General features: G+C 70.3%; 49 protein-coding genes (1 of these 49 only partly in view). 18 read left to right on the top strand and 31 right to left on the bottom strand.

Features of this window, described 5'->3' with window-relative positions:
• The 4 genes from rpe to MKL20_RS20890 form a co-directional block, all read right to left on the bottom strand.
• A protein-coding gene (gene rpe, locus MKL20_RS20875) for a ribulose-phosphate 3-epimerase (RefSeq protein WP_244038277.1) crosses the window boundary here: on the bottom strand, window positions 1-367 show its 5' portion. It extends 320 nt beyond the left edge of the window; only the first 367 of its 687 coding nucleotides appear in the window; it begins with the start codon at window positions 365-367; the stop codon falls past the left edge of the window.
• Window positions 368-450: 83 nt separating this feature from the next.
• On the bottom strand, window positions 451-864 hold the full coding sequence (locus MKL20_RS20880) for an NUDIX domain-containing protein (protein ID WP_244038278.1): 414 nt from the start codon (window positions 862-864) through the stop codon (window positions 451-453).
• Window positions 865-1,194: 330 nt separating this feature from the next.
• Window positions 1,195-2,055: a phosphoribulokinase gene (locus MKL20_RS20885; RefSeq protein ID WP_244038279.1), complete on the bottom strand. Its 861-nt coding sequence runs from the start codon at window positions 2,053-2,055 to the stop codon at window positions 1,195-1,197.
• 21 nt (window positions 2,056-2,076) lie between these two features.
• Window positions 2,077-3,132, bottom strand: coding sequence for a class 1 fructose-bisphosphatase (locus tag MKL20_RS20890; protein WP_244038280.1), 1,056 nt, complete (start codon window positions 3,130-3,132; stop codon window positions 2,077-2,079).
• Between the two features lie 182 nt (window positions 3,133-3,314).
• On the opposite strand from MKL20_RS20890, the gene MKL20_RS20895 reads away from it, so the two are divergent.
• On the top strand, window positions 3,315-4,256 hold the full coding sequence (locus MKL20_RS20895) for a LysR family transcriptional regulator (protein WP_244038281.1): 942 nt from the start codon (window positions 3,315-3,317) through the stop codon (window positions 4,254-4,256).
• A complete protein-coding gene (locus tag MKL20_RS20900) occupies window positions 4,253-5,494 on the top strand; it encodes an NAD(P)/FAD-dependent oxidoreductase (RefSeq protein ID WP_244038282.1) in 1,242 nt (413 codons plus the stop codon). Before MKL20_RS20895 ends, MKL20_RS20900 begins: the two co-directional genes overlap by 4 nt.
• A gap of 15 nt (window positions 5,495-5,509) precedes the next feature.
• Here MKL20_RS20900 and MKL20_RS20905 read toward each other — a convergent pair whose 3' ends face one another.
• The 3 genes from MKL20_RS20905 to MKL20_RS20915 form a co-directional block, all read right to left on the bottom strand.
• Window positions 5,510-6,751 carry an MFS transporter gene (locus MKL20_RS20905; RefSeq protein ID WP_244038283.1) on the bottom strand — a complete coding sequence of 414 codons (1,242 nt, stop codon included), beginning with the start codon at window positions 6,749-6,751 and terminating at the stop codon, window positions 5,510-5,512.
• 78 nt (window positions 6,752-6,829) lie between these two features.
• Window positions 6,830-7,741, bottom strand: coding sequence for an amino acid ABC transporter substrate-binding protein (locus MKL20_RS20910; protein ID WP_244038284.1), 912 nt, complete (start codon window positions 7,739-7,741; stop codon window positions 6,830-6,832).
• A 162-nt stretch (window positions 7,742-7,903) separates the two neighbouring features.
• Window positions 7,904-8,803, bottom strand: coding sequence for a LysR substrate-binding domain-containing protein (locus MKL20_RS20915; protein WP_244038285.1), 900 nt, complete (start codon window positions 8,801-8,803; stop codon window positions 7,904-7,906).
• A 98-nt stretch (window positions 8,804-8,901) separates the two neighbouring features.
• Here MKL20_RS20915 and MKL20_RS20920 point away from each other — a divergent pair, with 98 nt between their 5' ends.
• Together MKL20_RS20920 and MKL20_RS20925 are read left to right on the top strand one after the other, a co-directional pair.
• Window positions 8,902-9,528 carry a glutathione S-transferase family protein gene (locus MKL20_RS20920; protein WP_244038286.1) on the top strand — a complete coding sequence of 209 codons (627 nt, stop codon included), beginning with the start codon at window positions 8,902-8,904 and terminating at the stop codon, window positions 9,526-9,528.
• 8 nt (window positions 9,529-9,536) lie between these two features.
• Window positions 9,537-10,454, top strand: a complete 918-nt coding sequence (locus MKL20_RS20925) for a pyridoxamine 5'-phosphate oxidase family protein (RefSeq protein WP_244038287.1) — start codon at window positions 9,537-9,539, stop codon at window positions 10,452-10,454.
• Window positions 10,455-10,461: 7 nt separating this feature from the next.
• Here the strand turns inward: MKL20_RS20925 and MKL20_RS20930 are convergent, their stop codons facing one another.
• Window positions 10,462-11,112: a glutathione S-transferase family protein gene (locus MKL20_RS20930; protein WP_244038288.1), complete on the bottom strand. Its 651-nt coding sequence runs from the start codon at window positions 11,110-11,112 to the stop codon at window positions 10,462-10,464.
• A gap of 239 nt (window positions 11,113-11,351) precedes the next feature.
• Here MKL20_RS20930 and MKL20_RS20935 point away from each other — a divergent pair, with 239 nt between their 5' ends.
• The 6 genes from MKL20_RS20935 (at window position 11,352) to MKL20_RS20960 (ending at window position 16,650) form a co-directional block, all read left to right on the top strand.
• On the top strand, window positions 11,352-11,732 hold the full coding sequence (locus MKL20_RS20935; protein WP_007565721.1) for a response regulator: 381 nt from the start codon (window positions 11,352-11,354) through the stop codon (window positions 11,730-11,732).
• A gap of 86 nt (window positions 11,733-11,818) precedes the next feature.
• Complete coding sequence (locus MKL20_RS20940; RefSeq protein WP_244038289.1) at window positions 11,819-13,795, top strand: AI-2E family transporter; 1,977 nt, start codon at window positions 11,819-11,821, stop codon at window positions 13,793-13,795.
• Window positions 13,796-13,938: 143 nt separating this feature from the next.
• On the top strand, window positions 13,939-15,555 hold the full coding sequence (locus MKL20_RS20945) for a hybrid sensor histidine kinase/response regulator (protein WP_244038290.1): 1,617 nt from the start codon (window positions 13,939-13,941) through the stop codon (window positions 15,553-15,555).
• A gap of 17 nt (window positions 15,556-15,572) precedes the next feature.
• Window positions 15,573-15,887, top strand: a complete 315-nt coding sequence (locus MKL20_RS20950; RefSeq protein ID WP_244038291.1) for a plasmid stabilization protein — start codon at window positions 15,573-15,575, stop codon at window positions 15,885-15,887.
• Window positions 15,888-16,009: 122 nt separating this feature from the next.
• Complete coding sequence (locus tag MKL20_RS20955; protein WP_244038292.1) at window positions 16,010-16,354, top strand: type II toxin-antitoxin system RelE/ParE family toxin; 345 nt, start codon at window positions 16,010-16,012, stop codon at window positions 16,352-16,354.
• A 2-nt stretch (window positions 16,355-16,356) separates the two neighbouring features.
• Window positions 16,357-16,650: a helix-turn-helix domain-containing protein gene (locus MKL20_RS20960; protein ID WP_243963447.1), complete on the top strand. Its 294-nt coding sequence runs from the start codon at window positions 16,357-16,359 to the stop codon at window positions 16,648-16,650.
• Window positions 16,651-16,707: 57 nt separating this feature from the next.
• Here MKL20_RS20960 and MKL20_RS20965 read toward each other — a convergent pair whose 3' ends face one another.
• Window positions 16,708-17,604, bottom strand: a complete 897-nt coding sequence (locus tag MKL20_RS20965; protein ID WP_244038293.1) for a ketopantoate reductase family protein — start codon at window positions 17,602-17,604, stop codon at window positions 16,708-16,710.
• Window positions 17,601-20,687, bottom strand: a complete 3,087-nt coding sequence (locus MKL20_RS20970; RefSeq protein ID WP_244038294.1) for an FAD-binding and (Fe-S)-binding domain-containing protein — start codon at window positions 20,685-20,687, stop codon at window positions 17,601-17,603. Before MKL20_RS20970 ends, MKL20_RS20965 begins: the two co-directional genes overlap by 4 nt.
• 115 nt (window positions 20,688-20,802) lie before the next feature.
• Here MKL20_RS20970 and MKL20_RS20975 point away from each other — a divergent pair, with 115 nt between their 5' ends.
• The 7 genes from MKL20_RS20975 (at window position 20,803) to MKL20_RS33050 (ending at window position 26,610) form a co-directional block, all read left to right on the top strand.
• Complete coding sequence (locus tag MKL20_RS20975; RefSeq protein ID WP_244038295.1) at window positions 20,803-21,141, top strand: hypothetical protein; 339 nt, start codon at window positions 20,803-20,805, stop codon at window positions 21,139-21,141.
• Window positions 21,142-21,279: 138 nt separating this feature from the next.
• Window positions 21,280-23,601: a ribonuclease R gene (gene rnr, locus MKL20_RS20980; protein WP_244038296.1), complete on the top strand. Its 2,322-nt coding sequence runs from the start codon at window positions 21,280-21,282 to the stop codon at window positions 23,599-23,601.
• Window positions 23,602-23,624: 23 nt separating this feature from the next.
• A complete protein-coding gene (locus tag MKL20_RS20985) occupies window positions 23,625-24,095 on the top strand; it encodes a DUF983 domain-containing protein (protein ID WP_243963455.1) in 471 nt (156 codons plus the stop codon).
• Window positions 24,046-24,795 carry an NUDIX hydrolase gene (locus MKL20_RS20990; RefSeq protein WP_244038297.1) on the top strand — a complete coding sequence of 250 codons (750 nt, stop codon included), beginning with the start codon at window positions 24,046-24,048 and terminating at the stop codon, window positions 24,793-24,795. Before MKL20_RS20985 ends, MKL20_RS20990 begins: the two co-directional genes overlap by 50 nt.
• Entirely contained in the window at window positions 24,792-25,982 is a 1,191-nt protein-coding gene (locus tag MKL20_RS20995; protein ID WP_244038298.1) for an MFS transporter, read from the top strand. Before MKL20_RS20990 ends, MKL20_RS20995 begins: the two co-directional genes overlap by 4 nt.
• Window positions 25,983-26,088: 106 nt before the next feature.
• A complete protein-coding gene (gene rpmG / locus MKL20_RS21000) occupies window positions 26,089-26,256 on the top strand; it encodes a 50S ribosomal protein L33 (RefSeq protein WP_007565747.1) in 168 nt (55 codons plus the stop codon).
• 225 nt (window positions 26,257-26,481) lie between these two features.
• On the top strand, window positions 26,482-26,610 hold the full coding sequence (locus MKL20_RS33050; RefSeq protein WP_279594898.1) for a hypothetical protein: 129 nt from the start codon (window positions 26,482-26,484) through the stop codon (window positions 26,608-26,610).
• Between the two features lie 7 nt (window positions 26,611-26,617).
• Here the strand turns inward: MKL20_RS33050 and MKL20_RS21005 are convergent, their stop codons facing one another.
• The 21 genes from MKL20_RS21005 to MKL20_RS21105 form a co-directional block, all read right to left on the bottom strand.
• On the bottom strand, window positions 26,618-27,541 hold the full coding sequence (locus MKL20_RS21005) for a LysR family transcriptional regulator (RefSeq protein ID WP_244038299.1): 924 nt from the start codon (window positions 27,539-27,541) through the stop codon (window positions 26,618-26,620).
• A gap of 83 nt (window positions 27,542-27,624) precedes the next feature.
• A complete protein-coding gene (locus MKL20_RS21010) occupies window positions 27,625-29,286 on the bottom strand; it encodes an OFA family MFS transporter (RefSeq protein ID WP_244038300.1) in 1,662 nt (553 codons plus the stop codon).
• A 135-nt stretch (window positions 29,287-29,421) separates the two neighbouring features.
• Window positions 29,422-29,715 carry a formate dehydrogenase subunit delta gene (locus tag MKL20_RS21015; RefSeq protein ID WP_244038301.1) on the bottom strand — a complete coding sequence of 98 codons (294 nt, stop codon included), beginning with the start codon at window positions 29,713-29,715 and terminating at the stop codon, window positions 29,422-29,424.
• 4 nt (window positions 29,716-29,719) lie between these two features.
• Complete coding sequence (gene fdhF / locus MKL20_RS21020; RefSeq protein WP_244038302.1) at window positions 29,720-32,581, bottom strand: formate dehydrogenase subunit alpha; 2,862 nt, start codon at window positions 32,579-32,581, stop codon at window positions 29,720-29,722.
• 10 nt (window positions 32,582-32,591) lie between these two features.
• The gene (locus MKL20_RS21025) at window positions 32,592-34,151 is read right to left on the bottom strand and encodes a formate dehydrogenase beta subunit (RefSeq protein ID WP_244038303.1); all 1,560 of its coding nucleotides are present in this window, start codon (window positions 34,149-34,151) and stop codon (window positions 32,592-32,594) included.
• Window positions 34,148-34,633: a formate dehydrogenase subunit gamma gene (locus MKL20_RS21030; RefSeq protein WP_244038304.1), complete on the bottom strand. Its 486-nt coding sequence runs from the start codon at window positions 34,631-34,633 to the stop codon at window positions 34,148-34,150. Before MKL20_RS21030 ends, MKL20_RS21025 begins: the two co-directional genes overlap by 4 nt.
• 256 nt (window positions 34,634-34,889) lie before the next feature.
• Complete coding sequence (locus MKL20_RS21035; RefSeq protein WP_244038319.1) at window positions 34,890-35,546, bottom strand: glutathione S-transferase family protein; 657 nt, start codon at window positions 35,544-35,546, stop codon at window positions 34,890-34,892.
• A 96-nt stretch (window positions 35,547-35,642) separates the two neighbouring features.
• Complete coding sequence (locus MKL20_RS21040; protein WP_279594910.1) at window positions 35,643-36,140, bottom strand: cytochrome c-type biogenesis protein; 498 nt, start codon at window positions 36,138-36,140, stop codon at window positions 35,643-35,645.
• 170 nt (window positions 36,141-36,310) lie between these two features.
• Window positions 36,311-38,317: a heme lyase CcmF/NrfE family subunit gene (locus MKL20_RS21045; protein ID WP_244038306.1), complete on the bottom strand. Its 2,007-nt coding sequence runs from the start codon at window positions 38,315-38,317 to the stop codon at window positions 36,311-36,313.
• Between the two features lie 9 nt (window positions 38,318-38,326).
• Window positions 38,327-38,836: a cytochrome c maturation protein CcmE gene (gene ccmE / locus MKL20_RS21050; protein ID WP_243963467.1), complete on the bottom strand. Its 510-nt coding sequence runs from the start codon at window positions 38,834-38,836 to the stop codon at window positions 38,327-38,329.
• A gap of 137 nt (window positions 38,837-38,973) precedes the next feature.
• On the bottom strand, window positions 38,974-40,461 hold the full coding sequence (gene ccmI / locus MKL20_RS21055) for a c-type cytochrome biogenesis protein CcmI (protein ID WP_244038307.1): 1,488 nt from the start codon (window positions 40,459-40,461) through the stop codon (window positions 38,974-38,976).
• A gap of 190 nt (window positions 40,462-40,651) precedes the next feature.
• Window positions 40,652-40,825: a hypothetical protein gene (locus tag MKL20_RS21060; RefSeq protein WP_244038308.1), complete on the bottom strand. Its 174-nt coding sequence runs from the start codon at window positions 40,823-40,825 to the stop codon at window positions 40,652-40,654.
• 38 nt (window positions 40,826-40,863) lie between these two features.
• Complete coding sequence (locus MKL20_RS21065) at window positions 40,864-41,382, bottom strand: hypothetical protein (RefSeq protein WP_244038309.1); 519 nt, start codon at window positions 41,380-41,382, stop codon at window positions 40,864-40,866.
• Window positions 41,383-41,487: 105 nt separating this feature from the next.
• Window positions 41,488-42,906, bottom strand: coding sequence for a sensor histidine kinase (locus MKL20_RS21070; RefSeq protein ID WP_243963472.1), 1,419 nt, complete (start codon window positions 42,904-42,906; stop codon window positions 41,488-41,490).
• A gap of 14 nt (window positions 42,907-42,920) precedes the next feature.
• Window positions 42,921-44,075 carry a PrpF domain-containing protein gene (locus tag MKL20_RS21075; RefSeq protein WP_279594899.1) on the bottom strand — a complete coding sequence of 385 codons (1,155 nt, stop codon included), beginning with the start codon at window positions 44,073-44,075 and terminating at the stop codon, window positions 42,921-42,923.
• Window positions 44,076-44,080: 5 nt separating this feature from the next.
• Entirely contained in the window at window positions 44,081-44,758 is a 678-nt protein-coding gene (locus tag MKL20_RS21080) for a response regulator transcription factor (protein ID WP_007565778.1), read from the bottom strand.
• 35 nt (window positions 44,759-44,793) lie between these two features.
• On the bottom strand, window positions 44,794-45,165 hold the full coding sequence (locus tag MKL20_RS21085; RefSeq protein ID WP_243963475.1) for a PepSY domain-containing protein: 372 nt from the start codon (window positions 45,163-45,165) through the stop codon (window positions 44,794-44,796).
• 208 nt (window positions 45,166-45,373) lie between these two features.
• Entirely contained in the window at window positions 45,374-45,574 is a 201-nt protein-coding gene (locus MKL20_RS21090) for a hypothetical protein (protein WP_244038311.1), read from the bottom strand.
• A complete protein-coding gene (locus MKL20_RS21095) occupies window positions 45,571-45,891 on the bottom strand; it encodes a hypothetical protein (RefSeq protein ID WP_244038312.1) in 321 nt (106 codons plus the stop codon). Before MKL20_RS21095 ends, MKL20_RS21090 begins: the two co-directional genes overlap by 4 nt.
• Window positions 45,892-46,223: 332 nt before the next feature.
• Window positions 46,224-46,751, bottom strand: coding sequence for a hypothetical protein (locus MKL20_RS21100; protein WP_244038313.1), 528 nt, complete (start codon window positions 46,749-46,751; stop codon window positions 46,224-46,226).
• Window positions 46,748-47,293 carry a phage tail tip lysozyme gene (locus MKL20_RS21105; protein ID WP_244038314.1) on the bottom strand — a complete coding sequence of 182 codons (546 nt, stop codon included), beginning with the start codon at window positions 47,291-47,293 and terminating at the stop codon, window positions 46,748-46,750. The genes MKL20_RS21100 and MKL20_RS21105 overlap by 4 nt, the downstream gene beginning before the upstream one ends.
• Before the next feature lie 44 nt (window positions 47,294-47,337).
• Between MKL20_RS21105 and MKL20_RS21110 the strand changes: the two genes are divergently transcribed.
• Window positions 47,338-47,910, top strand: a complete 573-nt coding sequence (locus MKL20_RS21110; RefSeq protein WP_244038315.1) for a GDSL-type esterase/lipase family protein — start codon at window positions 47,338-47,340, stop codon at window positions 47,908-47,910.
• Window positions 47,911-48,245: the final 335 nt, after the last annotated feature.

Consider the following 48,245-nt stretch of genomic DNA (forward strand, 5'->3'; position numbering starts at 1 on the left):
CAGCGGGGGTGCCGGGATTGATCGCCACGCCAGCGCGCTTGCCGAGGTCGCGGATGGTCTGGAGCGAGCGGTGGATATGCGGCCCGGCCTCGGCATGGACCGTGATCCCGTCGGCCCCGGCCTCCGCGAAGGCCGCGAGATACGGGTCGGCCGGCGCGATCATCAGGTGCACGTCGAAGAATTTATCGGTGTGCGGGCGCAGCGCCTTCACCACCGGGGGGCCGAAGGTGATGTTGGGCACGAAATGCCCATCCATCACGTCGAGATGGATCCAGTCGGCGCCGGCCTCGGCGACCGCGCGGGTCTCCTCCGCGAGGCGCGCGAAATCGGCCGAGAGGATCGACGGGGCGATGACGGAAGGCAGCATGCGAAATCCGGGATCGGGCGGGCCGGGGCGAGCGCTCAAGGCCGATGAGGTGCGATCCATTTACGTCGCCTCGCCGGCGGTTCCTACCCCTGTGGGTCGGCCTGTCGGATGAGCGCGATGGCGGTCTTCGCCGCGAGCGTCAGGGGCTGCGGCGGCGCCTCCAGGTCGAACCAGTCCAGGCCGTCGTGCTTGTCGGGCTCGACGAGCCGCGGCGCCCCGGAATAGGAATCCACCCGGTAGACCGGCGCGACCCAGTGGATGCCCGCATTCCGATCGATGTGATCCACGACGCAGAGCAGCGTGACCGGCTCGATCCCGATACCGAGCTCCTCGGCGACCTCGCGCTTCACCGCATCGGCCACGGGCTCGAACAGGTCGACCTTACCCCCCGCCAGCCCCCAATGCCCGGCCTCCGGCTCGGTCCTCCGGCGCAACAGCAGGATGCGCCCGTCGACGACGATGGCGGCCCCGCACCCGACCCGTGGCTCCACCTGCACGATCCGACATCCCTTTTTTTGGGATTTTGCTGGTGCCACGCGGAGGACCGAGTCGCCAGTGCCGGCAGCCCGGATCGTCATTGCGAGCGCAGCGAAGCAACCCAGTGATCCGCCACGCTTTGGGAGCGCACGCTGCCCTGGGTTGCTTCGCTGCGCTCGCAATGACGGCGGGGGATGATCGGCGGAGCGATCAGCGCAGAACCGGCGGCGGGATGAACCACGCCGTCATTCCGGGCTCCGCTTCGCGGCCCCGGAATGACGGGGCGGATGCTTAGGCGTCCATGCACCCCAAGCCCTTCGCGCGAGCGGGAGAAACCAATCCCCCAAAAATCACGCCAACCGGCGGCGGCGTTCCACGAGCTGCATGATCATCGGCGTCAGGATCAGTTGCATGGCGAGGTCGAGCTTGCCGCCCGGGATCACGATGGAATTGGCCCGGCTCATGAAGCTGTCGTGGATCATCGACACGAGATAGGAGAAATCGATCCCCTTCGGATCCTTGAAGCGGATCACCACCATCGACTCGTCAGCGGTGGGGATCCAGCGGGCGATGAACGGGTTCGAGGTGTCGACGGTCGGCACCCGCTGGAAGTTGATGTCCGTGAACGAGAATTGCGGGCAGATGGTCTGCACATAATCGGGCATCCGGCGCAGGATCACGTCGGTGACGGCATCCGTGGAATAGCCGCGGAACGAGCGGTCCCGGTGCAGCTTCTGGATCCATTCGAGGTTGATCACCGGCACGACGCCGATCTTCAGGTCGGCGTAGCGGGCGATGTCGACATCCGGGTCGGCCACGCAGCCGTGCAGGCCCTCGTAGAACAGCAGGTCGGAATCCGGCGGGAACGCCTCCCACTCGGAGAAGCTGCCCTCCGGGATGCCGTAGGCCCGGGCGTCGTGCTGGTCGTGGGCGTAGTGGCGGGTCCGGCCGGTGCCGTTCTCGGCGTAGCTGCGGAACACCGCCTCCAATTCCGGCAGCAGGTTCGCCCGGGGCGCGAAATGCGACAGGGTCGGCTCGCGCGCCATCATGGCCCGCATCGTGTCCCGGTCGAAGGCGTGAAAGCCGTCGCCCTCGATGAACACCGCGCGCACGTCCTCCCGGCGAAAGATCTGCTCGAAGGTGTTGCGCACCGAGGTTGTGCCGGCCCCGGAGGAGCCGGTCACCGAGATGATGGGGTGCCGCGCCGACATTTTTTCTTCTTGGCGTCCTGCCTATGAGCGCATCAGGCCGCGCTGACCGAACAGCGGCGAGCGGCCGGCATCGGGCTTGCCGCCGGCATAATAGGCGGCCACGCAATCGACCTCCTCGGTGGAGCCGCAGACCAGCGGCGCGCGCTCGTGAATCCCGGTCGCCACCAGGTCGAGGATGCGGGTCTGGCCGTCGGTCGCGGCGCCGCCGGCCTGCTCGATCAGCATCGCCACCGGGGCGACCTCGTAGAGCAGCCGCAGGCGGCCGCGGGCGTAGTTCTTGCGGGCATCGCCCGGATACAGGAACACGCCGCCCCGGGTCAGCACGCGCTGGATGTCGGCCACCAGGGAGGCGAGCCAGCGCATGTTATAGTCCTTGTCTCGCGGCCCCTCGGTGCCGCGCTGGCAATCCTCGATATAGGCCTTCACCGGGGCGTCCCAGTGCCGGGCGTTGGAGGCGTTGATCGCGAATTCCTTGGCCGAGGCCGGGACCGACATGGCTGGGCTGGTCAGGCGGAACACGCCGTCGGCGCGGTCGAGCACGTAGGATTGGGTGCCGTCGCCGAGCGTCAGGATCAGGGCCGTGGCCGGGCCGTAAGTCACGAAGCCGGCGGCGATCTGGGCGGTGCCGGGGGTCGTGAACGAGGCCAGCGGGTTGGCCGGATCCTTGATCGACGGGCGGATGCCGAAGATCATCCCCACCGCCATGTTGACGCCGATGTTGGACGAGCCGTCGAGCGGGTCGATGGCGACCGCCAGCGGCGCGTCCGGGTTCAGCCGCATCACGTCCTCGGCCTCCTCGGAGGCGACCTCGGCGACGGGAGCGCCCTGCAGGGCGGCGGTGACGCTTTCGTGCGCGATCACGTCGAGCGCCTTCTGCACGTCGCCGTCGCTGTTGTTCTCGCCCGCCGCCGCGAGGTCGCCGCCGAGCGCGCCACGCCCGATCAGCGCGCTGATCTCCACCGCCGAGCCCGCGATCGCACGGATCACCGCGGCGGTATCCTTCAAGGCCGGGTTGGCCGCGACCGCCTGCGCCAGGCAGGTCTCGAGAGGCGTCCCGATCGCTGCTGAAATTGCCATCGGCCTATCTCTCCTGCTGAAATCCCGCCTGCCGGGATCGCGCGTTTCGCGTCGGGTCTGTAGCGACCCCTCTATCACCATGATAGCGGGCGGCGCGCCCCGATCGACAACAACCGGAGACGCCACGCTCAAGATTTCTGGGGGATCTTGTGTCATAGGACAAAAAAAACGAGACCTCCGCCATGCGCAACCTCTCCCTCAAGCAGCTCCAGGCGGTGGCGGCGGTGGCCCGCCTGGGTACCATGACCCGGGCGGCCCAGGAGCTGAACGTCACCTCGGCCGCGCTCTACGCGCGCATCCGCCAGCTGGAGGAGGAGGCCGGCCTGCTGCTGTTCGACCGGACGCCGGGCGGCCTCAAGCCCACCGATGCCGGCCGCGAGATGCTCTGGGCGATCGACAGCATCAACACCGTCCTCGAGACCTGCACCGACCGCCTGCGGACCCTGCGCGGCGCCGAGGGCGGGCGCGTCGCGCTGGGCATCGTCTCGACGGCCAAGTATTTCGCCCCCCAGGTGATCGCCGGCTTCATCAAGATGCATCCCGGCGTCGAGATCAGCCTCTCGGTGCGCAACCGCGGCCAGACCGTCGAGGCCCTGCGCGGCTACGAGATCGACTTCGCCGTGATGGGCCGCCCGCCCCGGGATTTCCCGATCGAGGCCGCAACCTTCGGTCCGCACCCGCTGGTGCTGATCGCGCCCCCGAGCCACCCGCTCGCCGGCCGGACCGGGCTTTTGCGCGAAGACCTGGCCGACCAGCCGTTCTTCTTCCGCGAAGAGGGCTCCGGCACGCGCACGGTCTTCGAAGAGTTCATGAGCGGCATCCTGGTCAAGCGGGCGCTGCTCGACATCGACACCGGCTCCAACGAGACCATCAAGCAGGCGGTGATGGCCGGGCTCGGCATCGCCCTGCTGTCGGTCCATTCCGTCGCGGCCGAGGTCGAGAGCGGTCGCCTCGCCCTCCTCGACGTCAAGGGCCTGCCGATCCGGCGCGACTGGTACGCGGTGCGCCGGGCCGACAAGGTTCTGGGGCCGGCCGCCTCCGCGGTCTGGTCCTACCTGATGAGCGACGGCGCCCGCATGCTGCCCGGCGTCACGCTGCCCGAGGTCGTTGGGGCCAAGGCGTGAGCGCGGCCGGCATCGTCGTCGCCGGCGCCGGCCAGGCGGGCTTCCAGCTGGCCGCCTCCCTGCGCGAGGGCGGCTTCCGGGACCCGATCACCCTGGTGGGCGATGAGACCGCCCTGCCCTATCAGCGGCCGCCCCTGTCGAAAGCCTATCTCGCCGGCAAGACCGATGCCGAGGGGCTGTACCTGCGCCAGCCGGGCTTCTTCGCCGAGCATGCCATCGCCCACCGGCCGGGGATCCGCGCCGTCGCGATCGACCGGGCCGGGCAGCGCCTTCAGCTCTCGGACGGCCAACACCTCGCCTACGACCACCTCGTGCTGGCCACCGGCGCGCGCAACCGGCCGCTGCCGGTGCCGGGGGCGGATTTCCCGAACGTGCAGCAGCTGCGGGGCCTCGCCGATGCCGACGCGCTTCGGGCGGCGCTCGGCGAGGCCAAGGCGATCGTCGTGGTCGGCGCCGGCTTCATCGGCCTGGAATTCGCCGCCGTGGCCGCCGCCCGGGGCCTGTCGGTGACCGTTGTGGAGGCGGCCGACCGGCCGATGGCCCGGGCGGTCTCGCCGGAGATCGGGCAGTTCTTCCGCGACGCCCACGAGGCGATGGGCGTGCGCTTCGCCTTCGGGGCCGGCGTGACCGCGATCGCCGGGCGGGAGGGCCGCGCCACCGGCATCGTCCTGTCCGACGGGCGGGAGCTCGTGGCCGACTTCATCCTGATCGGCATCGGCGTGCTGCCGAACCGGGAGCTGGCCGCGGAGGCCGGTCTCCCGGCCGAGGACGGGGTGCGGGTCGACGCCTTCCTGGCGACGCCCGATCCCGCGATCTCGGCGATCGGCGATTGCGTCCGCTTCCCGAGCCCGTTCGCCCACGGGCTCACCTCGGACGGCACCGTGCGGATCGAGTCGGTGCAGAACGCCATCGACCAGGGCCGCTGCCTCGCCGCGCGGCTCAACGGCAAGCCGGCGGCCTACGGGGCGCTGCCGTGGTTCTGGAGCGACCAGGGTCCCCACAAGCTGCAGATCGCCGGCCTGTCCGGGCCCGGCGATGCCAGCGTGGTCCGGGGCTCCGGCGTGGCGTTCTCGGTGTTCCGCTTCCGGGACGGCGCCTTGAGGGCCGTGGAGTCGGTCGACCGGGCGGGCGACCACATGATCGCCCGGCGCCTGCTGGCGGCGGGGACGCCGCTCACCCCGGAGCAGGCGGCCGATCCGGGCTTCGATCTCAAGGCCCTGGCGATGGCACGGCCCTGACCGGCGCAGCGCAGATCAGTTCGAGAAGGTGATCTTCGGCCCCGGCCGCTGGAGAGCCACCGCCGTGGCGATCCCAAGGCCCAAAATCGTGACCGCGCAGGCCGCCAGCGCCCCGAACTGCCCGAGCTGCTGCAGGGCCTGCCCCAGCACCGCGACCCCGAGGGCCTGGCCGCAGAAGAACGAGAAGGCGTGCAGGGCCACCGCGGAGGCGCGGGCCGTCGGGGCGACCTCCGTCACCTGCGTCTGGAAGGTGTTGTGCAGCATGTAGAAGCCGAGCCCCATAGCGGTGAGCGCCGCGCAATCGACCTGCCAGCTTCCGGCCAGCCCGACCACGGTGAGCGAGGCGCCGCAGATCAGGCCGCCGCCGATCAGCATCCGGGGCATGCCGAGGAAACGGACCAGCAGCCCGACCAGGGCCGAGTAGAGCAGGCCGCCGATGGCGAAACCGGCGAGCACCAGGCCGGCCTCCCGCGGGCCACCCTCGCCGCGAGCCTCGATCAGCGGGGCGAGATGCGGGAACACGCCGAAGATCGCGATCGCCTCGACGAACACCGCGGAGAACAGGATCCGGGCGCGCGGATTGGCGAGGATCGTCCGGTAGCGCCCCACGGCCTGCCCGAAGGCCGGCCGCCGGGCCGGAAGGCGACCGGTGCGGTCGAAGCCGAACACCGTCGCGGCGCAGGCGATCGCCGCGACCAGCGCCGTGACCGCGAACACACCGCGCCAGCCGATCGCGGACTCGATCAGACCCGCGAAGGTCGAGCCGGTGAGCTGCCCGAGGATCACCGCCACCAGGAAGCGCCCGATCGCCACCTGGCGCCGGTCCATCGGCACCCGGTCGCCGAGCAGCGCGAGCGACAGCGGGATGCAGCCGCCCGCCGCCGCCCCCGCCAGCATCCGCAGGCCGAACAGGCTGCCGATATCGGGGGCGAAGCTGCACAGGACCAGGGCGCCGGCGAGCACCGCCAGGCAGACGCTCATCACCCGCTCCTTGCCGAGCGCGTCGCCCACCGGGCCGAGCACCGGCTGGATGAACGCGTAGGGCAGCGCAAAGGCGGTGGAGAGCAGCGCCACCGTGTGGGCGTCGCTACTGAGGTCCCGGGCGAGCACGCCGACCAGGGGCTCGACCGAGCGCAGTGCGAAGGTGCTGCCGAACCCCGCGCAGGCCAGGACCACGATCAGCCGTGGGATCGAGGCGGCCGACGCCTGTGCGAGAGGCGCGGGCGGCGTGAGCGCCGGCTCTTGTCTGTCGAGCATGGAGGGGATTCGCGCGGCGGGCGGGACTTAAGGCCCCGCGGCATCGCATCTCCGCGGCCGGAGCGAAACCCACTCGGATCAGTGCGCGTAGAAGGCCGGATCCGAATTGTCGCTCGGATGCTCGAACGCCCAGCGGAGCGCGGAGGAGAGCGGGATGTTGTAGGTCAGCCCGCGCGGCGGCACCGGCTTGAGGAACCAGGTCTCGTAGATCTTCATGATCTCGGGGCTGTGGTAGAGATCCGCGGTGGCCCGATCGACCACTGCCTTGAAGGCCAAGTCCTCCCGGCGCAGCATGATCCCGTAGGGTTCCGGGTTGGACAGGGTTTCCTCGCTGATCACGTAGGCGGACGGGTCCTTCGACTGGGCGGCCACGACGCTCAGCTGCACGTCATCCATGACGAAGGCCGCCGCCCGGCCGGTCTCGACCAGCAGAAAGCCCTCCGGCACGTCCTTGGCGGCGATCACGTTGATGCCGAGCTTGCGCTCGTTGTTGGCCTTGATCAGCATCAGGATGTTGGTCGAGCCGGCCACCGACGAGACCGACTTGCCGCGCAGGTCATCCAGTTTGCCGATTGTCTGGTCCTTCCGCGAGATGAACCGGGTCGCGGTGAGGAAGTGGGTGTTGGCGAAATCGACCTGCTTCTTCCGCTCCGTATTGTTGGTGGTGGTGCCGCATTCGAGATCGGTGGTGCCGTTGGTCATCAGCGGGATGCGGGACGAGGAATTCACGAACTCCATCGCGACCTCGAGCCCCGGCATCTTCAGCTCGCGCTTCACGGCGTCGGCGATCTTCAGGCAGATATCGACCGCGAAGCCGACCACCTTCTGGTTCTGGTCGAGGTAGCTGAACGGCGGCGCAGTATCGCGCACCCCGAGCACGATCCGGTTGTTGTCCTGGATCTTCTTGAGGGTGCCGGTGAGGGCATCGGCCTGGGCCGCCGGGGGAAGCACCGCAAGCAAGACGGCGAGGATCGGGGTGAGCAGGCGCATGGGCTGGCGGGCTCCGGGGTCGTGCATCGAGGCGCCGACCGAGAGGGGCGGCGGGGAGCCGGATCGGGCTTCCGACCATCGCTCAGCAAGAGTCCGGCCGCGATGATGCCGAACGGCGCGATGAAGACCGGTTCCCGAGCGAATTGAACGCCGGGATAGTGATCATCCCTCCGATTGCGCGGCGTGCAGGACCGGCAAGGCGCGCAACGCATCGGTGGCGTAATCGAGGAACGCGTTCACCCGGGCCGGCCGGAGCCCCTGGCTCGGGGTGACGAGCTGGACCGGCACCGGCGGCGGCTCGTGCGACGCCAGCAGGCGCACGAGGCGGCCCGCCGCGATGTCCTCGGCGGTCTGGTAGGACAGCACCCGCGCGATGCCGCGCCCGGCCCGGGCCGCGATCAGCGCCGCCTCGACCTCATTGACGATCAGGCGCGGTGCGAGGCGGACGCGGTTGGCACCGAAGCGCCATTCGCGGACATTCGAGCGGACCATGCCCAGGATGGTGTCGTGGTCGACCAGCTCGGCGGGCATCCGGGGCGTGCCCCGCGCCGCGAGGTAGCCCGGGCTCGCCACGACCACTTGGCGCACCTCCCCGACCCGGCGCGCGACCAAGCGGGATTCCGCGAGTTGTCCGATCCGCAGGGCAACATCGATGCCCTCCTCCACGAGGTCGAGGTTGCGGTCGGCGAGCACCAGCTCGACCTGCACCTCCGCGTAGGCATCGAGGAAGCCGGACACGACCGGCGCGACGTGCTTGCGCCCGAACAGGACCGGGGCGGTGACCCGCACGAGGCCGCGCACCGCATCGCCCGCCGCGCCGGAGACGGCGGCCTCGTAACCTGCGAGCAGTTCGCGCGCCCGCTCGGCCAGTTCGAGCCCCGCCGGGGTCGGCGCCAGGCGCCGGGTGGTGCGCTCCACCAGGCGGGTGCCGGCCCGCGCTTCCAGGCTCGCCAGCGCCCGGGTGGCGGCGGCGGCCGAGCGGCGCGACCGGCGCGCGGCCCCGGCGAGGCTGCCGGCGTCGATAATCGCGACGTAGAGGGCGAGTTCGTCCAGCCGGTCCATGGATCATTTCAGGATCTGAAATTCTGAGTGTCACAGCGTCCGGATTTTCGCCGTCCTTTGCAAGAGCCATAGTCAGGGCGTCGCTGGAGACCCCGACCATGTCCGAACCCGCCCTCACCCTGTACGGCTCGCGCCTCTCGGGCCATTCGCACCGCGCGGAACTGTTCCTGTCGCTGCTGGGGCTGCCCTATCGCTTCGTGGAGGTGGGCAGCGCGGAGCAGCGGGCCGCCGCCGATTTCCGGCGTCTCAATCCGCTGGGCCAGATTCCCGTCCTGACCGACGGCGCGGTGGCGATCCCGGACAGCAACGCGATCCTGGTCTACCTGGCGGCCCGCTACGCGCCCGATGGCGGCTGGATGCCGGCCGATCCGCTCGCCGCCGCGGCGGTCCAGCGCTGGCTGTCGGTCGCCGCCGGGGAGATGCGCACCGGACCGGCCCTCGCCCGGCTGATGGTGGTGTTCGGCGCGACCGCCGACCGGGCGACGGTGCACGCCACCGCGGCGCGGATCCTGACCTTCATGGACGGGCACCTGGCCGATCGCCCGTATCTCGCGACCGAGCGGGCGACGCTGGCCGACATCGCCTGCTACTCCTACGTCGCCCACGCCCCCGAGGGCGGCGTCTCGCTCGCCCCCTACCCTGCCGTGCGGGCCTGGATCGCCCGGGTGGAGGCCCTGCCGGGCTTCATCCCGATGCCGGCCTCCCCCATCCCCGAACAGGCATGAGGCACGCCATGGCCGATTTCCACGCAGACGAACTGATCGCGCAGGCCCATGCCGGCCACGTCCTCGGCGAGACCCCGGCGATCCGGAGCTTCATGCCCGATCAGCACCGCCTGTTCTTTGCGGGCCTGCCCTATCTCCTCATCGGGACCGCGGATGCGGACGGCGCGCCGGTCGCGACCCTGCTGACCGGCGCGCCCGGCTTCGTGCACAGCCCGGACGCGACGCATCTCGCCATCGCCGCGGCGCTCGATCCCGCCGACCCGGCGGCCGAATTCCTCGTGCCGGGTGCCGAGGCCGGGATCCTCGGCATCGACTTGGCGACGCGGCGGCGCAACCGCGCCAACGGCCGCATCGTGCATCGCGACCGGGACGGCCTGACCGTGGCGATCGATCAGAGCTTCGGCAATTGCCCGCAATACATCCAGCGGCGCGACGTCGAGCCGGTTCCGCGCCAGCCGGGTCCGACCGAGATCCTGTCAGCCCTGGACGCGGAGGCCGGCGCGCTGATCGATGACGCCGACACGCTGTTCGTGGCGACCCGGTCGCGGGACGACCTCCGGGAGGGCGGCGCCGACATCTCGCACCGGGGCGGGCGGCCCGGCTTCGTCCGGCGCCGGGGCGACGTGCTGACGGTGCCGGATTTTTCCGGCAACCGCTACTTCAATACCCTGGGCAACCTGATCGGCGAGCCGCGGGCGGCCTTGCTGTTCCTCGACTTCGCGTCCGGCGACCTGCTGGTCCTGCAGGGCCGCACCGAGATCGACTGGACCGGCGCCCCGGGTCTTCTCGGCGCGCAACGGTCCTGGTCCTTCACGGTGACCGACGGCTGGCGCCGCCGGGGGGCCATGCCCCTGCGCTGGAGCGACCCCGAGCCGGCGCCGCAACTCGCGCGCACCGGCATCTGGGCCGAGGCGGACGGGGTCTGATCGTGGCTCAGGTCGCCCCCGCCGCGGCGGCCTCGTGCTCCTGGGCAAGTTGCGCATCGGCGGCGGCGACCTTTTGGAAGGCCGGGCGTCCGCGGACGCGCTCGACATAGGCCGACAGTACCGGATCGGGCGCCACCAGGCCGAAGCCCATCGTCCAGCCGAGCGCGCTGCCCCACAGGATATCCGCGGCGCTGAAGCGGTCGCCGAGCAGGTACGGGCCCGGATCCAGCGCCTCGGTGATGCGCGCGATCACGCTGTCGTAATCGGCATAGGCCGACATGGCCCGCGGCCCCGCCTCGCGCTTGAGATGACGGTCGATCACCGCGGGCTCGAAGCAGGAGCCGTAGAACACCATCCAGCGCAGATACGTCCCCCGGGCGGGATCGGTGATCGCCGGGGCGAGGCCGGCCTCCGGGAACAGGTCGGCGAGATACAGGTAGACCGCCGCCTGCTCGGTCACGAGGGCCTCGCCATGGCGGATCGCCGGCACCTTAGCCATCGGGTTGATCGCGCGATAAGCGTCTCCGAGATGCTCGCCGGCCCGCATGTTGAGCGCATGCAGGCGATGCGGGGCGCCGAGTTCCTCCAGAAGCACGCGTACGCCCGACGAGCGGGTATTCGGCGCATGGTAGAACGCGATCTCCGGCGTATTCGTCATGCCGCACCCTTCCAGATGATGTGATTTGCGCGGCGGTACGCTTCGTCCCGCCGAGGAGCCGGGTCAATCTGCAGTGCACCGAGCCGGCCCGGTGGAACATCCCGATCCCACCGAGGCCGTTCTGTACGGGGCGCTCTCTTCCACAGGGACCGGAATCGCGGCAGGGACGTTGGGCGTTTGTGCGTTGCCGCGCGTTGGGGTGCCAGCCGGCGCGACGCGACCCGGGGATTCGAGTACTGATGGCGAAGATACTGCTGGTCGAGGACCATGAAGAGATCTGGGACTTCCTGTCCCGACGCCTCAAGCGCCGCGGCTACGAGGTGATCCTGGCCCATGACGGCGAGGCCGGCGTCCAGCAGGCCCGGTCGGGCCAACCCGACGTGATCCTGCTCGACATGAACCTGCCGATCCTCGATGGCTGGTCGGCGGCGCGGGCGCTGAAATCCGGATCGGACACGCGGGCGATCCCGATCATCGCGCTCACCGCCCACGCCATGTCCGGCGACCGGGACAAGGCCATCCAGGCGGGCTGCGACGACTACCATCCCAAGCCGGTCGATTTCTCCAAGCTGCTCAGCCAGATCAGCGCCGCCCTGGGCGAGACCGCGCAGGCGGGCTGACGCCACCCGGCCCCGCAGGCTCCGAACCGCTCCGCCGTCGCGGTCCGGCAGCGTCCCCGAGTTCGACACGTCAGTGGAGCGTATCCGTGAGCGAGGATCCCGTCACCGCCCAGCGCCTCAAGCAGGGCCTGCCGGTCATCGTCGCGCTGGCCTCGACCCTGCTGGTCGTGTCGATCATGGCGGCGCTGTATCTCGGGCGCGAGATCCTGGTGCCGGTGACGCTGGCGATCCTCCTGAGCTTCGTCCTGGTCCCGGCGGTCCGGATCCTCCGGCGGATCCGCGTGCCCCGGGCGGCGGCGGTCCTCCTGGTGGTGGTGATCGTGTTCGGCGGCCTGTTCGGGATCGGCAGCCTGATCGCCAGCGAGGCGTCGCAGCTCGCCACCGACCTGCCGCGCTACACCCAGGTGATGCGCACCAAGATCAAGGACCTGCGCGGCGCCACCGCCGGGACCGGGACCCTGTCCCGGATGGTCGACATGATCCAGGATCTCAGCGCCACGCTGCAGCCGCCAGCCGCGATCGAGGTCAAGGGCGAGCCGGGAACCCGCACGCACCCGCTCACCGTGGAGATCAGCCCCGCCCGGGCGAGCGTCGTCGAGACGTTCCAGACCTTCGCGGGGCCGATCCTGCACCCGCTGGCCACCACCGGCCTGATCCTGATCTTCACGATCTTCATCCTGCTCCAGCGCGAGGACCTGCGGAACCGGGCGATCCGGCTGGCGGGCGGCTCCGGGGATTTGCGCCGGGTCACGGCGGCGATCGATGACGCGACCAGCCGGCTCAGCCGGTTCTTCCTGGCCCAGCTCGCCCTCAACATCGCCTTCGGGGTGGTGATCGGCGTCGGCTTGTGGCTGATCGGCGTCCCGAGCCCGACTCTGTTCGGCGTGCTCGCGGCGATCCTGCGCTTCGTGCCCTACATCGGCGCCGCGATCAGCGCCCTGCTGCCGCTGATTCTCGCCGCCGCGGTCGATCCCGGCTGGACCATGGTCATCGCCACCGCGGCCCTGTTCCTGGTGGTGGAGCCGATCTGCGGCCACGTGATCGAGCCGCTGCTCTACGGGCACTCCACGGGCCTGTCGCCGATCGCCGTGATCCTGGCGGCCACGATCTGGACCTTCCTGTGGGGGCCGATTGGCCTGGTGCTCGCCACCCCGCTCACCGTGTGCCTGGTCGTGCTCGGCCGGCACGTGGAGCGGCTCTGGTATCTCGACGTGCTGCTCGGCGACCGGCCCGCCCTGGCGCCCCCCGAGATCTTCTACCAGCGCATGCTGGCGGGCGACCCGGCCGAGGCGATCGACCAGGGCTGGCAGTTCCTCAAGGAGCGGGCGCTCGTCACCTATTACGACGAGGTTGCGCTGGCCGGGCTGCTGCTGGCCCAGGAGGATCTCTCGCGCGGCACCCTGGACCGGGCCCGCCAGGACGAGGTCGGCGCGGCGATCCGCACCGTGGTGGCGCGGCTCGGGACCGCGCCGGTAGCCCGGCGGACCTGGCGGGGATCGACGCGCTCTTCGCCGGATACCGAGACCGCGGCGGCGCTCGCAGCCGTCGGGCCGGACCGGCAGGTCGCCGGCATCGTGCTGGCCCGCGAGGAGCTCGCCCCGGCCTGGCGCAGCGAGACGCCGGTCCTGTGCGTGTCGAGCCGCGGCCCGTTCGACGAGGCGGCGACCCTGATGCTGAGTCAGATCCTGGCCCGGCACGGGCTGGCCTCGCAGACCCTGTCGATGGCCGCGATCCGGGCCGGCGAGCGGCCCGAAAATCCGGAGGGCCTCGCGCTAATCTGCTTCTCCTACCTGGAGCCGGTCAGCCTGTCGCAGATCCGCTTCACCGTCCGGCAGGCCCGCGCGGCGGTGCCGGGCGTGCGCATCCTGGTGGGCTTCTGGCGCGAGCGCGACCCGGCCACCCTGGACCGCCTGCGCCGGGCGACCTCGGCGGATTTTCTGGTTACGTCGCTGAACGAGGCGCTCTCGGCGGTCCTGACCACCTGCCGGGACCCGGCGCCCCCGCGGATCGCCCCGGCGCCCGCCAAGGCCCTGCCCAGTGCGGCCCGAGCGGCGGCGGCGTAGCCGGCACACGTCCCCACGGCGCGCGCCAAGCGCGACATTGGTGCCATCGACAACCTCGATCGCCCCCCTAAAGTCGCAACGGAAGATCGGTCTCGGGCCGGTCTCCGCTCCCTTCACGTCCGAAAGAATCAAGACCGCGCGGCATGTCCGACTCTCCCGAAAAACCTCCCATCGGACCGGCCGCCGTGGTCAGAGACGGTGCGGCCAGTGATGTCGCCGACCGCACGAGCGATATCTTCTTCGCCGCGGTGGAAACCACCCGGATGCCGATGATCGTCACCGATCCGCGCCAGCCGGATAACCCGATCATCTTCGCCAACCGCGCCTTCCTGGCGATGACCGGCTACACGCCGGAGGAGCTCGTCGGGCGCAATTGCCGGTTCCTGCAAGGCCCGGACACCGACCGCGAGACGGTCGATCAGGTCCGCGCGGCGATCGCGGAGCGGCGCGAATTCGCCACCGAGATCCTGAACTACCGCAAGAACGGCTCGACCTTCTGGAACGCCCTGTTCGTCTCGCCGGTGTACAATGCGGCGGGCGAACTGGTGTACTTTTTCGGCTCGCAGCTCGACGTCTCACGCCGCCGCGACGTCGAGGAAGCCCTGGGCCAAGCGCAGAAGATGGAGGCGCTCGGCCAGCTCACCGGGGGCATCGCGCACGATTTCAACAACCTGCTGCAAGTGATCGTCGGCTACGTCGACATCCTGGCCTCGGGGCTGGAGAAGCCGGATGCCGACCGCGCCCGGCTCGGACGCGCCACCGACAACATCCGCCAGGCGGCCGACCGCGCCACGACGCTGACGCAGCAGCTCCTGGCCTTCGCCCGCAAGCAGCGGCTGGACGGGCGCGCGGTCAACCTCAACACGCTGGTCGAGGGGATGGGCGAGATGGTCGCCCGCTCGGTGGGCGAGGTGGTGACGATCGAGCTGGATCTCGCTCCTGACCTCTGGAACTGCCGGGTCGATCCGACCCAGGCCGAGGTCGCGATCCTCAACGTGCTGATCAACGCCCGCGACGCGATGCCGGAGGGCGGCAGCGTGCGGATCACCACCGAGAATACCGAGATCGTGGCGGGCGGCGAGATCGGGCCGCTGCGTCCCGGCCGCTACGTCAGCATCGCCATCCGGGATACCGGCACCGGCATCCCGCCCGCGGTGCTCGCCCGGGTGATGGACCCGTTCTTCACCACCAAGGAGGAGGGCAAGGGCACCGGGCTCGGCCTGTCGATGGTCTACGGCTTCGCCAAGCAATCGGGCGGCGCCGCCGAGATCGAGTCGACGGTCGGCGCGGGCACGACGGTGCGCCTGTCCTTCCCGGCCACCGACGGCGACGCGCACGCCCCGTCCAAGGTCTCGCACCGGACGGTGGACCGGCAGGGCACCGAGACGATCCTGATCGTCGATGACCGCGAGGACGTGGCCGAGCTCGCCCGCACCATCCTGCGGGATTTCGGCTACACGACGCTGATGGCCGGCAATGCCCGCGAGGCCCTGGAGATCCTCGATTCCAGCGAGCGCATCGACCTGCTGTTCACCGACCTGATCATGCCGGGCGGGATGAACGGCGTGCTGCTCGCCCGGGAGGCGCGCCGTCGCCAGCCCAAGCTCAAGGTCCTGCTCGCCACGGGCTACGCGGAGGCGAGCCTGGAGCGAACCGATATCGGCGGTTCGGAGTTTGACCTGCTCAACAAGCCTTACCGGCGCACGGAACTGGTCCGCCGCGTGCGGGCGATCCTCGACGGTCCGACCGGCGTAGGCTGAGCGTGAGGAGAGGCGCCATGGCGCAGGGCGACAAGGCGAAATACACCGACAAGCAGAAGCGCAAGGCCGAGCACATCGCGGACTCCTACGAGGCCCGCGGCGTGCCGGAGCCGGAAGCCGAGGCGCGGGCCTGGGCGACCGTCAACAAGGACGACGGCGGCGGCAAGAAGCCGAGCGGCTCCGGCCGCGGCAAGGCCACCGGCCATCCGGCGGCCCATAAGGGCGGGGCGACAGGGGGGAAGGCTTCCGCCGGGCGGACAGCGGAACAGCGCTCGGCCTCGGCGAAGAAGGCTGCGGCGACGCGGAAGGCGAATGCCGCGGCCAGCGCGTGATGGGTCGAAGCGGGCCGGAGGTGGTCCGCTCATTCTCAAGGTCTGGAACCGGCCAAACCAAGCACGAATTTGCTTGACGGGCTTGTACCGTACACGGTACATAGTACCGTGTACGGTCCGGCATGTCGGCGACACAGAAAAAAGTTCCTGCTTCTTTCTATAAAACGACCACCGGCACCGAACCGGTGCGGGACTGGATCCTTGGCCTGTCGGCTGACGACCGGAAGATTGTCGGTACTGACATCGCCATCGTCGAGTTCGGCTGGCCCGTCGGGATGCCGACCTGCAAATCACTCGGCAACGGGCTTTGGGAAGTCCGCAGCGATCTGACCGGCGGGAAGATCGGACGAGTCGTCTTCGTCATGCATCAGGGTCAGATGGTCCTCCTGCACGGGTTCGTGAAGAAGACGCAGAAGACCCCGTTGTCCGACATCCGTATCGCCGCCAAGCGCCAGAAGGAGCTTTAGCCATGAGCGAACGCATCGGATCTTCCTTTGAAAGCTTCCTCAACGAAACGGGAAGCAGGGAAGACATCTACGCGGAAGCAACCAAGCGCGTGCTGGCATGGCAGATCGAACAGGCTATGGAAGCTCAGAACATTTCCAAAACGCAGATGGCGAGGAAGATGAAAACCAGCCGCAGCCAGCTCGACCGGCTGCTCGATCCAACGAATATGGCGGTTCAGATCGATACCATCCAAAAAGCGGCAGAGGCGGTTGGACGAAAGCTGGTGATCGAGCTGCGCGAACCAGAGTCGGCATAGATCCTTCTGCAATCGGCCGAAGATAGACGGCACCATCCGCGAAATCTTACCCGCACCTCACGCCCGATCCCGCCCCTCGACCAGCTTGACCAGCGTGTGCAGCATCCGGTTCGCCGGCGTCGGGATCCCCAGGGCCGCGCCTTTCCGCACCACGGTGCCGTTGAGGTGGTCGATCTCGCTGGGCCGGCCCCGGGCGAGGTCCTGGGCCGTGGAGGAGCGCTGGTCGGCCATGCTGGTGCTGAGGGCGAGCACCGTTTCGAGGATGTCGTCGGGCACCGACACGCCTGCAGCGTTCGCCACAGCGACGCATTCCTGCACCACGTCGGTCATCGCCGCGATCACGCCCTCGCCCTGGACCAGGCGGCCGTAGGGCAGCTGGGTCAGGGCCGAGAGGGCGTTGTAGGCGCAGTTGAGGATCAGCTTGCCCCAGAGCGCGTCCAGGGCGCGTTCCGAGACGGTGGTCGGGATCCTGGCGGCCATGAGCGCGGCGGCGATCGTCGGGCTCGTTTCCGAGGCGCCGAGCACCAGGTCGCCCCGGCCGTTATGGCGGACGTGGGCCAGCCCGACCATCTCGGTGGCGACGTAGACCGCCACCGGCACCACCGGCCGTCCCAGCACGGCGGCGAGGCGCTCGGCATTGTCGACGCCGTTCTGCAGGCTGAGGATCGTGGCCAAGGGGCTGAGATGCGCGGCGATCGTCGCCCCGGCCGCTTCCGTGTCGCCCGACTTGACGCAGACCAGCACCAGATCGGCCCCGGCGACGCCCTCGCCGGACGCGGTCGCCTGAACGGCGACGGTCTCGCGCCCGGCCGCGCTTTCCAGCACCAGGCCGTCGGACCGGACCGCCTCGACCAGGGCCGGGCGGCCGATCAGCGTCACCGCGTGACCGGCCTGCGCCAGCAGGAACCCGTAATAGCAGCCGACCGCCCCGGCCCCGAGAACCGCGACCTTCATCGCGCCGAAGCCGCAGCGCGCGCGGGATGGAACGGCGCGGCGCCGACCGCGCTGGTCCGGACATGGTCGAGCAGGGCCTGGACCGGGTGGCGCAGCCGGACGCCGTCGACGAGCTTGGCCTGAGACCGGCAGGAATAGCCGTCCGCCAGCAGGGTGCCGGCGGGGGCATCGGCCACGTGGTGCGCCCAGCTCAGGCCGTAGATCGCCTCGGAGGTGGCGCGGTTGCGCGTCTCGTGACCGTAGGTCCCGGCCATGCCGCAGCAGCCCGCCGCCGGCACGTCGAGCCGCAGTCCGAGATGGGTGAACACGGCCTGCCAGTCGCGCACCGCGCCGGGGGCGTTGGTGCGCTCGGTGCAATGGGGCAGCAGCCGCAGGGTCGCGCCACCCTGCCGGGGCGCGATCCGGTCGAGCTGGGTGGCAAGCCATTCCTGCAGAATCTGGACCTTGGGCAGGTCGTCGCCGCCGAGCGCCTGAGCATATTCGGACCGGTAGGTCAGCGTCATCGAGGGGTCGAGGCCGATGAGCGGCACGCCCGAGCGGGCGAGCGTCCGCAGCATCGCGGCGTTGGAGCGCGCCACCGCGGCGAACCGGGCCAGGAAGCCGTGAACGTGCAGCGGCTTGCCGTTCGGCCGGTAGGGCACGAGCCAGGGTTGGAAGCCGAGGGCGATGAGGAGCGCGCAGGCATCCACCACCAGGGCCGCCTCGAAATGGCTGGTGAAGGCGTCCTGCACCAGCAGCACCGCGCGCTCCCGCTCCGCCGGGGCGAGCCGGGCCAGCGCCTCCGGGGTTGCAGTGGCGACCCCGAGACCGGCGAGCCGCGCTTTCAGGTCCACGGGCGACAGGGCCGGAATCCCGACCAGGCCGGCCTTGGCCAGCAGCATCCGGGCGAGCGGGTTGGCCAGGGCCGCGTTGCTCAGGCGCGGCATCCGGGCCGCCAGCGGCAGCAGCGGCTCCAGAGCCGCCACCAGATGGTCCTTCAGGGGCCGGGCGTAGCGGGCGTGGTAGAGCGCCAGGAACTTGGCCCGGAAGGTCGGCACGTCGACCTTGATCGGGCACGAGCCCGTGCAGGATTTGCAGGCAAGGCAGCCGTCCATCGCCTCCTTGACGGCGTGCGAGAAATCATCCGCCTCGGAGCCGCGCCGGAAACCACTCCGCAAAGTCGCGAAAAGATCGGGCAGCCAGCCGGCGCGCTGGCGCTTGAGCTCCGCGGCCGGGTCGATCCCCGCCTGCGCGGCCAGCCGCAGCCACTCGCGCATCAGCGAGGCGCGGCCCTTGGGCGAGTGCCGGCGCTCCCGGGTCGCCTTCCAGGACGGGCACATCGCGTCGTCCGGATCGTAATTGAAGCAGGCGCCGTTGCCGTTGCAGTGCAGGGCCTCGTCGAAATCCTGCCGGACCGGCGGCGGGATCGTGCGGTCCTGCTCGCCCCGGCGGGGCACGCCGTCGATCCGGGTGAGCGCGCCGCCCTGGGCCGAGGCGATCTTGCCGGGGTTCATCCGGTCGCCCGGGTCGAAGGCGCGCTTGACCGCCTCCAGCGCCGGCATCAGCGGCCCGAAGGTCGTGGGCACGAATTCGGAGCGGAAGCCCTTGCCGTGCTCGCCCCAGAGCAGCCCGCCATATTTGGCGGTGAGCGCGACCACGCCCTCGGTGACCTCGCGGATCAGCGCGTTCTGGTTCGGGTCCTTCAGGTCGATCGCCGGTCGGACATGCAGCACGCCGGCATCGACATGGCCGAACATGCCGTAGCGCAGCCCCTTGGCGTCGAGCAGCGCCCGGAACTCGGCGATGTAGTCGGCGAGCCGCTCCGGCGGCACCGCGGTATCCTCGACGAACGGGATCGGGCGCGCATCGCCCTTGGCGGCGCCGAGCAGGCCCACCGCCTTCTTGCGCATAGTCCAGAGTTTTTCGATCGCCGCGCCGCGGGCGATGGTGAAGCCCAACCGCTTGGTATCGGTGCCGCGCTCGGCCTCCAGCATCGTGGTGAGCCGCGCCAGGGCGGCGTCCACCGCCTGCGCATCGTCGCCCACGAATTCCACCAGATTGATGCCGTGGACCGGGCGCCCACCGGGATCGTCGGGGAAGAAGGCCTGCACCTCGGCCCAGATCGGGTCCTGGCGGGCGAGCCCCAGCACGGTGGAATCGATGGTCTCCACGGAGGCCGCGCCGAACGGCAGCAGGGCCTGAGCGTCACGCAAAGCCGCGTCGAAATCCACGTAGGAGAGCGCCACCAGCACCGAAGCCTTCGGGATCGGCAGCACGTTGAGCCGTGCCTCGGCGATCAGCGCCAGGGTGCCCTCGGAGCCGCAGAGCACGCTCTTGAGGTCGAAGCGCCCTGACGCGTCGCGCAGATGGGCGAGGTCGTAGCCGGTGAGGCAGCGGTTGAGCTTAGGGAAGCGCTCGGCGATCAGCGCCGCGTTCTCGGCGACGACGGTGTCGACGGTGCGGTGGATCGCGCCGACGCGATCGTTGCGCGCCTTGGCGGCGCTGAGCCCGGCCTCGTCCAGCGGCTCGGCTTCCCAGACCGTGCCGTCGGTGAGCACGCAGGTCAGCGCCAGGACGTGGTCGCGGGTCTTGCCGTACAGGCAGGAGCCCTGCCCGCAGGCGTCCGTGGAGATCATGCCGCCGATGGTGGCGCGGTTCGAGGTCGAGAGCTCGGGAGCGAAGAACAGGCCATGCGCGGCCAGCGCCCGGTTGAGCTGGTCCTTCACCACCCCGGGCTCGACCCGGACGGTGCGGCGGGCGACGTCAATCTCCAGGATGCGGTTCATGTGCCGCGAGGTGTCGACCACGAGGCCGTGGCCGAGCGACTGGCCGTTGGTGCCGGTGGCACCGCCGCGCGGGCGGATCACGATCTCGGTGAAGCGCGGATCGTAAAGCAGCTTGGCGATCCGCACGAGGTCGTCGCGCGAGCGCGGGAAAGCCACCGCCCCCGGCTCGACTTGGTAGATCGAGTTGTCGGTGGAAAAGACCGTGCGGTCGGCGGCCGACACCGTGAGGTCGCCCTCGAAGCCGCGCAGGCGCAGCTCGGCGACAGCCGCCTCATAGAGCGGCACGGCCTCGGTGTGGCGGGTCAGGACCGGGATCATGCAGGCGTTCTACACCCGGCGGATCGCGAGGGAAGATCGGCGCTTATGTCACGCCGACCCGGTGGGGGCTGGCACCCTGTTTGCCACAGGGGATGACGTTACGGAGCGAATACCCATGAACGCGAGCGTCGAACGGGTCCGGGATGCCCTGGCCGAACTGATCAAGGCCGCCCTCATCTCCGACGACGGCAAGAGCCTCGCCTGCCGCGAGGCCGGGCGGGACAAACTCGCCGGGCTGGCGGCCGACCCACCGGAGGCCGAGAGCCTGCGCATGGACGGCGCCTGGATGCTGGCGATCCAGCAGGCGGAGACGCCGGAGCTGGCCGCCGAGGAGGGCCAGGTGAACCTGACCTTGCCGCGCGCCTGCCCGTTCACCCTGGACGACATCCTGGCCCCCGGTTTCGATGTGGATCACGCGGTCGAGCGCATCCGCAAGTCCGCCTCCACGGGCTGAACGCGCCTGTTGAGGACGCGACAGCCGCCGTTGCCGCGGACCGGCCGGAACCCCATCTTGCAGTGACGAGACCGAATCAGCGGTCCGGCGCCCGATCGCGGGCGCACGCCTTTTTCGAGAACCGTCCGGCACCACCTTTTGGCACCACGCATCAGCGCAGAGGCGGCCGAACCCGCCGCTCCCCCGCCCTTCCCCACCCGCGAGCAGATCCTCGCCTTCGTGGCGGAGGCGACCGAACCCGTCGGCAAGCGGGAGATCGCCAAGGCGTTCGGCATCAAGGGCGCCGCCAAGATCGACCTGAAACGCATCCTCAAGGAGATCGAGGAGGACGGCGCCGTCGATCGCGGGCGCGGCGGCCTCGCGGCCGCGGGCCGTCTGCCGCCGGTGGTGCTGACCGATATCCGCTCGCGCGACCGGCACGGCGACTTCCTGGCGATCCCGGTGGAGTGGGCCGGCACCGGCAAGCCGCCCTCCATCGTGCTCACGCAAAGTCGCGGGCCGCGCAAGGGCAACCGGCCGGCCGCCGGGATCGGCGACCGGGCCCTGGTCCGGGTCGAACGGGACGCCGAGGGCGGCTATACCGGCCGGGTCATCAAGGTCATCGGCAAGAACAAGGCTGAGATCATCGGCGTCTACCGGGCCGGCGCGCAGGGCGGCCGGATCGTGCCCGTGGAGAAGCGCTCGCAAGGGCGCGAAATCCTGATCCCGCCCGGCGAGGAGGGTCAGGCCCGGGACGGCGACCTCGTCAGCGTGTCGCTGGAGCGCGAGACACGCTTCGGCCTGCCGCGGGGGCGCGTCCGGGAGCGGCTCGGCTCGCTCGGTTCCGAGAAGGCCGTGAGCCTGATCGCGCTCCACCTGCACAACATCCCGCACGTTTTTTCAGACCCGACCCTGGCGGAGGCCGACGCCGCCGCACCCGCCTCGCTCAAAGGCCGCGAGGATTGGCGCGACCGCCCGCTGCTGACCATCGACCCGCCCGACGCCAAGGACCACGACGACGCCGTGATGGCCGAGGCCGATCCCGACCCGGCCAATCCGGGCGGCTTCATCGTCACCGTCGCCATCGCGGATGTCGCGGCTTACGTCCGCCCCGGTTCGAGCCTCGACCGCGAGGCGCTGGAGCGGGGCAACTCGGTCTACTTCCCCGATCGCGTCGTGCCGATGCTGCCGGAGCGGATCTCGAACGATCTCTGCTCCCTGCGCGAGGGCGAGGACCGCCCGGCCATCGCGGTCCGGATGGTGATCGCCGCCGACGGCGTGAAGCGGCGCCACACGTTCCACCGGGTGATGATGCGCTCGCGCGCCAAGCTCGCCTACGCGCAGGCGCAAGCCGCCATCGACGGCCAGCCGGACGCCACCACCGGGCCGCTGCTGGAGACGGTCCTGAATCCGCTCTGGACGGCCTACGCCGCCCTGCGCGAGGCGCGCGACCGCCGCGGCCCGTTGGCCCTCGACCTGCCTGAGCGCAAGGTGCTGCTGTCGCCCGAGGGCGCGGTCGACCGGGTGATCGTGCCGGAGCGCCTCGACGCGCACCGGCTGATCGAGGAGTTCATGATCCAGGCCAACGTCGCCGCGGCCGAGACCCTGGAGGCGGCCAAGCAGGTGCTGATCTACCGGGTCCACGACGAGCCGGCGCAGGAGAAGATGCAGGCGCTCGGCGAGGTTCTGGCCTCGGTCGGGATCAAGCTGCCCAAGGAAGGCGCGCTGCGCCCCGCCCTGTTCAACCGCATCCTCGGATCGGTGGCGGGCAGCGAGCACGCGACCTTCATCAACGAGGTGGTGCTGCGCTCCCAGGCGCAGGCGGTCTACGCCGCCGAGAATCTCGGCCATTTCGGGCTGAACCTGCGCCGCTACGCGCATTTCACCTCGCCGATCCGGCGCTACGCCGACCTGATCGTGCACCGGGCGCTGATCACCGCCTGCCGCCTCGGCTCCGACGGCCTGCCGCCGGAGGTGTCCCTGGGCGAACTCGCGCAGGTCGGCGAACAGATCTCGGCGGCCGAACGCCGCGCCATGGCAGCCGAGCGCGAGACCATCGACCGGCTGATCGCCCACCATCTGGTCGACCGGATCGGCGCAACCTTCGCGGGGCAGATCGCGGGCGTCACCCGGTCGGGCCTGTTCATCAAGCTCGACGAGACCGGGGCGGACGGGTTCGTGCCGATCTCGCAGCTCGGCGCCGACTATTTCCGCCACGAGGAGGCCCGCCACGCCCTGGTGGGCGAGCGCAGCGGCGAGACCTTCCGGCTCGGCGACCGGGTCGAGGTCCGCCTGGTGGAGGCCGCGCCCGTGGCCGGCGCGCTCCGCTTCGAGCTGCTCAGCGAGGGCAAGACCCGCGCCGGGTCTGGCAAGGATGGCGGCGGCCGGAAGCCCGGCGGCCGCCCGTTCAAGGCGGCGGCGTCGGGGCGTCCGCCTGGCATCCGCAACGCCGGTACGCGCCATCGCGGCTCGCGCCGGTGACCCGGCCGGTGTAGACCCTGGACATGGCCACCGACGCGATTCCCGTGCGCACCCGCCTGATCCCCGCGATGGCGCGCGGCTTCATCGGTCGCTGTCCGCATTGCGGCCAGGGCCGGATCTTCGGGCGCTTCCTCAAGGTGCGGCCGGAATGCGATGCCTGCGGCCTCGAACTGCACCACCACCGGGCCGACGACCTGCCGCCCTACGCGGTGATCTTCATCGTCGGCCACATCGTCGGCTACCTGATCCTAGAGACCGAGACCAATTACGACGTCCCGCTCTGGGTCGAGATGGGCATCTGGCCGGTCTTTACGCTGCTCTTCGCCCTCGCGCTGCTCCAGCCGGTCAAGGGCGCGGTCGTCGGGTTGCAATATGCCCTTGGCATGCAAGGCTTCGCCACGTTACCGCGGGGCCGCCCCGTCTCGGGGTTGAAGGAGACGCGCCTTGCCGCAGCCGGAGCCGCAGCAGGAATCCGAGATCCCGACCAGCCTTGAGCCGAAGCCGTCACCGGCGCGCCTGCGCCCGCGGGACGCCGCGACCCTGATCGTGCTCGACCGGCGCGGCAAAGGCGGCCCGAAGGTCCTGATGGGCCGGCGGAACCCGAAACTCGCGTTCATGCCGGGGCAGTTCGTGTTCCCAGGCGGCCGGATCGAGCTCGGCGACCGCCACATGCCGGTGGCCGGCGCCCTGCCCGACTACGCCGAGGCCGCGCTGACCCGGCAGGTCTCCCGGCCGCCGCACCATCTCGGCCGGGCGCTGGCGCTCGCCGCCATCCGGGAAACCTATGAGGAGACCGGCCTGTTGCTGGGTACGACCGAGCACGGCGCCCCCGAGACCACGCCGGAGGGCTGGGAAGGCTTTGCCCGGCACGGAATCCTGCCGGACCTGGAGGCGCTGCATCTGGTTGCCCGGGCGATCACGCCGCCCAAGCGCGTGCGCCGGTTCGACACGCGTTTCTTCGCCATCGACCGCCGCCTGGTCGCGGCCGAGGAGCCGGGCCGGGTGAGCCCGGACTCCGAATTCACCGAGCTTGCCTGGGTCCGCCTCGACGCGGCGCGCAAGCTCGACCTGCCGTTCATCACCCGGGCCGTCCTCGACGATCTCGAGGCGCAGATCGCCGTCGATTTCGCGCCGTACCGGATGATCCCCTTCCATTACGAGCGCTACGGGCGCCGCGAACGGGTCGCCTTGTGAATGTGTCCGAGAGGCCGGACCGGATCGTCGCGCCAAGCGGGATCGGGCCGGACACCGTGGCGGCGATCACCGCCGCCATCGCCTGCGTCACCGTCGTCGGGATCGGGCTGAGCCTGTCGATCCCGCTCCTGTCGATCGAGATGGAGCGACGCGGCGCATCGAGCACCGTGATCGGGCTCAACACCGCGATCGCGGGTGTTGCCAGCATCTGCACGGTGCCGTTCGTGCCGCGGCTGGCGTCGCGGATCGGCGTCGCACGGCTCCTGTGCCTGGCGCTGATCGTGGGGGCAGTGAGCCTCGCGGCCTTCCCGATGGTTCCGGGCATCGCCCTGTGGTTCCCCCTGCGCTTCGTGTTCTCGATGACGCTCGGCGCGCTGTTCGTGCTCTCCGAGTATTGGATCAACGCGGCAGCCCCGCCGGAGCGGCGCGGCCTGGTGATGGGCATCTACGCCACCGTGCTGGCCGCCGGCTTCGCGGTCGGCCCGGCCCTGCTGGCGCTGGTCGGAACCGAGGGCTTGGCGCCCTACCTGACCGGCGCAGCCCTGATGCTGGCCGGCGGCCTGCCGATCGTCCTCGCCCGCGGGCTGTCGCCGACGATCGAGCACGGCTCCGGCCGCAGCATCCTCGCCTATCTGCGCCTCGCACCCGGGGCGCTGCTCGCCGCCCTCGCCTACGGGGCGGTGGAGACCGGGATCTTCGCGATCCTGCCGCTCTACGGGCTGCGCCTCGGCTACGACGCGCAAGGGGCAGCTGGCCTCGTCAGCCTGATCGCGCTGGGCAACGTGCTGTTCCAGATCCCGTTCGGCTGGCTCGCCGACCGCTTCGACCGGCACGCGGTGCTCCTCGGCGCGGGCCTCGGCGGCGCCGCGGGCTCGGCCCTGATCCCGCTGGCCTCCGGTTCGCCGGTGGCCCTCGGCCTCATCCTGTTCCTGTGGGGCGGCATCGCCGGCACGCTCTACACGGTCGGCCTGACCACCTTGGGCGACCGGGTTCCGGCCACCGATCTCGCGGGCGCCAACGCCGCCTTTGTGGTGCTGTACAATGTCGGCCTGATGCTGGGGCCGCCCGTGATCGGCGGCGGCCTCGACCTCGTGCCGCCGCACGGCTTCGCCTGGGCGCTGCTCGCCCTGTTCCTGGCCTTCTCGTTGAGCCTGGCCACGATGGAGCGATCCGCCCCCCGGTCTTGACCTGACCGACCCGATCGGGCATTGACCCGCCCGTATTCGGCCGGGCTTTCCCGGCCATTTGCGTTTCGCTCACGCGGAATGCCGCACCCTGCAGGAGCGCCGCGCCATGGCCAAGGCCGTCACCGTCAAGATCAAGCTCATCTCCACCGCCGACACCGGCTATTTCTACGTCACCAAGAAGAACTCCCGCACGCAGACCGAGAAGCTGACGATGCGCAAGTACGACCCGGTGGCGCGCAAGCACGTCGAGTTCAAGGAAACCAAGATCAAGTAAGGCAAGATCGAGAAGGTTTGAGGCCGCCCTCAGGCCTCAGCCGATCCGAAGAGCCGCTCCGGGGACGGGGCGGCTTTTTCTATGTGCGCACCGATCCGTCCTCCGGTGGTCGGCCCCAGCCCAGTGCCACGCCGTAGTGTCGCCGCGATTCGGGCGCTGCCTGACGCTGCGCCGGGATCCGCATCCCCCCGCATTGGCCGGACCGGTCATTGGAGCGCGCACACGATGTCGAAAATGCTGCTGACGATGGTGATCGTCCTGGCGGTTCTCGCGGCCCGCATCGTCCTCAAGCTGCCGCTGCTGCCCTATCGGGCGGTTCGCGGCCTCTGGCGGAGCCTGTCGGCTCCGGCCTGAACACGGCTCACGCGCCCGGCACCGCCGCCCCGGACAGTTCGGGATCGAGCGTCCGCGCCAGGGTCCGGGCGATGGCGACGAGGGCGGTCACCATCGGGGTCGAGGGTTCGCGCCGCGGGGCGACGAGCCCGATCGTGTGCTCCAGGTCCGGCGCGGTGATCGGGATCGCCCGCACCCCCGCCATCGGCCCGAGAGCGTCGACCAGGATCTCCGGCATGATCGAGGCCCAGCGCAGGCTGCGCACATGGGTCATCAGCACGATCATCGAATTCGATTCGAGCGTCGCGACCGGCTCCGCGCCCGATTCGCGGATCTGCTGATCGATGATCCGCCGGTTCTGCATGTTCGGGGTCAGCAGGCAGAGCGGCAAGCGGCCGGTCTCGGCCCAGGTGACGCTGCTGCGGCCGTCGAACGGGCCGCCATCGGCCGTCACCAAGCGATAGCGCTCCCGGTAGAGCGGCACCGAGACGACCCGGCCGAGGGGCTCGTTGTCGAGGTAGGTCAGGCCGGCATCGGCCTCCAGGTTCTCGATCAGCGAGAAGATGTCGGCCGAGGCCGCGGATTCGACCGTCAGCCGCACGTCCGGGTGGCGCTCGCCATACGGGGTGGTCAGGCTCACGATCATCGGCAGGGCCGTGGGGATCGCGGCGATGCGCAGGTGCCCGGTCAGACCCCGGCGCAGGCCGGTGACCTCCTCGTGCATCGCCCGCGCGTCGGCCACGATGCGGCGCGCCCATTCGAGGACCCGCTCACCCTCCGGGGTGAAGCCCTGGAAGCGCGAGCCGCGCAGCACGAGCTGCACGCCGAAGCGGTTCTCCAGCTGCTTCACGCCGGCCGAGAGGGTCTGCTGCGTCACCCCGCAGGTCTCGGCGGCGTGGCCGAAATGCTGCTCGCGGGCGAGCGCGAGCAGGAAATCCAGCTTGTCGATCACGGGGGCATTCCGAACGACTCATGCCGCCACGCGGTGGCATGCCAGAACGTAATCACCCGCCCGTCCGGCCACAACAGGCCAGCTCAGCGGAACAGGATGAACGCCTTCGACAGGGTGATGCCGATCCCCCAGAGGATCGGGATGCCGACCACCGCCCAGGCCAGCGCGGCCCCGGCGCTGAACCCGCCCCGGCCGATGCCGAACGAGCCCGAGGCGCGCACGGAGGCGGCTCCGGCCCGGGCATCGAGGGCGGCGCGCTCGGACTCGGACATGAACCAGCGGCCGGCCAGCGGCCGGATCAGCAGGTTGCAGACGAACCCGGCGGCCAGGAACGCCGCCAGCACGTACATCGTCCGCCCGTAGAGATCCGCCCCCTGCACCCCGGCGGCGGCCTGGGCCTCGCGGATCTTGGTGACCACGAACGGCCCGACGATGCCGGCGGTCGACCAGGCGGTGAGCAGGCGGCCGTGGATCGCGCCGACGAACTGCGTGCCGAACACGTCGGCGAGGTAGGCGGGGATCGTCGCGAAGCCGCCGCCATACATCGACAGGATCACGCAGAAGAACGCGACGAACAGTGCCTGCGAGCCGATCCCGGCGGCCCAGGGCGCGGCGGCGTAGAGCACGCCGCCCAGCGCGAAGAAGATCGCGTAGGTGAGCTTGCGGCCGATCCGGTCCGACATCGAGGCCCAGAAGAACCGGCCCAGGATGTTGAACAGCGACAACAGGCCGACGAAGCCGGCCGCGATCGCGGCGATCTGGGCCTTCTGGCCGGCATCGAGGGCGGAGAAGCCGGTGCCGGGCAGCCCGATCAGGGCGCCGCCGAAGATTTCCTGGAGCATCGGCGAGGCGAGCGCGAGGACGCCGATGCCGGCCGAGACGTTGAGGCAGAGCACCAGCCAGATCATCCAGAACTGGAAGGTCTTGTGCGCATCCCGCAAATGGACGTGGCCCGAGGCGATCATGGCGTTCTTGGCCGCCGGTTGCGTCCAGCCGTCCGGCTTCCAGCCCGCCGGCGGGACCCGGTAGCCGAAGGCGCCGCCCAGCATGAACACGATGTAGCCGAGCCCCATCACGGCCAGCGTCTGCCAGACGCCGACGGACTCGGCGCTGCGGAAGGTCTTGATCAGGCCGTCGGCGAGCGGCGAGCCGATCATCGCGCCGCCGCCAAAACCCATGATCGCCATGCCGGTGGCCATGCCGCGCCGGTCGGGGAACCATTTGATGAGCGTCGAGACCGGGGAGATGTAGCCGAGCCCCAGCCCGATGCCGCCGATCAGGCCCATGCCGAGCCAGATCAGCCAGAGCTGATGGAGATAGACGCCGAGCGCACCGATCAGGAAACCGCCGCCCCAGCACAGGGCGGCCGCGATGCCGGCCTTGCGCGGCCCGGCCCGCTCCAGCCAGCCGCCGAACACGGCGGCCGAGAGGCCGAGCATGACGATCCCGATCGAGAAGACGATGACGAGGTCGCTGACCCGCCAGTCGCAGGTGGTGGTGAACAGGGCCGTGATCACGCCCATGTCGGGGCAGGCGGCGGGGGCGGGCTGGCCGACGGAGAGTGCCCGGCTCAGCGGCAGCCAGAACACCGACAGCCCGTAGGACATGCCGATGCAGAGATGGATCGCCAGGGCCGCGGGCGGGACCAGCCAGCGATTGAAGCCCGGTTTGGCGACGATGCGTTCACGGGACAACCAGCCGTGAGCGCTCCCGGACGCGACCGCGCCCGCTAGTTCTGAATGCATCGCGACTCCTCCGGGCCGACTCTCTTGAGCGAGTCTTGCCACGGCGCAATCTTAACCATTCCGGCTGCCGGGTGCCAGCACGCGGAAACATCTGGCGCGCGATCCAGATCTTGGTTCGACTGCGGGGCGCCCGGATCAGCCGGCGTCGCTGGCGCCCTCGCCGAGCTTCTGCGGATCGCGGGTCGCCGGGCGCACCGGGCTCTCGGCCTGGGGCACAGCGCCACGCAGGGCCCGCTGCACCAGGCTGTCGGCCCGGTCGCCCATCTCCGGCAGGGCGGCCTCGAGCTTCGAGACCATCTTGGGCGTCCAGAAGGCCGTGATGTGCTTGTGCACCCCGGCCACCGCCTCGTCTTCCGGGTAGGACCGGAAGAACGTGGCGATCTGGTTCGCCATCCGGAGGAGCTTGTCCTCCTGGGTCTGCGCGCTCATCGGCTCACTCCGCCGCGTCGAGGCGCTGGGCAATGCGCGTCAGCGAGAAATCCTCCTCGTAGAACTTCGCCTGCCAGTCGGACGGCCGGTTGGTCCGCCGGACCTGCACCGCCGTCACCTTGTATTCGGGGCAGTTGGTCGCCCAGTCCGAATAGTCGGTGGTGATGACGTTGGCGCCGGTCTTGGCGTGGTGGAACGTGGTGTAGACCACGCCCGGCTGCATTCGCTCCGAGACCTTGGCCTTCAGGGCGATGTCGCCGGACCGGCTCTCCAGCGAGACCAGATCACCGTCGACCACGCCGCGCAGCTCCGCGTCGAACGGGTGGATCTCCAGCACGTCCTCCTCGTGCCAGCGCGAGTTCTCGGTGCGCCGGGTCTGCGCGCCGACATTGTACTGGGACAGGATCCGGCCCGTGGTCAGGATCAGCGGGAACTTCGCCCCCGTCCGCTCCTCGGTGGCCACGAACTCGGTGATCATGAACCGGCCCTTGCCGCGGACGAAGCGGTCGACGTGCATCATCGGCGTGCCGAGCGGCGCCTTCTCGTTGCAGGGCCACTGCACCGAGCCCAGCTCGTCGAGCTTGGCGTAGGACACGCCGGTGAAGCTCGGGGTCAGGCCCGCGATCTCGTCCATGATCTCGGACGGGTGGCTGTATTCCATCTTGTAGCCCAGCGCGTTCGAGAGCAGCACCGTGCCCTCCCAGTCACCGTAGCCGCCCATCGGGGGCATCACTTTGCGCACGCGGGAGATGCGGCGCTCGGCGTTGGTGAAGGTGCCGTCCTTCTCCAGGAACGAAGCGCCCGGCAGGAAGACGTGGGCGTATTTGGCGGTCTCGTTCAGGAACAGGTCCTGGATGACGATGCATTCCATCGCCTTCAGGCCGGAGGTGACGTGGTGCGTGTCGGGATCCGACTGCGCGATGTCCTCGCCCTGGATGTACAGGCCCTTGAACGCGCCATCGACGGCCTCGTCCAGCATGTTGGTGATGCGCAGGCCCGGCGCGCCGTCGAGCTTGGCGCCCCAGAGGGCCTCGAAGCTCTCGCGGGTGGCGTCGTCCGAGACGTGGCGGTAGCCGGTGAACTCGTGCGGGAACGAGCCCATGTCGCAGGAGCCCTGGACGTTGTTCTGGCCGCGCAGCGGGTTCACGCCGGCGCCGAGCTTGCCGATGTTGCCGGTGGCCATGGCGATGTTGGCCATGCCCATCACCATGGTCGAGCCCTGGCTGTGCTCGGTGACGCCGAGGCCGTAATAGATGCCGGCCGCGCCGCCCGTGGCGTAGAGCCGGGCCGCCGCGCGGACCTCGGCCGGGTCGAGGCCGGTGAAGGTCTGCTGCGCCTCGGGGGAGTGGCGCTCTTCGGCGATGAACCGGGCCCAGGTCTCGAACTCGGCGAGATCGCAGCGCTCGCGGACATAGGCTTCGTCGATCAGCCCTTCGGTGACGATGACGTGCGCCAGCGAATTGATGAAGGCGACGTTGGAGCCGGGCTTCAGCGGCAGATGGTAATCGGCCTTGATGTGGGGCGACTTCACCAGGTCGATCTTGCGCGGATCCGCAACGATCAGCTTCGCCCCTTGCCGGAGGCGCTTCTTCATCCGCGAGCCGAAGACCGGATGGCCGTCGGTCGGGTTGGCGCCGATCACCAGGATCACGTCGGACTGCTCGACCGACTTGAAGTCCTGGGTGCCGGCCGAGGTGCCGAGCGTCGACATCAGGCCGTAGCCGGTGGGCGAATGGCAGACGCGGGCGCAGGTATCGACGTTGTTGTTGCCGAAGGCGGCGCGCACGAGCTTCTGGACGAGGTAGGCCTCCTCGTTGGTGCAGCGCGACGAGGTGATGCCGCCGACCGAATCCTTGCCGTAGGTCGCCTGGATCCGCTTGAACTCCGAGGCCGCGTGGCTGATCGCCTCCTCCCAAGAAACCTCGCGCCACGGATCCGTGATCTTGGCGCGGATCATCGGCTTGGTGATGCGGTCCTTGTGGGTGGCGTAGCCGTAGGCGAAGCGGCCCTTGACGCAGCTATGGCCCTCGTTGGCCTTGCCGCCCTTATACGGCACCATGCGGACGACGCGGGTGCCCTGCATCTCGGCCTTGAACGAGCAGCCGACGCCGCAATAGGCGCAGGTCGTCACCTCGGCGTGCTCGGGCTGGCCGAATTCGTGGATCGACTTTTCCTGCAACGTGGCCGTCGGGCAGGCCTGCACGCAGGCGCCGCAGGAGACGCACTCGGACTCCATGAAGTTGGTCGGGCCTGCCGCCACGCGGCTGTCGAAGCCGCGGCCCGCGATGGTCAGCGCGAAGGTGCCCTGCACCTCCTCGCAAGCGCGGACGCAGCGATTGCAGACGATGCACTTCGACGGATCGTAGGTGAAATACGGGTTCGACTCGTCCTTCGGCAGGTACTTTTCCGCCGTCGGCACGACGTGGTTGTCGCCCTCGTAGCCGTAGCGGACGTCGCGCAGGCCGACCACGCCGGCCATGTCCTGCAATTCGCAATCGCCGTTGGCGGCGCAGGTCAGGCAGGTCAGCGGGTGATCGGAGATGTAGAGCTCCATCACGCCCTTGCGGAGCTTGGCGAGCTTGTCGGTCTGCGTGCGCACGACCATGCCGTTCTCGGCCGGCGTGGTGCAGGAAGCCGGCGTGCCGCGCCGCCCTTCGATCTCCACGAGACAGAGGCGGCAGGAGCCGAACGGCTCCAGGCTGTCGGTGGCGCACAGCTTCGGGATCTGCGTGCCGGCATGCATCGCCGCCGCCATCACGGAGGTGCCGGCCGGAACCGTCACGTCCATGCCGTCGATCGTCAGGGTGACGGTCTGCTCCGCGACGCGGATCGGCGTGCCGTAGTCGATCTCTTTGATGAGGGCCATGGAAGCCTCCTCACTCGGCCGCGGCAGGCAGCGAGCCCGCGCGGACAAAATCCTCGGGGAAATGGGTGATCGCGCTCATCACGGGCATCGGCGTCAGCCCGCCCATGGCGCAGAGCGACCCATCGGTCATGACCTCGCAGAGGTCTTCGATCAGCTTGAGGTTCGTCTCCGGCCGGATGCCGGCGATGACCTTGTCCATGGTCTCGACGCCACGGGTCGCGCCGATGCGGCAGGGGGTGCACTTGCCGCAGGATTCGGTGGCGCAGAACTCGAAGGCGAAGCGGGCCTGAGAGGCCATGTCGACGGTGTCGTCGAACACCACGATGCCGCCATGGCCGACGAGGCCCTTCTTGGCCGCCATCGCCTCGTAATCGAGGGGCGTGTCGAGCAGGTGATCGGGGAAGTAGGCGCCCAGCGGCCCGCCGACCTGTACGGCCCGCACCGGCCTCCCTGAGCGGGTGCCGCCGCCGTAATCCTCGATCACCTCGCGGAGCGTCACCCCGAAGGCGAGTTCGATCAGGCCGCCATGCTTGATGTTGCCGGCGAGCTGGATCGGCAGGGTGCCGAGCGAGCGGCCCATGCCGTAATCGGCGTAGGCCCCGGCGCCGTTCTCGAGGATCCACGGCACGGCCGTGAAGGTCATGACGTTGTTGACCAGCGTCGGCTTGCCCAAAAAGCCCTTGAGCGCCGGAATCGGGGGCTTCGCCCGCACGATGCCGCGCTTGCCCTCCAGGCTCTCCAGCAGCGAGGTCTCCTCGCCGCAGATATAGGCGCCCGCCCCGAGCCGGACTTCCAGATGGAAGGTCTTGCCCGAGCCGAGGATGTCGTTCCCGAGGACGCCGGCCTCGATGCCGTTGGCGATCGCTTCCTTCAAGGTCGCGAAGGCCTGCGGGTATTCGGAGCGCAGGTAGATGTAGCCGCGGGTCGAACCGGTGGCGACGGCCGCGATGGTCATGCCCTCGATGAGGTTGAAGGGGTCGCCCTCCATCATCATCCGGTCGGCGAAGGTGCCGGAATCGCCCTCGTCGGCATTGCAGACGACGTATTTCTGATCCGCGGCGGCGAGCATCACCGTGTTCCACTTGATGCCGGCCGGGAAGCCTGCGCCGCCGCGGCCACGCAGGCCGGAATCGCGCACCGCCGCGACGATGCCCTCGGCGTCGAGCTTCAGCGCGGCCTCGAGCCCGCGATAGCCGCCATGGGCGCGGTAATCCGCCACCGAGACCGGATCGATCACGCCGCAACGGTGGAAGGTCAGGCGCTGCTGCCGGGCGAGGAACGGGATTTTTTCCGGGTCACCGAGGCGCAAATCATGCTCGCCGCCGGTGGCAAGGCCGGCATCGAGCAGGGCGTCGACATCCGCGACCTTGACCGGCCCGTAGGCGATCCGGCCCTCAGACGTAGCGACTTCGACCATCGGCTCCAGCCAGAACAGGCCGCGCGAGCCGGTACGCACGATGGTCACGTCGAGGCCGCGGCGCTCGGCGCCCGCGAACAGGGCCCGGGCGACCTTGTTGGCGCCGAGGCCGAGGGCCACGGCGTCCCGGGGGACGTAAAGGGTGACGCTCACTGGCGGGTCTCCCGCTTGGTTTCGGCCAGCGCCTCGTCGAGGGCGTCGGCGGTCAGGTGGGCCACCGGCTCGCCGTCGATGAGGGCCGCGGGGCCGTTGGCGCAGAGGCCGAGGCAGTAGACCGGCTCGACCGTGGCGCTGCCATCGGCGGTGGTCTCGTGCCAGTCGCAGCCGAGGCGGCCCAAAATCTCGCGGTGGAGCTTGTCCGAGCCCATGGCCTGACAGGCCTCGGCCCGGCACAGCTTCACCTCGTGGCGGCCGGCCGGATGAGCACGGAAGTCATGGTAGAAGGTGATGCAGCCATGCACCTCGGCGCGCGACAGGTTCAGCGCGTCGGCGATGAGCGGCACGGCGCCGCCATCGACGTACCCGAAGGTCGCCTGCAACGCGTGCAGGATCGGCAGCGTCGCGCCTTCGAGATGGGTGTGCTCAGCAATGATCCCGGTCGCGCGTTCCGCACTCCAGGGCTCGTGACCCGCCATGGTTTCCAGCCCAGTCTGTTCTTCTTCTAATGCGAAGTGGAACAGAAATGCCGAACCCCATCAATGGCGCAGTCCGGTCGGCCGACAAAGGATCTCTGTTGACCTGTCACCCGTGCGATGGTCGCCGGCGGATAACGCGATAAGTCTTTCTTAAGTCATTGGTTTCTGCTGCTTGCCAGCCGCCGAAAATTCTTGCGTGCGCCGCAACATAGATTTGTGCCATGCAAGAAACTGCAGCCGGCTAGGAAACGGCGTCTCAGAATTCCATGTCCAGCTCTTCGATCTCGTCCGGCTCGTCGGCGGCGGCCTCGGCCCATTCGATCATCAGCGGCCAATGCAGGATCGTGTCCCGATAGGCCGCCGCCCGGGGCGGGAGCGCCACGTCGTAGGTGCGAAAGCGCGTGCAGACCGGGGCGTAGAGGGCATCGGCGAGGCCGGGGCGATCGCCGAACAGGAACGGCCCGTCATAGCGGTCCAGGCAATCGTCGAAGATCGTGACGATGCGCTCGATATCGGCCTTGGCGCCGTTGAACACCCGGAAGCCCGGATGGAAGGCGCGCAGGTTCATCGGCAGGGCCGAGCGCAGATTGACGAAGCCCGAATGCATCTCGCCGGCGATGGAGCGGCAATGAGCCCGCTCGGCGACATCGCGGGGCAGGAAGCCCGCATCCGGAAAGGTCTCGCCGAGATATTCGGCAATCGCGAGGGTGTCCCAGACCACCACGTCGCCGTGGCGCAGGCGCGGCACCAGGAAGGACGGGGACAGGTGCAGCAGCTCGGCGCGGCTCGTGGCGTCCGTGCCCGACAGCACCTCGGTGTCGAAGTCGAGCCCCGCCATCCGGCAGATCAGCCAGCCCCGCAGGGACCAGGACGAGTAGTTGCGGCTGGAGATGGTGAGCGTGGCGGCGGTCATCGTCTCTACCCCGGGCGCGTCGCCGATCATGCGATCGGCTTTGCCGGATCCAAGACTCATGCCGAATCGGACAGGCGAATCGCGATGGACCCGATCCTACTCCCGTCGCAGCAGCGCGGCGACCTCCGCCTCCTCGGCCGGCGTCAGCGTCCGGACCGGTGCGGCCGGCCGGCGGCGCGAAAGACGCCAGATCCCGAAGCCGCCGAGCAGGACCGCCAGGATCGGTGTCAGCCACAGCAGCAGCGTGTGCAGGGCGAAGACCGGCCGCAGCAGCACGAACTCGCCGTAGCGGTCGACGACATAGCGCAGCACCGCCGGATCGGTGTCGCCCTTCTGCAGGCGCTCGCGCACGATCACGCGCAGGTCCTTGGCCAGCGGCGCGTCGGAATCGTCGATCGACTGGTTCTGGCAGACGAGGCAGCGCAATTCCGAGGAAATCTCCCGGGCGCGGTGCTCCAGCACCGGATCCTTCAGCACCTCGTCGGGCTGGACGGCGTGGGCCGGGGCAGCGAACGCGAGGGCGGCGAGGAGCGCGAAGACGAGGCGGCCGCGCGCGCCCCCTCCCCCCTCTGCGGGGGAGGGTACCCTGCGCAGCAGGGGGGGAGAGGGGCAGCGCGACGGTAGAGGATGGGACTCCCGGCGCGACTTCTCCGGATACCGCGCTCCCCTCTCCCGACCCGGCCTGACGGCCGGCCCACCCTCCCCCGCAGAGGGGGGAGGGACTGCGCGGCGGGCGATGGCGCCCAAGGTCATGACCCAAGCCATCACTCGGCCGGCACCGCGGCCGCGTTTGGCATCGCCCGAGCCCGCGCCTTGGCCGGGACGCCAACGCGCATCCGGCGGTCGGTGAGCGACAGGCCGCCGCCCAGCGCCATGACCACGGCGCCGAGCCAGATCATCAGCACCAGCGGCTTGTAGTAGAGGCGCACGCCGACACCGCCGTCCTGGCCGATCTCGCCGAGGCTGGCATAGACCTGGCTCGCCCCGATGGTCAGCAGGCCCGATTCCGTCACCGACATCTTGCGGCTCGGGTAGAAGCGCTTGCCGGTCTCGACATGGCCGACCTCGTCGCCGGAGCGCGTGCGGATCGTCAGGAAGGCAGCGGCCTCCTCGTAGTTCGGGCCGGCGCGGGGCGCGACTCGATCAAGGGTCGCGGTGTAGGGGCCGGACGTGAGGGTCTGGCCGGGCTTGAGCGTCGCCAGCCCCTCGGTGGCCCACCCTTGCGCGGCGATGCCGATCACCACCACGCCGACGCCGGCATGGGCGAGCGCGGTCCCCCAGGCCGAGCGTGGCAGGCCGATGGCCCGACGCCCGATCTGGCCGAGGTCGCGGGTCCGGCTGGACCCAAAACCCCGGGCTCGGGAGACGATCTCCAGGACCGAGCCGATCAGCAGGTAGGCGCCGAGCCCGATCCCGACCGGCGCCATCACGGGGCCGCCCCAGGTCAGGGCCAGGACCGCGAAGCCAACCACCAGGGCGACGGCGAGCGCCGCGAACAGGCGCTGCGAGGCGGCGAGCACGTCCCCGCGCTTCCAGGCGAGTGCCTGGCCGAACGGGACGATCAGCAGGAGCGGGATCGCCAGGGGGATGAAGGTGGCGTTGAAGAAGGGCGGCCCGACCGTGATCTTTTCCCCGGTCAGCATCTCCAGGAGGAGCGGGTAGAGCGTCCCCACCAGCACCGTGGCGCAGGCGGCCACGAGGAACAGGTTGTTGAGGACGAGGGCGCCCTCCCGGGAGATCGGGGCGAACAGGCCGCCCTGGCGCAGCAGCGGCGCCCGCCAGGCGAACAGCGTCAGCGAGCCGCCGATGAACAGGATCAGGATCGCCAGGATGAAGACGCCGCGGGTCGGGTCGGTGGCGAAGGAATGCACCGACGTGATCACCCCGGAGCGGACCAGGAAGGTGCCGATCAGCGATAGGGAGAAGGTCAGGATGGCGAGCAGCACCGTCCAGACCTTCAGGGCGTCGCGCTTCTCCATCACCACGGTGGAGTGAAGCAGCGCCGTGCCGGCGATCCAGGGCATCAGGGAGGCGTTCTCGACCGGATCCCAGAACCACCAGCCGCCCCAGCCGAGCTCGTAATAGGCCCAGTACGAGCCCATCGCGATGCCCAGCGTCAGGAACGACCAGGCTGCCAGGGTCCAGGGCCGCACGGCCCGCGCCCAGACCGCGTCGATCCGCCCGTCGATCAGGGCGGCGACCGCGAAGGCGAAGCTGATCGAGAAGCCGACATAGCCGATGTAGAGGAGCGGCGGGTGGATCGCGAGGCCGACATCCTGCAGCAGCGGGTTGAGGTCGTTGCCCTCCAGGGGCGCCGGCACCACGCGGCTGAACGGGTTCGAGGTCGTGATGATGAACAGCACGAACACGAAGGTGATCAGGCCCTGCACGCCCAGCGTGTTGGCGCGCAGCCGCGGCGGCACGGAATTCTTGGCCGCCGCCACGCAGGCGCCGAACAGGGTCAGGATCAGGACCCACAGGAGCATCGAGCCCTCGTGGTTCCCCCAGACGCCGGAGAACTTGTAGATCAGCGGCTTCTGGGTGTGCGAGTTCTCGACCACGTTCTGGACCGAGAAGTCCGAGGTGACGTGCGCCCAGGTCAGCGCCGCGAAGGCGAAGAGCACGCACGCGAAGGCGCCGAGCGCCGCCTGCGAGGCGACCTGGCGCAGGGCCGGGTCGCCCGAGCGCGCCGCCCAGACCGGCATCACCATCTGGACGAGGGAGATCGCCAGCGCGAGCGCGAGCGCGAAATGGCCGGTCTCGACGATCATCCGGTTTCCTTACCGCTCGCTGCGGGGGCCGAGGGTGCCGCCGTTGGAGGCGGTCGCGGGCTGCTGCGGCCCGCCACCCTTGCTGCCGCCCTCCTGCCAGCGCCCCTGCGCCTTCAGGGCGTCGGCGACCTCGCGGGGCATGTACGATTCGTCGTGCTTGGCGAGCACGGTGTCGGCGCGGAACCGACCGCCCGGCTCGAGCATGCCCTCGGCCACGACGCCCTGCCCCTCGCGGAACAGGTCGGGCAGCAGGCCCTTGTACTGGACCTCGACGGTGGCGTTGGTGTCGGTGACGGTGAAATCCACCGTCTGGTCCGGCCCGCGCCGGAGCGAGCCGTCCTTGACCAGCCCACCGAGGCGCAGGCGGGTGCCGGGGGCGATGCCCTGCTGGGCGATGTCGGTGGGCGAGCGGAAGAACACGATCGAGCCGCTCATGGCGAACAGGATCAGCCCCACGGCGAGCGCCAGGACGCTGCCGCAGGCGGCGATCAGGATCAGGCGGCGGCTCTTGCGCGTCACGTCTCTTCCACCCCGGGTCCGTCGGGCTTGTGCCCGTTCAGACCTAAACCGTTCTCATTCTAGCCTTGCAGGGTGTCGGCCGGGTGAGCGCGCCGGTCAAGGGCGTGAAGCAGGACCGATTGTCGTACGAACGGTTCTCAGGGATTGGATTTGGGGGCCAGATCGAGTTCCCGGGCGAGCCCGTCGAGGCGGCTCACCGCCTCGGAATTGGCGGCGAGCGCCATCCGGGCGCGGTCGAGGGCCTTGATCGCCTGATCGCGCTCGCCGAGGGCGCTGTAGGAGCGCACGAGCCGCAGCCACTCGTCCGGCGTGCCGCCCCGGGCCGTGAGACGCCGGTCGAGGCCGTCGACCATGCCGCGGATCGCGACGTCGCGCTCGGCTGGCGACATCGCCTGCATGGTCGCGGCGGCCGATTCGGTGTCCGAGCGGGGCGCGGGCCCCGCCATGGGACCAGGCGCCGCCGGTTGGGCCGGGGCGCCGGGATCGAGACCCAGGATGCGGGCGCCCGCCTCGACCTGGGCGAGCCCCTGCGGGTCGCCGGCCAGCGCCACCCGGGCCCGGGCCAGGGCGGCGACCGCCTCATCGCGCTCGCCGAGCACCGCGCGGGACCGGGTCAGCCTCAACCATTCGTCGGGGGTGCCGCCGCCGGCCTTGAGCCGGGCATCGAGCCCGTCGACCATGCCGCGGATCGCCGCCTGCTGCTCGGCCGGAATTTTCTGGGCTGTCGGAGGAGCGGTGGGGGGCGCCGGCTCGCCCTTGAGCCGGGCGAGGTTCTGCCGGACCAGTCCGAGCCAGGGCGCGTCGGCCGGGCTCGCGGCCTCCAGGGCGCTGAGCTGGCGGATCGCCTCGCCGGTATCGCCGGCCTGCTCGGCCGCGCGCGAGAGATAGAAGCGCGGCTTGGCGGCGCTCGCATCCTTGGCCTGCGCCTTTTCGAACAGGGCCTTGGCTTCGGGCGAGACGGTGCCTTCGCCCGAAGCCGTCAGGGCCTCGCCCCAATCGGCCAGGGTGTCGGCGGTCTCGCCCTTCAGCCGGGCGATGTTGGCGAAGGCGCGGGCCGCGTCGTCGAACCGGCCGGTGCGCATGTAGACCGGGGCGAGCACGGCCCAGCCGCGGGCGTCGTTCGGATCGCGAGCGAGGCGCGCCTCGATCTGGCCGACCGCCTTCATCAGGTCCTCGGTGCCCCCCCGGGCGGCCTGCCGGTCGGCATCGGTCTGCGCCGGCAGTTCCGGAGAGCCGTAGAGCCCGTAGGCGATCAGCGCGACCAGCGGGATCGTGGACAGCGCGAAGGCGGAGGCCGCCCGGCGCCGGCGCAGCCGCGGCTCGGCCGGGCGCGCGGCCTCGTCCGCGACGGCATCCGACGCGTCGTGCCGGGCCTCGCGGCTCGCCCGCAGCAGCCGGCGGCCGGCCTCGGCGCGGGCGGTCTCGGCCTCGTCCGGGGCGATCAGGCCGCGCTCCTGGTCGCGGGCGATCTCGGCGACCTGGTCCTCGTAGAACGCGGTCTCGGTATCGATGCCGGAGCCGCCCGCCTCGCCGGCCGGAACGGCCGTGCGCCGCGACATCGGCCAGAGCAGGCCGAGCACGCAAGCCGCGGTCATACCCGCCAGGATGAACCAGATCGCCGTCATCGAAACTCGGAAACTCTACCGTGGCCCAGTCGGGAAAGGCCTAACACGATAGGCCGCAGGAAGGATTGATCGCTTCGCCGCTCATCCCGGTCGGCGCGAGACTTCGATTGCGGGCCCGGCCCCGCAAAAGCAATAAAAAACCCCGCTCGGGCGGGGTCTTCGAACGTCGCAGCTTCAGACATCGCCGCGATCAGTCACGCTTGCCGCCATCTGCCCGGCGCCCCGCGCGAAGACGGTCCAGTTGCTTCACGGCCCGCTCGCGATCCCGGACCGACGTGTCGGCATCGCGTGTCCGGACACCATCGAAGACGCGGTCGCTGACGTAATGATCGTCGCTGCGCGGATGCCGCAGGGTGGTGGTCATGGCATCCTCCTGAACGACCGATATCCTCCACACGGATCTCAGACTGTCAACGCGCGGCTCAGGAGCCAAAACCTTCGGCCCCACAGATCCGTTCCGGTCTCCATGACCGCATAGCCTTCATCCTCCAGCGTTCGTGTCAGCAAGACATCTTTCCGCAGTGCCTTCTCGGGCGGATTGCGAGACTTCGTGACGCGGTAGATCACCGTCGGCCGTACATGAGCGACGAGCGCTCTTAGACAAGCCGAGACGATCGGCATGATCAGGGGCCGACACGCATCGGGTAGGTAGGGCCGTGCGTAGGTCCGATCCTGCGTTTCATAGGTCGGCGTATCATCCGACAGGCTGACGACCAGGATCGTGAATGAGAATTCATGGAATGAAGCGATGTGCAGGCGCGGCAAGGTTGCCTGCGTGTATGTCAGCCTTGCTTCGACCTGAACCAGCCTGTCGCTGACATCGCAATAAGCGACCGGCACGAGAACCACGTGCGCCATGTCGCCCTCGGCTTCGATGCTGAATGAGGCCGGTATCCCCGAGATGAGGGAGACGAACGCCAAGATCTGATTCCACTGCACAGCCTACGCGGCAAGCTTTGCGGCACTGTCAGACCTGAAGATTGCCGGCGTCAACACGGCCGCCTTTGCCGCCCGACCTGAATTCCATCAATGGCTGGCCGCGCCCACGGGCGCATCACCCGGCACTTCGAGGACAGCCCGCAGGCCGCCGAGACTCGCCTGCTCCAGGGTGAAGCGCCCCCGGTACAGGGTGGCGAGATCCGCCACGATGGAGAGGCCGAGCCCGGAGCCGGGCTTCGATTCGTCCAGGCGCCGGCCGCGGCCGAGCACCGCCTGGCGGGCCTCCGGGGGCAGGCCCGGGCCGTCATCCTCGATGGCGACCACGAGGTGGGGATAATCGTGCTTGGCCACGGCCTCGGCCCGGATCGCCACCCGGCCGTGGGCCCATTTTGAGGCGTTGTCGACGAGGTTGCCGACCATCTCCTCGAAATCCTGGCGCTCGCCCCGGAAGCGCAGGCCCGGGGGAACATGGACGTCGTAGGCGATGTCCTTGTCCCGGTAGATTTTTCCGAACGTGCGCACGAGGCCGGCCAGGGCCGGCTCGACCTCCGTCGAGGTGCCCAGCGTACCGGCGAGCGCCGCGGCCCGGGCGCGGTCGAGATGATAATTCACCTGATCGCGCATCACCGCCGCCTGCTCGCGGATTTTTTGGGACAGCTCCTCGGGGGCGTCCGAGGCGCCGACCTCGTTGACGATGATCGAGAGCGGCGTCTTGAGCGCGTGGGCGAGGTTGCCGACCTGGGTTCGGGCGCGCTCCAGGATCTCCCGGTTGGTCTCGATCAGAAGGTTCACCTCGCCGGTGAGCGGGGCGATGTCGCGCGGATAGGTGCCGGTGATGCGGTCGGCCTCGCCGCGGCGCACGGCACCGAGCGCGGCGCGCATCTTCTTCAGGGGCGCGAGACCGAACCGGATCTGCAAGAGCGTGGTGATCGCCAGCGACAGGCCGAGCAGCCCGAACGTGATGGTCAGCGAGTTCCGGAACCGGTCGACATCGTTGACGATCTCGTCGGCGGGTCCGGCGACCCGCACGGTGTAGCGGCCCTCCTCGCCGAGATCGACGTCGCGCTCCATGATGCGCAGCAGCCGCCCGTCCTGGGCCTTGCCGTAGCCCTGGCGGATCTGCCCGACCCCGACCTTGCCGTCGGAATCGGTGGCCGGCCCCAGCGGCACGCCGACCAGCGAGCGGGAGGTGCGCAGGTCCCGGGGCTTCGCGTCGGGCTTGCCGACCTGCCAGTACCATCCGGACAGGGGCAGGTCGAAGCGCGGATCGCCGAGCGAGAAGGTCCGGCTCTCGGGATCGTTGGGCGAGACCAGATCGGTGGCGAGGTTGTTGGTGAAGACCAGGAGCCGGCTGTCGAAGGCGCGCTCGGTGTTCTCCCGGTACAGGGTCGTGAGGATCCAGGCGGCGATCAGCAGGATCGCCGAACTCGACAGGAACGCCGACACGGCAAGCCGCACCGCGATCGAGCGACGGCGCAGGGAAAAGAGACCGATCAGGGTTTTCATCGGTGCAACCGCACTCACCCGGGCGTCACCGCATCATAGAACACCTCACCCCGCATCAGCGGCCGCGCGGTGCGGAAGAACGAGCCGCGCTCCGCCCGCCATCCGGCGCCGTCCCGCGTCACGGCGGCGTCGGCGGTGAGGATGCCCGACGGCATGCCGACCCGCAGGGCCGCGTCACCGGTCGGATGCGCAGCCTCGTGGACCAGGCTGCCCTCGATCCGGGCGGCCACCGCGAGACACAGGGTGGCGGTGAGCGGCAGGGCCTGGTGCGGCACGCCGTTCGAGATCACCCGGGCGGTCAGGTCGACGTCCCCGGCGCGGATCGCGGCCCCGGACAGGCTGGAGGAATCCTGCGGCGGCGCGACCAGGCCCACGAAGGGCACGTGGACGATCCGCGCTGCGGCCTCGATGTCGGGGGCGATGCCCATCGCCACGGAGGCGGCCAGGCGGATCCGCGCCAGCCGGTCGAGAAGCCCGGGCACCGCCTCCAGGGCGGCGGGCAATTCGGTGCCGGTGAGGCCCAGATCAGCGGCGCGGACGAACACGCAGGCATTGGCCGCGTCCACCAGCGAGGCCTCGATCGGCCCGAGCCCCGGCACGTCGAGGGTCTGCCGGACGGCGCCGGTGGGGAGCAGCCGTCCGGTGGTGGCGCCGCCCGGATCGACGAAGTCGAGGCGGATCGGCGCGCCCGTGCCGGTGACGCCGGGGATCGCCAGGTCGCCGCGATAGACGGCGCGGCCGCCCCGGACCTCGAAGGCGGCCTCGATGCGCTTGCGGGTATTGGTGTTGAAGATCCGCAAGCACACCGGGCCGTCGGCGGCCTCCACCAGCCCCTCGTCCACCGCGAAGGGGCCCACCGCCGAAAGCATGTTGCCGCAATTGCCGGACAGGTCGACCCGCCCCTCGCGGACCACCACCTGCACGAAGGTGTAGTCGATATCGGCATCCGGCCGCGTCGAGGGCTCGACGATGCAGATCTTCGAGACCGAGGAGACGCCCCCGCCCATGCCGTTGAGCTGGCGCCCGAACGGGTCGGGGCTGTCCATGGCCGACAGGAAGGCGGATTCCCAGGCGGCGATGTCCCCGGGCACGTCCTGCCGGCGCAGCATCAGCGCCTTGCTGGTGCCGCCGCGCATGAACACGGCCCGCAGCGTGCCGGGGCTGGGCAAACCCGTCACACCCGGGCCGGCGGCTGGTTCGGATCTACCAGGTAGCCGAGGCCGCGCACGGTCTGGATCAGGTCCACCGCGAGCTTCTTGCGCAGGCGGCCGACGAACACCTCAATGGTGTTCGAATCCCGGTCGAAATCCTGGTCGTAGAGGTGCTCGGTCAGCTCGGCCCGGGAGACCACCCGGCCGGTATGGTGCATCAGGTAGGAGAGCAGCCGGTATTCGTGGCTGGTGAGCTTCACCTGGGCGCCGTCGACGAAGACCTTGCCGGAGCGGGTGTCGAGGGTGACGGGACCGCAGGCGATCTGGCTGGAGGCGTGGCCCGCCGCCCGGCGCAGGAGCGCCCGGACCCGGGCCATCAGCTCCTCCATGTGGAACGGCTTGGTCACGTAATCGTCGGCGCCGGCATCGAAGCCGTCGACCTTGTCCGACCAGCGGTCCCGAGCCGTGAGGATGATCACCGGCGTCTTCACCCCGGCCCGGCGCCACTTCTGCAGCACCGAGACGCCGTCGGCCTTGGGCAGGCCCATGTCGAGGATGATCGCGTCGTAGGGCTCGCTCTCCCCGAGATAGCCGCCCTCCTCGCCGTCATAGGCCTTGTCGGCGACGTAGCCGGCCTCCTCCAGCGCCGCGACCACCTGCCGGTTGATATCCCGGTCATCCTCCACGACGAGCAGTCGCACGGCTCACTCCATTCCGCTGCGGGTGTGAAGCCCGGTCAATATTGGCCCGCGACCTTGCCGGTGCGGGCGTCGACGATCACGTGCACGAAATGCCCGTCCCGGCGCAAGGCGGTGAGCATGTACACGAGGCCGTCTTCATGGCGACAGAGGCTCGCGCGCTGGATCTCAGCCCGGGGGATCACCGTGCGGGCCGCCCGGATCGCCGCCACCGGGGCGATCACCCGGCGCTCGCCGACTTCCTCACGCATGTCGGCCGGCGACAGGCAGGACTCGATCCGTAGGGGCGTCGGATCCGCCGCCTGAGCCGTCTGCGGGGCCGGACCGTCATCGGCCATGGAGCCGAGACCGCTGGCGGCAAGCGCCGCGGCGGTCAGGCTGATGGCAACGAGGGCGATGGCGTAGCGCATTGCCAAGCACGTAGCGCCGAGGGCACTGAATGCGCCCTGAATACGGAGCTGCAGGTCCGACGACGCGCGATCGGCGGGCTGTCGGCAACGGGGAAGCGTGAAGGATCTGATCGCGGGCGGCATCGTCCGGCACTACGGCCGACGGGCTTTTCGGGTTCCACCGCTCGGGCCGCGCCACACAGGCGATTGCGGGGCCCGGCCGGCGGCTCTAGCGGTCGTCCCGGCAACCGGCCGGCGGGGACGGCCGGAACAGGCTCGCCGGCGCGGCCGCGTGGGCGGCCAGGACGGCATCGATCGACCAGGGCCGCGCGCCAACCTGCGCGCCGAGCTGGAGCATGATCGCGATCGAAGCCGCCCCGGACAGGGCCAGCCAGATCCGGTCGAGGATCCGGTTCCAGTGTCGGCTCATCGCGAACCTCCCGTGATCAGCGTCCAGAACGCCCGCAGGGCGGGCATGCGCTCGACGAGCCACGCGATCTGGTCCGAGAACCAGTGCGCGGCCGCCGCCGCGGTGACGAAGGCGAACAGGGTCGCGTGCTTGAGGCGCCGGAGATAGCGGCGCAGCACCCGCCGCTCGAGATGGGCGTCCACGAGCGCGTCGAGAATCGCCAGGCGCGGCTCGGTCTGGCGCGCGACATAGGCGTGCCAGAACGGCGGGAACCGGATCGTGCGCGCCCGGCCGTCGGGATCGGGCGGATGGCGCGGGGGGTGATGGGCGGCGTTCATGGTTTCCTGCCCCTCAGAGCCTTGCCGGACTTGCACAGGGTCGTGCGCAGGCCGCGTTGCGCCCTTTCCGTGCGGGCCCGAGAGGACTCGCATCGGCGACCGTAGAAGGCGCGGGTCCCCTCTCCCGTGCGGGAGAGGGACAGGGTGAGGGATGCGACCTCTCCGGAAAGACCTGGTCCCTCACCCCAACCCTCTCCCGCACGGGAGAGGGAGCGCGTGGTGGCCTGCACCAGCCGATGTGTGACCATCGCACCCACCAGGGAAAGGGAACTTCAGCCTCGTCAGAAGACGTGTGAAATCAACGATTTACGGGCGAATAGCGCCGGACGCCGTCAGGCCCGATGGGCCGCATCTCCCTCGCGCAGCTTCGCCAGCGCCGGGGTCAGGACGTTGCCGACGCTGGCCTGCGGGTCGAGCGGCAGGGCGCGGAAGATCCGGGCGGCCACGCCCTCGGCGCCGCCGGCCTGCCGGACGACATGGGCCGGGGCATGCGCCAGGACGTGCCGGGCGCCGGCCGCCACCACGGCGGAGCCGAGATCGACGCTCACGGTCCGGCCCCGGGCGGCGCCGGCGACGGCGTTCTGGCCGTACTCGGCCCCGGCCCGGATCGCCGCCTCGACCCGCTCCCGGGTCAGCAGCGAGGCCGCCCAGGGCGCGACCCGGGCGATCCCGGCGGTGACGGCCGCGGCGGCGACCGGCACCAGGACCGCCGAGACCGGCTGCAGCAGGCCGACCAGCCAGTCGCCCCAGGGGATCGCCACGCCGCCCGCGGGCGCACCGGCCAGCGCCGGGGATACGAGGGCGACGAACGGGATCGCGGCACCCGCGAGCGCGAGCCCGGCACGGAAGAGCTGCGTCATGATCGATCTCCGGTGTTGCGCGCGCGGCGGACCCGGCCGGCTCGGGATTCGGGAATGGGCGGCGCGCGCTCACGCAGCGCGGCGAGCGCCCGGCGGGCCCAGGCGATCCGGCTCGCCAGGGCGATCACCCCCGGCCGCTCGAAGAGCCGGCACACGCTCTCGGTGGCGGCCTCCAGGGTCGGGGCCTGCCGCAGGTCGGCGAGGGCCGCAGCTTCGGTGGTGCGCAGTTCGACGCAGAGGTAGCCGTACTGCGCGTCCAGGGATGCGGGATCGAGGGCCTGCGCCCGGCACCAGGCCTCCATGGCGACGCGCCGGGGGCCGGTCCATTGCGCCAAGCCCCAGCCGCCGCGGGATCCGGCTACCGAAGGGGCGACCTCCTGGAGCTGGCGGAAGCCGCCGCTCTCGTGGCCGAGATTGCCCAGGAGCCCCGCGGCCTGGAGATCGGTGAGCCCGAGATCGCGCATCAGGCGCGGCCCGAGGCTCCGGCATCCGGCCGCGAAGGCGTCGCCCGGCCCCCGGGCCGGACCGGTGGTTGCGGGCATGGGGGTTCTCCGGGCAGGGTCCGCATGACGCGGACGGGGGACACGTGGGACACGGACAGGACCGGCCGCTGGTGTTCATCGGCGATTCGATCACCGCCGGCTGGGGCGTCGCCCGGGCCGAGACGTTTGCGCGGCACGGGTTCACCGCCCGGGGCGTGCCGGGTCAGACGAGCGGGCAGATCCGCGCCCGGTTCCTGCGGGACGCGGCCGGCGCCCGGGGTGTCCACCTGCTGTGCGGGATCAACGACATCGCCGAGATCGGCGGCCCGGTCTCGGACGGCGCGGTCCGGGACAACATCGCTGCCATGGCCCGGCTGGCCTTCGAGGCCGGGCTGCCGCTCTGGATCGGCACCGTGATGCCGAGCGACTTCTGGGGGTGGCGCCCGGAGCTGCGGCCGGTGGCGCGCATCCACGCCCTGAACCGCTGGATCCGCGCCCATTGCGCCGCCAGCGCCGCGGGGCTGATCGACTATCACGCGCCCCTCGCCACCCCGTCCGGCGCGCTGCGGCCGGAGCTCACCGAGGACGGCATCCACCTCAACGAAGCCGGCTACGCGGCGATCGAGCCGACGATGCTGGCGGCTTTGGCGCCGGGGGATGATCGGCCCTTGAGCTAGTGAGGCGGCGCTGACGGCTTCAACGGCCTATCGCGACGGCAACGTTGGCGCCCCCTCGCCCCGCTTGCGGGGAGAGGCCCGCACGGACCTCGTCGTCCGTGCGGGAAGCGCAGGCGAAGCAGAAGCGGCGGAGTCGGTTCGGTTCAGAACGGGGCACGCGTGCGGAAACGCGCCCTCACCCTCGGCTCCCGGCCAGGTTCGGCCCGGACGAGGTCTCCCAAGCCCTCTCCGCGCAAGCGGGGCGAGGGGGTATCCGCACCGTTGCTGGCGCCTGAGCAGGGAGCGTCGCGGAATGAGGGCCGAACCACATCTGCCATGCCGCTGACCCGCACGGC

Origin of the sequence: Methylobacterium sp. E-066 (assembly GCF_022829635.1) — a bacterium.
Taxonomy (GTDB): Bacteria; Pseudomonadota; Alphaproteobacteria; order Rhizobiales; family Beijerinckiaceae; genus Methylobacterium.

What these genes read in the sequence shown, in the direction of transcription:
- MKL20_RS20885 (WP_244038279.1), bottom strand. Translation starts at nt 2,055, where the DNA reads ATGTCGGCGCGGCACCCCATCATCTCGGTGACCGGCTCCTCCGGGGCC.
- MKL20_RS20890 (WP_244038280.1), bottom strand. Translation starts at nt 3,132, where the DNA reads ATGGCAATTTCAGCAGCGATCGGGACGCCTCTCGAGACCTGCCTGGCG.
- MKL20_RS20895 (WP_244038281.1), top strand. Translation starts at nt 3,315, where the DNA reads ATGCGCAACCTCTCCCTCAAGCAGCTCCAGGCGGTGGCGGCGGTGGCC.
- MKL20_RS20905 (WP_244038283.1), bottom strand. Translation starts at nt 6,751, where the DNA reads ATGCTCGACAGACAAGAGCCGGCGCTCACGCCGCCCGCGCCTCTCGCA.
- MKL20_RS20910 (WP_244038284.1), bottom strand. Translation starts at nt 7,741, where the DNA reads ATGCGCCTGCTCACCCCGATCCTCGCCGTCTTGCTTGCGGTGCTTCCC.
- MKL20_RS20915 (WP_244038285.1), bottom strand. Translation starts at nt 8,803, where the DNA reads ATGGACCGGCTGGACGAACTCGCCCTCTACGTCGCGATTATCGACGCC.
- MKL20_RS20920 (WP_244038286.1), top strand. Translation starts at nt 8,902, where the DNA reads ATGTCCGAACCCGCCCTCACCCTGTACGGCTCGCGCCTCTCGGGCCAT.
- MKL20_RS20925 (WP_244038287.1), top strand. Translation starts at nt 9,537, where the DNA reads ATGGCCGATTTCCACGCAGACGAACTGATCGCGCAGGCCCATGCCGGC.
- MKL20_RS20930 (WP_244038288.1), bottom strand. Translation starts at nt 11,112, where the DNA reads ATGACGAATACGCCGGAGATCGCGTTCTACCATGCGCCGAATACCCGC.
- MKL20_RS20935 (WP_007565721.1), top strand. Translation starts at nt 11,352, where the DNA reads ATGGCGAAGATACTGCTGGTCGAGGACCATGAAGAGATCTGGGACTTC.
- MKL20_RS20945 (WP_244038290.1), top strand. Translation starts at nt 13,939, where the DNA reads ATGTCCGACTCTCCCGAAAAACCTCCCATCGGACCGGCCGCCGTGGTC.
- MKL20_RS20950 (WP_244038291.1), top strand. Translation starts at nt 15,573, where the DNA reads ATGGCGCAGGGCGACAAGGCGAAATACACCGACAAGCAGAAGCGCAAG.
- MKL20_RS20955 (WP_244038292.1), top strand. Translation starts at nt 16,010, where the DNA reads ATGTCGGCGACACAGAAAAAAGTTCCTGCTTCTTTCTATAAAACGACC.
- MKL20_RS20960 (WP_243963447.1), top strand. Translation starts at nt 16,357, where the DNA reads ATGAGCGAACGCATCGGATCTTCCTTTGAAAGCTTCCTCAACGAAACG.
- MKL20_RS20965 (WP_244038293.1), bottom strand. Translation starts at nt 17,604, where the DNA reads ATGAAGGTCGCGGTTCTCGGGGCCGGGGCGGTCGGCTGCTATTACGGG.
- MKL20_RS20970 (WP_244038294.1), bottom strand. Translation starts at nt 20,687, where the DNA reads ATGATCCCGGTCCTGACCCGCCACACCGAGGCCGTGCCGCTCTATGAG.
- MKL20_RS20975 (WP_244038295.1), top strand. Translation starts at nt 20,803, where the DNA reads ATGAACGCGAGCGTCGAACGGGTCCGGGATGCCCTGGCCGAACTGATC.
- MKL20_RS20985 (WP_243963455.1), top strand. Translation starts at nt 23,625, where the DNA reads ATGGCCACCGACGCGATTCCCGTGCGCACCCGCCTGATCCCCGCGATG.
- rpmG (WP_007565747.1), top strand. Translation starts at nt 26,089, where the DNA reads ATGGCCAAGGCCGTCACCGTCAAGATCAAGCTCATCTCCACCGCCGAC.
- MKL20_RS33050 (WP_279594898.1), top strand. Translation starts at nt 26,482, where the DNA reads ATGTCGAAAATGCTGCTGACGATGGTGATCGTCCTGGCGGTTCTCGCG.
- MKL20_RS21010 (WP_244038300.1), bottom strand. Translation starts at nt 29,286, where the DNA reads ATGCATTCAGAACTAGCGGGCGCGGTCGCGTCCGGGAGCGCTCACGGC.
- MKL20_RS21015 (WP_244038301.1), bottom strand. Translation starts at nt 29,715, where the DNA reads ATGAGCGCGCAGACCCAGGAGGACAAGCTCCTCCGGATGGCGAACCAG.
- fdhF (WP_244038302.1), bottom strand. Translation starts at nt 32,581, where the DNA reads ATGGCCCTCATCAAAGAGATCGACTACGGCACGCCGATCCGCGTCGCG.
- MKL20_RS21030 (WP_244038304.1), bottom strand. Translation starts at nt 34,633, where the DNA reads ATGGCGGGTCACGAGCCCTGGAGTGCGGAACGCGCGACCGGGATCATT.
- MKL20_RS21035 (WP_244038319.1), bottom strand. Translation starts at nt 35,546, where the DNA reads ATGACCGCCGCCACGCTCACCATCTCCAGCCGCAACTACTCGTCCTGG.
- MKL20_RS21045 (WP_244038306.1), bottom strand. Translation starts at nt 38,317, where the DNA reads ATGATCGTCGAGACCGGCCATTTCGCGCTCGCGCTCGCGCTGGCGATC.
- ccmI (WP_244038307.1), bottom strand. Translation starts at nt 40,461, where the DNA reads ATGACGGCGATCTGGTTCATCCTGGCGGGTATGACCGCGGCTTGCGTG.
- MKL20_RS21060 (WP_244038308.1), bottom strand. Translation starts at nt 40,825, where the DNA reads ATGACCACCACCCTGCGGCATCCGCGCAGCGACGATCATTACGTCAGC.
- MKL20_RS21070 (WP_243963472.1), bottom strand. Translation starts at nt 42,906, where the DNA reads ATGAAAACCCTGATCGGTCTCTTTTCCCTGCGCCGTCGCTCGATCGCG.
- MKL20_RS21085 (WP_243963475.1), bottom strand. Translation starts at nt 45,165, where the DNA reads ATGCGCTACGCCATCGCCCTCGTTGCCATCAGCCTGACCGCCGCGGCG.
- MKL20_RS21090 (WP_244038311.1), bottom strand. Translation starts at nt 45,574, where the DNA reads ATGAGCCGACACTGGAACCGGATCCTCGACCGGATCTGGCTGGCCCTG.
- MKL20_RS21095 (WP_244038312.1), bottom strand. Translation starts at nt 45,891, where the DNA reads ATGAACGCCGCCCATCACCCCCCGCGCCATCCGCCCGATCCCGACGGC.
- MKL20_RS21100 (WP_244038313.1), bottom strand. Translation starts at nt 46,751, where the DNA reads ATGACGCAGCTCTTCCGTGCCGGGCTCGCGCTCGCGGGTGCCGCGATC.
- MKL20_RS21105 (WP_244038314.1), bottom strand. Translation starts at nt 47,293, where the DNA reads ATGCCCGCAACCACCGGTCCGGCCCGGGGGCCGGGCGACGCCTTCGCG.